This is a genomic window from Pseudoxanthomonas sp. JBR18, from assembly GCF_028198165.1.
GTDB lineage: Bacteria > Pseudomonadota > Gammaproteobacteria > Xanthomonadales > Xanthomonadaceae > Pseudoxanthomonas_A.
On sequence record NZ_CP116339.1, the window covers coordinates 1,261,766 to 1,317,977 of the forward strand.

A 56,212-nucleotide genomic window follows, 5' to 3' on the forward strand; every position below is an offset into this window, starting at 1 on the left:
GCCTGCGTTTGGGGGAACGCGACCTCCGGCGGCGCACGGCGACCGGGGATCGCGGGAAGCGTGATGCGCTTGCAGGTGGTTGCCGGATCGGCCGGCACGGGAAGAGCGGTTACTTCTTCATTCGCGAAGCCTGACCCATCCGGCACCGCATTCTGATGTGGCCGGGGCAGCACCGAGGCGCGGAGGCGCGTCGGTACGTAAGCGTGAACTTGGCCCGAGTCTTGGTAGAACGACGTGAATCGTGCGCGAAATCCCCGCTTACATTTCGCTCACGACTGCAGAACGCGCCCGACGGCATCTTCGCGTTGGATCCAGGCGCGCCCTCCATAGAACCCGCGTCCTGGTCGTTCGACCATCCGACCCAGCGCAGCGTTCCGGACCAATCCTCACCGGCGCGCTGCAGTACGCACGGACAACACCGGTTCCATGCCCGGAGATGCAACCAATGACCTGGGAAGACCTCAGCCAGCGGCTTGATGCCCTGCACGAAACGATCGCCACGCATGGGCCGGCTCCGTTGGAGCAGACGTTCTTCGATGCCTGCGCCGCCGAGGCGACCGCCATCCTCGAACAGGCGGAGGACGCCAAGCAGGCACAACAGGCGATCGAGCGGATCACCGCGATCTTCGACGAGATCGGCGTGGATGCCCAACGCCTGCTCTCGGCTGGTCAGCGGCGACCGCTGGCCGTGGATTGAAACGACCGCAGGGACTATTCGCTCTGCAGCTCCGCCACGAAATCGTAGGCATCGCCGCGATAGAACGAACGGGTGAATTCCACTACACGCCCGTCGGCGAGAAAGGCGCGGCGCTCGACCAGCAGGCCGGGGGCACCGGCGTCGAGCTGGAGCAGCTGTGCGGGCTCGGCATCCAGCGCGACGGCGCGCAGGCGCTGCAGTGCGCGGCGCGGGCGGTGGCCATAGGTATCCAGCGCCTCGTACAGCGAGGCGCCGATGCGTTGCGGATCGGGCAACAGGGCGTGCGGCACCAACGTGCGTTCGGCGGCGATGGGCGCGCCATCCACGTGCCGCAGTCGATACAGCCGCACCACGCCGCTGCCGGGCGAGAGATTCAACGCCATGGCTTCTTCGGGGGTCACCTCTCCCAGGCTGCGTTCCAGGAAGGTGACCTGGGGATTGAGCCCACGTTCGCGCAGGTCATCGGTGAAGCTGGTCAGGCGCGAGAAGCTGCGCACGATGCGTTCGGACACGAAGGTGCCTGCGCCTTGCCGCTGGCTGAGCAGTCCCTGGTCGATCAGCCCCGACAGCGCCTTGCGCACCGTCACGCGCGACAGTTGCAGGCCGGTGGCCAGGTCGCGCTCGCTGGGCAGGCCATGGCCGGGACCGAGCACCCCGGTGTCGATGAGATGCTGCAAGGCGCGGCGCAGGCGCAGGTAGGCCAGTGTGCGGCTGGTTTCGGCCGACTGCAGGCGCTCGTATTCGGTGGCAATGGCGGAAAGCATGCCTCAATAGTACCAATGCGATACCAAGGCTTCAATCCAGGACGAATCGACCAGTCCAACAGCGCCAGGACTGGGAGGCGTGGTAGCGCGGTGGTATCGTCTTGCGCGTTTTCTTCCTTCATCGACAAGGCCGTGCCGTGACCGCCAAGACCGTACCCGTGGACAGCTTTGACCTGGTGATCTTCGGAGGCACCGGCGATCTGGCGTTGCGCAAGCTGCTGCCGGGTCTGCTGCGCCGCTACGCCGATGGCCAGATCCCGCAGGACAGCCGCATCATCGGCGTGGCGCGCGATCCGCAGGATGGCAGCGAATACCGCGCCAAGGTCGGCGAGGCGCTGGAGAAAATCGCCGAGGGCGACACGCTGCTGCGCGCGCGCCTGCCGGCCTTCCTGCAGCTGCTGGACTACCGCCCCCTGGATGCGACCAAGGACGAGGGCTGGGAGGAGTTCGCGACCCTGCTCAAGCAGTCCGGCGAAGACCGCATCCGCGTGTTCTATCTGTCCACCAGTCCGAGCCTGTTCGTCGACCTGTGCTCGCGCCTGCGCGACGCCGGCCTCAACAGCGGCAATGCGCGCGTAGTCCTGGAAAAGCCCATCGGCAAGGACTCGCGCAGCGCCGCGGGCATCAACGACGCCGTTGGCGCGGTCTTCAGCGAGGCGCAGACCTTCCGCATCGACCACTACCTGGGCAAGGAGACGGTGCAGAACCTGCTGGCGCTGCGCTTTGCCAACATCCTGTTCGAACCGCTGTGGAACGCCAACCGCATCGACCACGTGCAGATCACCGTGGCCGAGACCGTTGGCCTGGAAAAGCGCGCGGGCTATTACGACACCTCAGGCGCACTGCGCGACATGGTCCAGAACCACCTGCTGCAGCTGCTGTGCATGGTCGCCATGGAGCCGCCGGCCACGCTGGAGGCCAACGCACTGCGTGATGAGAAGCTCAAGGTGCTGCGCTCGCTCAAGCCGATCACCTCCAACGAGGTCAGCCATGTCACCGTGCGCGGCCAGTACCGCGCCGGCGCCTCCGGCGGCCAGGCCGTCCCCGGCTATCTGGACGAGCTGGGACGCACCGACTCGCGCACCGAGACCTTCGTAGCGATCAAGGCCGAGGTCTCCAACTGGCGCTGGGCCGGCGTGCCGTTCTACCTGCGCACCGGCAAACGCCTGCCCGAGCGTGTCTCGGAGATCGTGGTGGCCTTCCGGCCGGTGCCGCACTCGTTGTTCGACGCCGGCGCCGGCACCGCACAGCCCAATCGCCTGGTGTTGCGCCTGCAGCCGGACGAAGGGGTCAAGCTGTGGCTGATGATCAAGGACCCCGGCCCGGGCGGCCTGCGCATGAAGTACGTCCCGCTGGACATGAGCTTTGCCGAGGCCTTCGGCGTGCGCCAGCCCGAGGCCTACGAGCGCCTGCTGATGGACGTGGTGCGCGGCAACCAGTCGCTGTTCATGCGCCGCGACGAGGTCGAGGCCGCGTGGGCCTGGATCGATCCGATCCTGGAGGCGTGGGAACAGCTGCCCGAGGCGCCCAAGTCGTACACGGCCGGCTCCTGGGGCCCCAACGCGGCGGTGGCGCTGATCGAGCGCGACGGTCGCACCTGGCATGAGGACGCCGGCACATGAGTCTGGCCCTCCCTGCCTCGCTGGCCCAGGTCCACGCCTGCGCCGACCACGAAGCCCTGGCCCAGGCACTGGCCGCCTCGGTCGCCGACCAGCTGCGCGCGGCGCTGGCCGAACGCGGCCGTGCGGTCCTGGCCCTGTCCGGCGGGACCACGCCGGTGCGCTTCTTCCAGGCCCTGGCCGAACAGCCGCTGCCGTGGAAGCAGGTCGCCATCACCCTGGTGGACGAGCGTTGGGTGGACGAGACCCAGCCCCGTTCCAATGCCGCCCTGGTCCGTGAGCACCTGATGTACGGCGCCGCCGCGGTGGCCAGCTTCCTGCCGCTGTACCGCAACTACGGCGAGGATCCGGCGCAGGCCCTGCCCGAGCTGGAAACCGAGCTGGCGCAGCTGCCGCTGCCGCTGGACGTGGCCGTGCTGGGCATGGGCACCGATGGCCACACCGCCTCGTTCTTCCCCGACGGGGACTACCTGGCCCAAGCCCTGGACCCGACCGGGATCGCCAAGGTGCTGCCGATGCACGCGCCGGGCGCGGGCGAGCCGCGCATCACCCTGACCCTGCCGGTGCTGGTGGCCGCCCGCCACCTCTACCTGCACATCGAAGGCCAGGAGAAGGCCCAGGTCATCGAAGCGGCCGTGGCCGCCGAGCCGGGTCCGCCGATCGCCGCGGTGCTGCGCGCGGCCTCCGCGCCGGTCCAGGCCTACTGGTGTCCTTGAGGGGCGGGCCACAGGCCTGCTTATAATGCGGGCCGTCGCTGCCTGACCGGTGGCGACACCCGGGCGCCCCCACGACCGGAACATTCGCTGGATGATCGAGTGTTTTCAGCCACGCCGGTGACGGCGCTGCCAAAGGTGGACTGTGCGCAACTATGACCTGGAGTTCCTCAAGCGCTTCTCGATGGTGATCGGGATCCTGGCGGTGGTGACCGTCGGATTGATCATCGGGGCGTATTTCCTGTCCAAGACCATCCCGGCGGAAGTCTCGCCGGTGGCGGCCAAGCAGACCCAGAGCCGCATCTCGCCGGTGGGCGCGGTCTATGCCGGCGCCACCGGAGCCGCGGCCCAGGCCGCCGCCGCGGCCGCCGCGACGGCCGCCGCCGCCGCACAGGGGGCCTATGGCGGCACGCTGGACGGCAAGGAAATCTTCAACCAGCTGTGCACGGCCTGCCACACCGCCGGCGTGGGCGGGGCGCCCAAACTGGATGCGGCCGGCTTCGGTGCCCGCGCCTCCAAGGGCAAGGACACCTTGTACAAGCACGCCATCGAGGGCTACACCGGTCCGGACGGCGGGGTGATGCCGCCCAAGGGCGGCAACCCGGGCCTGAGCGAGGCGCAGATCCACGCCACGGTCGACTGGATGCTGGAGCAGTCGAAGTAACGCGCGTCATCTGACGCAGGCACAATCGGGAGTTCCGACGCCGCCTTCGGGCGGCGTTCTCGTGTCTGCCTTGGCCTTGTGGAACCCGCATGTCCCCGATCCGCCCGCTGTTGCTGTCCGCCTGCCTGAGCGCGCTCTGCGCCGTCGCCGCCCCCGGCCTGGCCGACACCCCATTGAACATCGGGCAGCTGCCCACCGCGGTCGACGCCAGCGCGGTCACCGTGCGCGGCGTGCTCACCGCGGACCTGCGCACCGGACTGGGCGGCCTGTTCGTGCAGTCGCCCGGCACGGGCGACGGCGATCCACGCACGCCCGAAGGCCTGTTCGTGCAGGTCCCGGCGGACATGGCCCTGCCCGCCTTGAAGGCCGGCCAGACGCTGGAGCTGCAGGGCAGCCTGCACGCTGTCTCTGGCGCGAGGACGCTGGCACTGGCGCATCTGCGCGTTCTGCCCGGCAAGGCGACGGCACCGGCGATCACCACGCTGACCGCACCGCCGGCCGACTGGGCGGCACTGGACGGCATGCGCGTGCGCATCGACGCGCCGCTGACCCTGGACGGCACCGACACCCGGTATGGCCAGACCATCGCCAGCTTCGGCGGACGCCTGTGGACCCCCGCGGAGCAAGCGGTCGCCGGGACCCCGGCCTTCGCCGCGGTCAACGCCGACAACGCGCGGCGCCGCATCGTGCTGGACGATGCAAGCGACGCGCGCGATCCCGCCACGCTGCCCTACCTGCCAGCCGGGCCGGTGCGCACCGGATCGGTCGCCACCGGCGTGGAGGGGATCGTCGACTATCGCCACGACGCCTGGCGCCTGCAGGTCACCCAGCCGCTGCATGTGCAGGCGGCGGCGCGCCCATCGCCGCCCACGGTGCCGGGCAACCTGAGGATCGCGGTGTTCAACCTGGAGAATCTGTTCAACGGCGATGGCGCCGGCGGCGGCTTCCCAACCCTGCGCGGGGCCAAGACCGAGGCGCAGTGGCATGCGCAGGTCGCCAAGCTCATCGCCACCCTGACGCCGCTGCATGCCGACATCGCCGCACTGATGGAACTGGAGAACGACGGCTACGGACCCCGCTCGTCGCTGGCCCAGTTCGTCGATGCCCTCAATGCCGGTGGCGGCGACTGGAGGTACGTGGATGCCGGCAGCGGCCCCGGCGACAACCCGATCCGCGTGGGCCTGATCTACCGCGCCTCCAAGGTCACTCCGGTCGGCAAGCCGGTGGTGCTCGAAGGTGGCCCATTCGCCGAGCACAGCCGGGTGCCGTTGGCCCAGGCGTTCCGGCGTGGCGACGGCCCGGTGTTCGTGGTGGCCGCCAACCACTTCAAGTCCAAGGGCTGCCGCGACGCCAGCGGCGCCGATGCCGACCAGCACGACGGCGCCAGCTGCTGGAACGCCACGCGTACCGACTCGGCGCGCCGCGTCGACGCCTGGCTCAAGTCCGATCCCACCGGCCAGGGCGCCACACGCAGCCTGATCGTCGGTGACCTCAACGCCTACGCGCAGGAGACCCCGCTGCGGACCCTGCGCGCCGCTGGCTGGGCCGACGCCTTCGCCCTGGCCAAGGTCGAGGCTCCTTACAGCTACGTCTACGATGGCCAGAGCGGGCGCCTGGACCACGCATTGCTGTCCCCGGACCTGGCGGCGCACCTGAAGGGTGCGGCCGAATGGCACGTCAACGCGGACGAGCCCTTCGACGTCGGCTACGAGGGCCTGGACGCGGCCGGCCCGTGGCGCAGCTCCGACCACGACCCGATGCTGCTGGGCTTCGATCTATAGCCGACGGAGGACGAGGGCTGGACCTGACCACGCGCAGCGATGCCGAGATCCTGGCCGTCGTCGAACCGATCATGGATCGGCTGATGGCCGCGTCCACCGCCATCGACTATGCAGGCCACGTACGTGACTTCACCCCGCGCCTGCTGGCGCAGTTGCCGCCGGAGCGCTTCGAGACGCTGTGCCATGCGTACCAGGCCGAGCGCGGGACGTTCGCCGGGCGCGAAGTGGTCGCGGTGTTCCGTCGACCCGCGTCCATCGCCGTGATCTGGCGCCAGGGGTTCAACGGGGTCGCAGGCGAGTTCGTCGCCGAGCGGGGCCTGGTCGAGCAGGATGGCCGCTCTCTGGTCGATCACGTCATGGTGTTCTGACCGCGGCTGCCCTTAGCCGTTGGCGCAGGTCGCATGCGGACGGCGGCGCCAGTTCCAGACATGCGCGCTGGCCAGCAGCAGGCTGCCGGTCACGGTGAGCGGCGTCTCCAAGGCATGCAGGACGGCCCCGGCCACCAGGCCGGTCAGGCCCAGCAGCGCCAAGGCCACCAGCGCCGGCGGCAGGGGGCGGTGCCGGTGCGCGCGCCACAGGGCGGTGCCGGCCAGCGGCGCGGCGATGGCCGCGAACACCGGATGGACCCATTCGGCCTGTGCCCAGGTCCCCAGGGCCGGCAACAGCGCGGCCAGGACAGGCAAAAGCAGGCAGTGGGCCAGGCACAGCATCGACAGACCGATGGCGGAAGCGTCGCAGGCCGCATGCGCGGCCGAGGAAGTTTTCATGGGGGACGACCCTGATTTCGTTACATTGTAACGATACAGGAGGCGTCAAGCCCCCCGCCGGCGTCAGCCCATACCCCGGCTAATCAGGGCGATGGCCAGCACCGCCAGGGGAATCGCCAGTCGATTGAGCCGGCCCAGACGCTCGCCGAAGCCCGCCACGCCCACGACGGTCCCCACCAGCACCACGCCGATGTTCATCGCCGCGAACACCGTGGCCGGCGCATGCGGCAACGCGCGATGCGCGGCCAGGTAGAACCCGATGTTGGCGAAGTTGAGCGCGCCCAGTCCCAGCCCGGCCGCCAGGCTGCGCAGTCGCAACGGCGTGCCCTGTGTGTGGCGCCACAGCTGCCAAGCCAGCATCGGCACGAAGGCGATGGCGAAGGTCGCCAGCAACGAGGCCGATAGCGGTGCGCCGTCGGCGGCAATGCGCTTGAACAGCACGTCGGTCGTGGCCCAGCCCACCAGCACCACCAGCGGCAGGCCCCACGCCGGCGCTTCCAGGCTCGCGTCGCCGCGCGGCCGCGCCAGCAGGCAGGGGATCGCCACCAGGCCCAGGACCAGCCCCGCCACCTGCCAGGCACCGGCACGCTGCCCGAACAGGGTGAAGGCGGCGATCAGCGACAGCAGCAGCGACAGACGCTGGGCGATATCGGTGCGCACCACGCCGGCGCGCCGGATCGACGCGGCCAGCACCAGGAACAGGCCCGGCAGCAGCAAGCCCAGCGGCAGCCACCAGCGCCACGGCGCGCCCTCGCCACGCAAGGCCTCCAGCGGCGGGTGCAACAGAGCCAGCGCCAACACCGTGCCGGCCAGGTAGTTCCAGGTCACCGCCTGTGGCACGTCCACCTGCCAGCGTGGCGCCAGCCGGAACAACACCGACACCGCCACGCTGCACAGCACGGCCAGCAACACGAACCACATCGCCACACCACCAAGAACGCCTTGAGAAGGCGCGCATTATCGCCGCCGGCCACACAGGCCGTATGCCTGCCTATTGCGGCGGGGCGGCCAGTTCGCGGGCATCCAGGTACCCGTCGTGGTTGCGGTCCTGGCGGCCAAACCGGGTCCGCAACTGCTCGACCAGCACCGCACGCGAGACCGGCTTGCCGCGGCTGCCGGGCAACTCGGCCCCTTCCAGCACGCCATTGTGGTCGGCATCGCGCGCATCGAAGGCGTAGGTCATCCAAGCCACGTACTCGTCGACGCTGACCCGGCCGTCATGGTCGGTGTCCAGGCGCGCCAGATAGTCCGAGGTGCGATCCGGCACCTGGGCCAGGGCCGCAGGCACGCAACAGGTCAAGGCGATCAGGAGGGGCAGGCGCATGGTCGCCAGTGTCGCAGGAGCCAGAGCCGGAAACGACACGCCCCGGACAGGCCGGGGCGTGTGCAAGCCGGGCAAACCGACCGATTCAATGCGCCAGGGCGTAGCCCTTGAGCCGGCGCGAATAGGCCTGCAACGAGGCGATGCCACTTTCCTCGGCCTCCTTGCACCACTGCTGCAGCTGGCGCAGGCGCTCGGCGGCATCGTTGGAACGTGCCTCCAGGACGGCGGCCAGACGCTTGCGATGCTCCACCAGCGCCTGCATGCGCGGCCGCTGCGAGACCCAGGAATGGAGGGCATCGCGCGCATCGGGCTTGAGCCAGCGACCGTCGTCGACCAGACCGCGACGCATCCGGCTCGGCAGCAGCTGGCGCAGCTTCTGCCCGGCGTTGGCGGCTTCCTCGGCCAGCACCGGCTTGAACACATTGCGCTGGTAGTCGGTCATGGCCTGGAAACGGTGCGACAGCAGCGCCTTCAGGGTATCCGCATCCGGCACGGCGATATTGGGGCGGATGTCCAGGCGTGGGGCCACGCGCAGCACCTTGGCCAGACGCAGCGCTTCCAGGCCCTTGATCGCGGCCCAGCCGATATCGAACTCGAAGCGACGCATCGCAAAGCGCGCCGAGCTGGGGAAGGCGTGATGGTTGTTGTGCAGTTCCTCACCGCCGATCCAGAACGCCCATGGCGTCAGGTTGGTCGAGGTGTCGGCCGATTCGAAGTTGCGATAGCCCCACCAGTGTCCCAACCCGTTGACCACACCGGCGGCCCAGAACGGGATCCACGCCATCTGGATCGCCCACACCGCCACGCCCGGCAGGCCGAACAGCGTGGCCTGCACCAGCAGCAGCAGCACCGGCCCCCAGTTGGCACGCGGGGTGTAGAGGTGACGCTCGATCCAGTCTTCCGGCGCACCGCGCCCGTACTGCTCGATGTCGGCACGCTGGCCGCGCGCTTCGCGGTACAGCTCCACGCCTTCCCAGAACACCTTGCCGATGCCCTTGGCTTGCGGGCTGTGCGGATCCTCGTCGGTCTCGACCTTGGCGTGATGCTTGCGATGGATCGCCACCCACTCCTTGGTGATCATCGAGGTGGTCAGCCAAGTCCAGAAACGGAAGCCGTGGTTGAGCACGGGATGGAAATCCACGCCGCGATGGGCCTGGCTGCGATGCAGGTACAGGGTGACCGAGAAGATGGTCAGCTGGGCGCACACCAACAGCACCAGCAACAGCTCCCACCACGTGAACTGCAACAGCCCGCCGGTCAGCAGGTCGATCAGGGTTGCGTGCATGTGTTCCCCCTCCAGGGACGAAGCGCCGGCAGCACGCGCGACGCAGGCCTCCATAATGGAGCCTCCCACCGCAAACTTCACCCGTCGCGGACGTATGGCGTTCAGCCCGTGCACGGTGTCCCCAGGAAATCATGCCGTCCGTCACTGAGTCATCTTCCCCCAATGCCCTGATCGAGCTGGACAACGCCACCGTCGTGCGCGGCGAGTCGCCAGTGCTGCATGCGCTGGACCTGCGCATCGTGCTGGGCCAGCACACCGCCCTGCTGGGCCCCAACGGCTGCGGCAAATCGACCTTCATCAAGCTGATCAATCGCGAGCTCTATCCACTGGCGCGCGAGGGCCAGGCCCCGGTGCGGGTGTTCGGCCAGGACCGCTGGAACGTGACCCAGCTGCGTACGCGCCTGGGCGTGGTCACCAGCGATGCCACCCGCGACCTGCAGGAGATGTACCAGCTGCGGGTGGAGGACGCGATCGTCACCGGCTTCTTTGCCAGCTTCGTCCTGCCCATCGATCAGGAGGTCACCGCCGAGATGCGCGCGCGGGCGGCCGAAGCGCTGGCCCGGGTAGACGGACAGGCGCTGTCCGGACGCCTGGTCGCCGAGTTGTCCACCGGCCAGATGCGCCGGGTCCTGATCGCCCGCGCCCTCGTTCACCAGCCGCAGGCCCTGTTGCTGGATGAGCCCACCGCCGGGCTGGACGTGATCGCCCAGCGGCAGTTCTGCACCTTGATGGGCGAACTGGCCGCCCAGGGGATCACCCTGGTGCTGGTCACCCACCACCTGGAGGAGATCGTGCCGGCGATCGACCGCGTGGTGCTCATGCAGGACGGTCGCATCGTCGCCGATGGTTCCCGCGCCCAGACCCTGACCGCCCCCCTGCTCTCCCAGGTCTACGGGGGGCCGCTGGACGTGCGCTGCGAGCGTGGCATCTACCGCGCCTGCGCCGCCTGAGCCGCACCCTGGCCTTGGACGCCGCCCGGCACGGCCCCACCTGTGGGGATCCGGCCGGTTCCTGCGACCGCGGTGATTCCAGGACCTCTGCCCATGCCCGAACTGCCCGAAGTCGAAACCACCCGCCGCGGTCTGGCCCCGCACCTGGAAGGGGCGATCGTGCGCGCGGTCCTGCAGCGGCGCGACGACCTGCGCTGGCCGATTCCCACCGAGGTCCGCGCCCATCTGCCGGGCGCGCGCATCGACGCGGTCCGCCGCCGCGCCAAGTACCTGCTGCTGGACACCCAGGCCGGCAGCGCCCTGCTCCACCTGGGCATGAGCGGCAGCCTGCGGGTGCTGCCCGCGGCCACGCCGGTGCGCGCGCACGACCACGTCGACCTGGCGCTCGACAGCGGCCAGGTCCTGCGCTTCAACGACCCACGCCGGTTCGGCTGCCTGCTCTGGCAGGCGCCGGGCACGGTGCATCCGTTACTGCGTGACCTGGGACCCGAGCCGCTCTCGGACACCTTCGATGGGGCCTATCTGTTCGCCCGCAGTCGTGGACGCAGCGCCCCGGTGAAGACCTTCCTGATGGACCAACGCATCGTGGTCGGCGTCGGCAACATCTACGCGGCCGAAAGCCTGTTCAGCGCGGGCATCCACCCGCTGCGGCCGGCAGGCAAGGTGTCCCGGGCGCGCTACGACGCGCTGGCCGACGCGGCGCGGGCCATCCTGTCTCACGCGATCCAACGCGGCGGCACCACCTTGCGCGACTTCATCAGCCCGGACGGCGCGCCGGGCTACTTCGAGCAGGAGCTGTGGGTGTATGGCCGCGGTGGGCAGCCCTGCAAACGCTGCGGCAGCGCGCTCAAGGCCGAGCAGATCGGCCAGCGCACCAGCGTGTGGTGCCCGCGCTGCCAGCGCTGAACGAAGACGCGGTTACGGCACCGGGCCGGCGCCAGGGCGCTATGATTCACGCGGGGAACCGAGGGACGTGCAGGTATGGAACGCGGGGCCGACATCACTTCGTGGCTGGATTCTGCGCGTGCGGGCGACCGTGCGGCGCTGGATCGCGTGCTCTCCACGCTCTACCAGGAACTGCACACCATGGCACGCCGGCAACTGGCGGGTCACCAGGGCCATACCCTGGACGCGACGGCGCTGGTCCATGAGTCCTATCTCAAGCTGCTGGGCGCGCAGGGCGCGGCGCAGTTCGATGATCGGGCACATTTCTTCGCCTACGCCGCCTCCTCGATGCGTTCGGTGGTGGTCGACTACGCGCGCAGTCGTCTGGCGCGCAAGCGTGGCGGCGACCTCAAGCGCGTGGCCGAGATCCCAGAGGACGTGGAAAGCAACCTGCTTCGGCTGGACGAAACCACCCTGGCCCTCAACAGCGCGCTGGACAAGCTGTCCGATGCCGATCCGCGCCTGGCCAAGGTGGTGGAGATGCGCTATTTCGCCGGCCTGTCCGAACTGGAGATCGCCGAGCTGATGCAGCGCTCCGAGCGCAGCGTCCGCCGCGACTGGCAGAAGGCTCGCCTGTTCCTGCTGGCCGCGATGCAGGACGAGTAACCGGGCCTGGGACGCGCGATGGACCCTGCCCGCTGGAAGCGCGTCTCCCCGCTGCTGGACCTGCTGCTGGACATGAATCCAGAGCAGCGCGCGCACCAGCTGGAACGGGTGGCGCAGGAAGACCCGGACCTGGCCGAAGACGTCGCTGGCCTGCTGGCGCTGGAGGAAGACAGCGAAGAGGCCTGGCCGCCGCCCCTGCACGAGCCCCAGCCAACCCTGCGCGCCGGTGCCCGCATCGGGCCCTACCGCCTGGAATGCATGCTCGGCGAAGGCGGCATGGGCATGGTCTGGCGCGCCGCGCGTGCCGATGGCAGCTACCAACGCCGGGTCGCGCTCAAGCTGCTCCGCCCTGGGTTCGCGGACCACCGCCTGCGCCTGCGCTTCTCGCGCGAGCGCGACATCCTGGCCCGGCTGGAACATCCGCATATCGGCCGCCTGCTCGACGCCGGTGTCGGCGAGCAGGGCCAGCCCTATCTGGCGCTGGAATACGTCGAAGGCCTGCCCATCACCGAGTACTGCCAGCAGCACGCGCTGGGCCTGGAGGCGCGCCTGGCCCTGTTCCGCCAGGTCTGCCAGGCGGTCAGCCACGCGCACGCCAACCTGATCGTCCACCGCGACCTGAAGCCTTCCAACATCCTGGTCACCGCCGAAGGCGACACCCGGCTGCTGGACTTCGGCATCGCCAAGCTGCTCGACTCGCCCGAGGGTGGCGGCGCGCGCACCGAGCTGCGGGCCTTCACTCCGCACTATGCCGCGCCCGAGCAGATCCGCGGCGAGCCGGTCACCACGCGCACCGATGTGTACGCCCTGGGCGTTGTCCTCTATGAGCTGCTGGCGGGCACCAAGCCCTACCGGCTAACCGGCGAATCGTCCCTGGAATGGGAGCGGGCGATCGTCGGGACCGAGCCTCCCCGGCCATCGCAGGCCGTGCTGGGCATGGACGCACCAAAGGAAATGCGGGGCGAGCTGCACCGCCAGGCCCGCCGCCTGCGTGGTGACCTGGACCGCATCGTGCTCAAGGCGCTGCTCAAGAAGCCCGAGCACCGCTACCCCTCGGTCGAGGCGCTGTCCTCGGACCTCGGGCGTCACCTTGAAGGGCTCCCGGTACAGGCGCGCCGGCAGAGTATCGGCTACCGCCTGGGCAAGTACGTCCTGCGTCAACGCTGGTGGCTGCTGGCGGGCAGCCTGGCCTCGCTAATCCTGCTGGGCGCCGCCGCCATCAGCCTGCGCCAGGCCAGCCAGGCCGTGCGCGAAGCCCAGCGTGCCCAGGCGATGCAGGATTTCGTGATCGGGCTGTTCGACAGCGCCGGCGCCGCTCCACGCGGCGACGCCTTCGATACCCGCAAGCTGCTGGAGCTCGGGGTGGCGCGTGGCGAGCGCGAGCTGGCCCAGCAACCCCTGGCCCACGCCGAACTGCTGGCGGTGGTGGCCCGGCTGCGGATCGGCCTGGGCGACTACGAGCAGGCGCTGGCGCTGCTCGAACATGCCCAGGCGCTGCTTCCTCCCGACGGGCAGGCGCCTGCCAATCTGCAGTTGCAGATCGCCGCCCAGGAAGGCCGCGCGCTGCGACTGCTCGATCGCGGCGACGCCTGTGCGCACAAGCTCGCCCCGCTGGAGCCCTTGACCCACAAGCAGCTGACCGACGATGCGGAGGTCGCGGACTTCCTGTCCCAATACGCCCGCTGCCTGCGCCCCCGTGGCGACCTGGACCTGGCGCGCCAGCTGTTGGACCGCTCGCTGGCACGACGCCAGAATCAGGGCGACGAGGTCGGCGTGGCCGAAAACATGCTGGACCTGGCGATGCTCGATACCGACCTGGCTCGGGAACAACAGGCACTGGAGGGCTACCAGGCCGCGCTGGCGCACCTGGACCAGCATTCCGGACGCGAGCATCCGCTGGCCGTGGAAATCCTGCGGGCCTTGGGTGCGGCCTGGCGGGTCCGCGGCGAGACCGCACGCGCGCAAAGCACCTACCAACAGGCGCTGGCGCTCTCCAATCGCCTCAACGGCACCGATCACCCGGTCACCCTGAGCCTGCAGCGCCAGATCGTCGCCCTGCAGGTGGATATGGGCCAGATCCGCGCCGCGGCCGCGCGCATGCGCATTTTGTTGCCCGAGACCGAGCAGGTGCTTGGGCCGCACCACCGGGAAACCGGCCTGGCCTGGAACACGATGGGCATCATCGCCTGGGAGCAGGACGATCTGGAGGCCGCCCAGCGCGACATCGCCCACGCGGTGGAGATCTGGCGCACGCCGGAGGGCGCCGGACAGCTGGCCGGCGGACTGTTCAACTACGGACGGGTCCTGCACGCCGCCGGCCACGACGGCCAGGCCCTGGAAGCCCTGCGCGAGGCGCGCACCCTGCGCATCGAGAACTACGGCGCCAAACACCCCCTGGTCGGCGATACCGACCGCATGATCGGCCAGATCCTCGCCGACGGCGGCGCGCCGGAGAAGGCCGAATCCTGGTTCGAAAATGGGGCAACGCTGATCCGCAACGGTTACCCCGCCGACCATCCACGCCGCCTGGAGGCCGAGTTGGCCGTGGCCCGCAACCAGGCGCGCCTGGGCCAACTGGAACCAGGACTGTCCCGCATGGACGCCCTGGCCCGACGCGCCGGAACCGGCAGCGAGGCCATCCGCCTGCGCTGGAGCGCGAGCGCCTACGCGGCCGAGGCCCGCTGCAGGATCAACGCCTCTAGCGCCCCGCTCAAGCAGTTGGATGCCTTGCTGGAACAGATCGGCCAGGCGCGCCCGGATGGCGGCACCCTGACCCGTGAGATCCAACAGATCCGCGATCGCTGCGCGACCCAGCGACTGGCCCAGCGCTGAAGCGACCGCAGGCGTGCCATCGATCAGGAATTGACGATACGCCCTAGAGCGGTAACTTGGCCTGCAGCGGAGGGGCCATCGCCGACTCGCCGCGGGTGATCTTCTTGTACTCAGCGCGGCTGACCGACACGTAGGCCTCGTTGCCGCCGATTTCCACCTGCGGACCGTCCTGCACCACCCGTCCCTGACCATCGACGCGCACGGTCATGGTCGCCTTCGCGCCGGTGTGGCAGATGGTCTTGATCTCGCTGAGCTCGTCGGCCCAGGCCAACAGGTACTGGCTGCCCTCGAACAACTCGCCGCGGAAATCGGTACGCAGTCCGTAGCACAGCACCGGGATGCGCCGTTGGTCGACCACCTCGCTCAGCTGCCAGACTTGGGAGCGGGTGAGGAACTGCGACTCGTCCACCAGCACACAATGCAGCGCCCCGTGCGCGGCGATATCGGCATCAACCACGCCCAGCAGGTCATCGTCGGCACCGAAGGCGGTCCCTTCGGCACGCAGTCCGATGCGCGAGGCCACCACGCCGGAGCCGGCGCGGTGATCCAGGCGCGGGGTCAGGATCAGCACGCGCATGCCGCGCTCCTGGTAGTTATGCGCCGACTGCAGCAGGGTCGTGGTCTTGCCGGCGTTCATCGCCGAATAATAGAAATAGAGCTTGGCCATGGCCGTAATTCTAGCCGCCGGCTCCACCACGCCGCTGGCGGAAGACAAGCGCTCGGCGCACGGTCAGCGATCCGCTCAGGGCTGCGCGGACGCCTTCTCCTTCTTCTGGACTGGGCGGTGAACCATGCCGTGTCGCGGCGACTCCACTCCGGGCGCAGGCAGGCTTTTCTATAAACTGATGGCCTATCGCGAAACCTCTGGTTCATGGACTTCCTCAACCCCCCACAGCGCGCGGCGGTGCTGCACGTGCATGGTCCGCTGCTGGTGCTGGCCGGCGCCGGCAGCGGCAAGACGCGCGTGATCATCGAGAAGATCGCGCACCTGATCGCGTCCAAACGCATGCCGGCCAAGCGCATCGCGGCCATCACCTTCACCAACAAGTCGGCCAAGGAGATGCGCGAGCGCCTGGCCAAGCGCGTCAAGGGCGATGCGGCCGAAGGCCTGACCATCTGCACCTTCCACGCGCTGGGGCTGAAGTTCCTGCAGATCGAGCACGCTGCGGCAGGGTTGAAGCGCAATTTCTCCATCTTCGACGCCGACGATGCCAACGCGCAGTTCAAGGACCTGATGCCCGGCGCCAAGCCCGACGCGGTCGAGCAGATGAAATCGCTGGTCTCGCGGGCCAAGAATGCCGGGCTGTCGCCCGAGCAGACCGCCGAACTGGCCCGCAGCCCGCGCGAGGTGGAGGCCGCCGCGCTGTACGCGCGCTACCAGGCGCGGCTGGCCAGCTTCAACGCGGTGGACTTCGACGATCTGATCCGCCTGCCGGTGCAGATCCTGGAGGGCAACGCGGAGATCACCGCCGCCTGGCGCGAGCGCATCGGCTACCTGCTGGTGGACGAATCGCAGGACACCAACGACGCCCAGTACCGCCTGCTCAAGGCCCTGGCCGGCCCGCGCGGCGACTTCACCTGCGTGGGCGATGACGATCAGTCGATCTACTCCTGGCGCGGTGCCAACCCCGAGAACCTGATGCTCATGGCACGCGACTATCCGCAGCTGGAGGTCATCAAGCTCGAACAGAACTATCGCTGTTCCAACCGCGTGCTGCGCGCGGCCAACGCGCTCATCGCCAACAACCCGCACGAGCACCTCAAGCAGCTGTGGTCCGACCAGGCCGACGGCGAGCGCATCCGGGTGTGGGAATGCCGCGACAACGAGCACGAGGCCGAGAAGGTCGCCGCGGAGATCGCCTTCCTGCAGAGCGCCAAGCAGGTGCCGTGGAACGAGTTCTGCATCCTGTTCCGCGGCAACTTCCAGTCAAGGGTGATCGAAAAGGCGCTGCAGCTGCTGCGTATCCCCTACCACCTGACCGGCGGCACCGCGTTCCTGGAGCGGCAGGAGGTCAAGGACGCGCTGAGCTGGCTGCGCCTGGTGGCCAATCCGGATGACGATGCAGCCTTCCTGCGCGCGGTGCAGGCGCCCAAGCGCGAGGTCGGCGCGACCTCGCTGGCGCGCCTGGCCGAGCTGGCCCAGGCCCGGCATCTGCCGATGGCGCGCACGGCCGAGATCAGCGGCGCCCTGCAGGCCCTGCCGCCGCGCGCGGCCAATGGCCTGGCCGCGTTCAACGATGCCCTGCGCGACCTGCGCAGCCAGGCCCCCAAGCTGCCGGCGGCCGAACTGGTGCTGCTGCTGGCCGAGCGTTCTGGCCTGCTGGCCGACCTGCGCGTGCAGTCCAAGGACGAGGCCTCCTTCCAGCGCCGCAAGGCCAACCTGGAGGAACTGGCCGATTGGTTCGGTGGCGGCCCGCGCGGCGCCAGCGCGGGCGACCTGGCCGCGCAGCTGGCGCTGCTGTCGCGCAACGACAAGGACGATGGCGGCAACCAGGTGCGGATGATGACCCTGCACGCGGCCAAGGGCCTGGAATTCCGCTATGTGTTCATCGTCGGCTGCGAGGACGGCGTGCTGCCGCACGAGGCGGCGCTGGAGGAAGGCTCGCTGGAGGAAGAGCGCCGCCTGATGTACGTGGGCATTACCCGCGCCAAGCAGGGCCTGTACCTCAGCCACAGCCGCACCACGCGCAAGTTCCGCGAGCTGATGCGTCTGCAGCCCAGCCGCTTCATCGACGAGCTTCCGCAGAGCGAACTGCAGCGCGACGGCGCCGACCCGGTACTGGACGCAGCCAGCAAGCAGGAACGGGCCAAGGCCGGCCTGGCGGCGATCCAGGCACTGTTCGACGACTGAGCGGGCGGCGCTTACCGCCTACGGGGCGTCGTTGGATCCCGATGGCGGGGTCGAGATATCGGAAGCAGGCGCGGCGCTCTGCTGGGCCTTCGCCTGCGCGGCGGCGGCTTCGGCCGCGGCGACCTGGGCCAGCACCTGGCGGACCAGGGCATCGGTGGCCTCGGCGGCGGTCATCCGCGACCGCGCGCGCGTGGTGGCACGTGCAGGCGTGGCCGGGGTCGAGCGCGAGGCGCCCGGCGCGGTCTCCCGGACCAAGGCGTCGGTGGCCTGCGCGGCCGTCCGCGGCGCTGGCGTGCGCGCAACGGACGCTGCCGGTGGCGGCACCGGGGTCCCGGATGCTTGGGACGCGGCCTGTGCCACCAGCGTCCCGGTCGCCCGCGCCGCCAGCGTGGAGGACCGGGGCGGGGCCGGCGCCGGCTCGGCCGTGCGTCCCGCGGCGCGTGCGGCGGCCTGCGCTGCCAGCGTCTCGGTGGCCGTCGTGGCGGCGCGCGGTGCCTGCGCCCGCGGCGGGGTGGAGACCGGAGGCGGGAGGTTGTCGGGCCGCGCGGAGACACGCGCCGACGCCTGGCTCGCCAATGCGTCGTTGGCACGCGGGGCCTTGCTGGGACTGCCGCTAGGCGCAAGCGCCCGCGGGGCGGGCGTTTCGACGGGGGCACGGGCGGTAGCGGCCCTGACGTTTGCCGTCGACGTGGCCTTGGCCGGCGCCGGGGCTCGTGCGGATGCGGCCTGCGGCGCGGGCCTGGCTGCGGGGGTGACCGCCATAGCCGGGGGCACAGGCGAACGCGTCGGGCGCGCCACCGGCTGGGCCGGGGCGGGCGTCGCCTCCGCGACCACGGGGCGCCTGGGCGTGACGACGGCGGGCACCTCGGCGGCGGGGGTTGCCGCAGCGGCAAGGTCCGTCTTCTTCGCCACCACCGGGGGCGCGGCGGCGACCGCGCGGTCCACCGTGGGCGCCGGCGCAGGCTGCCGCTCCGGGGGCGTTGCCGGGACGGGCGCGGGTACCTGGGCGATAGAAGCCGGTGCCGGTGCCGGTGGCGTTGCCGGCGACGAGGCCTCGACCGGCGCCGACGCTTGCTCCGAGGCCGGCTCAGGCACGGTGGTCGTTGCCGTTGTCGTGGCGGGCTCGGTCGCCGCCGGATCGGCATCGGGCAATGCAGCGGGAGGCGGCGCGAGGGCCTTGACCAGCAGATCGGAGGTCGCCGACGCCGAGGGCAAAGCACAGGCCAGGTTGCGGCCATACAGGTCGGCGGCGACCTGCCCATGCAGCAGGATGAAATCCACCCCGGTGCGCTTGTAGCGCAGGCCGACCGGCGAGGGTTGCACGAACACCACCGCGTGCTGGCTTCCGTAGTCCAGCACCGCAAAGGACGGCTTGATGGTGTCGTAGAACTGCGCCTGCAGCGCCGTGCCGGTCCCGCGACAGCCAAAGGACAGGGTGAAGCGCGGCTGGGTGGCCGGGTCCTGCAGGACCAGTTCGGCCAGGCGCGTGCGGCTGGACTCGGCCACGCAGTCGCGTGGATCAGCCGCCTTCAGGCAGGTCTCACGGTCGGTCTCCCACTGCTGCTGGGCATGCGACATGGCCGCGCGGTTCACGCCGCCGCGCAGGCGCGCGGCGACATACGCGTCGTGCACCTGGTGGTCGAGCATGGCCAGCTCGACCTCGTCGCAGATCAGCTTTTGCAGATCGGTCAGCGGCTCGGCCAACGGCAGCATCGGCTCGCCCTCGACCGGGCGCGAGGGGCATTGGAAGGAGGCCTTGATGGTGCGCGGCGGCGCCGGCGGCAGCGTCTCGGGGATGGCGTTGAGCGCAGGCTCAGGCGCGCTCGACACTCCCTGCCGGGGCGGTGCGGGCGGCTGCGGTTTGCAGGCTGCCAGCAGCAGCGCCAGCGACAGCAGCGCTGCGGCAGTCAGGGTCAAGCGCATGGAGCACCGGTCATGAGGGGGAGGTTCTTGCGGTTTCACGGGCGCAGCGGGTCATTCAGGACAGCTGGGCACCCGAGCCCGGCGCGGGATCGCCGCCTCCCTGATCCCCCAGCCGCGCCTCCAGTTCGGCGACGCGGGCCTCCAGCGCGGCCAGGCGGTGTTCCAGCTCGCCGGCAGCCGCGGGGACCGCCCCTGTGGTGCGAGCCTGCACCGCCTCCACGTCCACCGGGCCAGCCAACAGGTGCATCCAGCGGTCCTCACGCTGGCCGGGCCCGCGTGGAATCTGCACCACCAGCGCGGAACTGCGATGGGCCAGCCGGTCGAGGTGATGGCGCGCATCCTCGGCGTCGGCCAGGGTGGTGAGTCGCTCGGCGCGGGCCAACAGTTCGTTGACCGTCTGCGGCCCACGCAGCAGCAGCAGGCCCAGCAGCGCGACCTGCTGATTGGGTAGGCCGAAGACCTTGCCGGTCAGGTGCTCGTAGCGCTCGGCGCGGGAGGAGAACTGCTGGCGGGCCAAACCCAGCGACTCCAGGGCGCGCAGCGCGTGCTGCACGGCGCCGGCCTGCAGGCTCATCAGCGGATCGCGCGCGGTCTTCTGGTTGGCGGCCGAGACCGCGGCGTTGACGGTCAGGGGGTAGACGTCCGGCGTGGTGGCCTCCTTCTCGATCAGACAGCCGAGCAGGCGCGCCTGGGCGGCGTCGAGCACGGGCAGTTCGGTGGCATCGGTCATGGGGCACCTGTTGAAGCGGAAGCGGGGCGCAAGGATAGCTGCCGCGTGCAGATGGCTGGGTGCAGGGCAGAACGGCGGCCATGCGCCGCGCCTCCCGCCTCGGACGTCTTCGATTCCCGCAGCCTGCGCCGGGAGCCGGGCTACAGCGGGAATTCCCCGGTCCTCTCGGCGCTAGGCGAACGCGTGGCATCGCACGTTCTGGACCAGCCGTTGGCGCGCGTGGTCCTCCCGAATTGGGCTGCCCGCACCGCGGGTGGCCAGGCGCACACCTGCGCGCTGACTGGTGCGCCGAGCCACCCTGCTGACTTACTGGAGTCGAGGCCATCGGGCCGCCCGGACAGGGGGCGCAGCACGGTGGTCATGGTCAGCCGTTAAACTCGCGCATCCTTCAAGCCTCGCCCTTCGTCTCGTGACCCGACTCCGCACCCTGCTCCTGAGCGCCGGCACTGTGCTGGCGCTGGCCGCCTGCAAGCCGGCCCCCGCCCCGGACACCACGGCGACGACGCCCCAGTCCTCCGCCCAGGCCAGCGCCGATCCGGCCCCGGCCACCACCGAGGTGCTGGCCGACGACAACCTCAACGCCGTGCTCTGGGTGCAGCGCTCGGCCGAATACAAGGCCATCGCCGAGCAGACCTATCGCGCCGCCGCCGACCACCTCGATGCCGCGCTCAAAGACAAGACCTGGGACGCCCTGCCCGAGGATGAACGCGGCGGCGCGGTCGGCGATCTCAAACCGGCGGTGATCCTGGATGTGGACGAGACGGTGCTGGACAACTCGCCCTACCAGGCCCGCCTGATCCGCGACAACGCCGGGTACGACGAGGTCAGCTGGGACCAGTGGGTCGCCGAGAAGAAGGCCAAGCCGGTCCCGGGCGTGGTCGAATTCGCCAAGGCGGCCAAGGCCCGCGGCATCACCCTGCTGTACATCTCCAACCGCGCCGTGCATCTGAAGGACGCCACCCTGGCCAACCTGCGCAGCGCCGGGCTGCCGGTGGCCGATGACAGCGTGTTCCTGGGGCTGGGCACCGTGCTCAAGGGCTGCGAGCAGAACGGCACCGAGAAGACCTGCCGACGCAAGCTGGCCGGGCAGCAGTACCGGGTGCTGATGCAGTTCGGCGACCAGCTCGGCGATTTCGCCCAGGTCATCGCCAATACCGCGGAAGGCCGCGCCGGGCTGCTGGACAAGTACGACGCCTGGTTCGGCCAGCGCTGGTGGATGCTGCCCGGTCCGACCTACGGGTCGTGGGAACCGGCGCTATTCAACAACGACTGGCAGCAGCCGCGCGGGGTCCGCCGGGCCGCCAAGCGCGCGCAGCTGGATTTCGCCCAGTGAGCGCGCTGACCCTGGGCCCGCGCGAACGCCTGATCGTCGCCCTGGACGAACCGACCGGCGCGCAGGCGCTGGAATGGGTCGACCGCCTGGGCGATGCGGTGCAGTTCTACAAGATCGGCATGGAGCTGCTGGCCTCTGGCGACTACTTCACCGTGCTCGACGCGCTGGCCAAGCGCGACAAGAAGATCTTCGTGGACCTGAAGTTCTTCGACATCCCCGCCACCATCGCCGGCGTCATCGGCGGACTCTCGCGCTGGCCGGTGACCTTCGCCACGCTGCACGGCTGGCACGCACCGATGATGGAGGCCGCCGCCGACGCGCGCAGCGGCCAGCTGCGCCTGCTGGCGGTGACGGTCCTGACCTCCATGGACCGCACGGACCTGGACGCGATGGGGATCCAGGCCGATCCACAGGCGGTGGTGGTCCAGCGCGCACTGGCTGCCCAGGCCGCCGGCCTGGACGGGGTGATCTGCTCCGGGCAGGAGGCCGGCCCCGTGCGCGCGGCGACCGGCGCCGGCTTCGACATCGTCTGCCCCGGCATCCGTCCGGCCGGCAGCGCGGTGGGCGACCAGAAGCGGGTCATGGGCGTGGCCGAGGCGTTCGCCGCCGGCGCCAGCGCCATCGTGGTCGGCCGGCCGATCCGTCAGGCGCCCGATCCACGCGCCGCCGCGGAAGCGATGCAGGCGGAGATCGCCAAATCACTCATTTGAAATCAATCACTTGCATCAATTAACTTAAAGTATTGCCTTGGATTCATTCAGGCGCTAGGCTGTGCGCCGTCCGGTTTCGACCGGGTCGTTGCCACAACCAAGTCCGCCGGGATGTTTCCCGGATTTACCAGGCCCGCGCGTCGTGATCGACCGGGCCTGTTTTTTTGCCCCGTGACGGGGTTTCTTGCCCACGCCACGGCGCTGCGGCCAAGATGAGGCTCCACAGGGGGTTACGCATGCGACTGGCCAAGCGCTCCATTGCTGTCCTTGCCTGTGCGCTGCTCGCGCTGGGCGCCTGCAAACCGGACACCGCGCCGCAGGCGCAGGTGCCCGGCCCGCCCGACGGCCCGGCCGCCACCGTGATCCATCTGGCCCAGCGACTGGGCCAGGACGATCTGGCCGGATTCGCCCGCGACGCGGTGCCGGCGGCGGACTACGCCACCTTCGCCCGCGCCTGGTCGCAGGACCTGAGCCGCTGGCCCCTGAGCGAACTCCCCCTGCCCGAACGCATCGTGCCGATGCTGGCCACGTTGTCGGCCAACGATGCCGAGCGCCAGCTGGGCATGGACTACGACCGCCAGCTGGCGGGTCAGACCCAGGACCTGCGCAACGCCGCCCAGACGCTGGGTCTGTTCGCCACCCAGTACGTGCGCAACCAGGGTGATTTCACTCCGGCCCAGCGCAAGCATCTGGCCCAGGTCATCCCCGCGCTGTCGTCCTGGGCCCAGGACGCCCCGCTGGCCGACGCGCCGCGCGCCCACACCGCCCTGCGCGAGCTGGTGGCGGCTGCCCGGGCTACCGGAATCGACAGCGACCTGGACCTGCGCGAGGCGGGGATGGAAGCCTCGCTGCGCAGACTCGATCCCTTCCTGGCCACGTTCGTCAAGGTCCTGGACGACTACGGCCTGTCCCTGCACGAGAGCCTGGCCCAGCTGGTGACCGGGGCGGTCACCATCGAAGGCGATGTGGCCACCGTCCAGGTCCGATACCCGCTGGCCGGCAAGCCGATCACCCTCACAGTCACCCTGCGGCGCCAAGCCGGACACTGGTATGTGGCCGACTACATGGACCGCGCCGAGGCCCTGCGCAAGCGGATGGAACAGACGCCATCGGCGCCGGACCCGGACCAGGCACCCGCCGAACCGGCCCCGGCCGAAGACAAGGTCGCCCTGCTCCTGCGGGCGGTCGCGCGCGGGCATTGGGCATAATGCCGCCAATGCCCGAACAGACTCCCCTCCCCCTCCCGGACGACAACGGTCCGCAGCCGCCGCGCGCGGGCCAGCCCGAGACCGCCGAGCACGCCGCCGCGGCCAGCGCACCGGTGGACGGCGAACACGCGCACCTGCCGGTGCCGGTGTCCGCGCCGATCGGCCGCAGCGGCAAGGCGCCCCTGTGGGCGCGCCTGATGCACCGCCTGGTCGACCCGTGGGTGAACCTGGACATCGAACCGGAAGCCCCCGGGGCGATGATCGACAACCGGCCGGTCTGCTATGTGCTGGAAGACTATGGGCTGTCCAACGCCCTGATCCTGGACCGCGCCTGTCACGCCGCCGGCCTGCCCTCGCCGCTGCAGCCGATCCCGGGCGACCCGATCCGGCGCAAGCGCGCGTACCTGGCGCTGTCGCGGCGCAGTTCGCCCACGCTGATCCCCGAAGCCGGCAGCGCCAAGACCCATTCGGACTCGCTGGCCCGGCTGCTGCAGGCACACCGCAACAACCTGGCCCTGGACGTGCAGCTGGTCCCGGTGTCGATCTTCGTGGGGCGCGCGCCGGACAAGCAGAGCGGCTGGTTCGCGGTGCTGTTCTCGGAGAACTGGGCCCTGGTGGGCCGCTTCCGCCGGCTGCTGGCCATCCTGCTCAACGGACGCAACACCATCGTGCGGTTTTCGCCGCCGGTGTCGGTCCGCGATACCGTCGCCGAACAGCTCCCCCCCGAGCGCACGGTGCGCAAGCTCTCGCGCGTGCTGCGCACGCACTTCCACCGCATCCGCGAATCGGTGATCGGCCCGGACCTGTCGACCCGGCGTCTGCTGGTGGACCAGGTGCTGGCGGCCGAGTCGGTCAAGCAGGCCATCGCCGACCAGGCCCGCCGCGACAACACCAAGCCGGAGGACGCCTGGAAGAAGGCCCACGCCATGGCCTGGGAGATCGCCGCGGACTATTCCAACCCGGTGGTGCGCTCGGCCAGCTTCCTGCTGTCGCACGTGTGGAACCGCATCTACGCCGGCGTGCTGGTGCACCACCTGGACAAGTTCAAGGACGCCGCGCCCGGGCACGAGATCGTCTACGTGCCCAGCCACCGCAGCCACATGGACTACCTGCTGCTGAGCTACCTGCTGTACGAACGCGGCATCGTGCCGCCGCACATCTTTGCCGGCATCAACCTCAACCTGCCGGTGGTCGGCACCCTGCTGCGCAAGGGCGGCGCGTTCTTCGCCCGGCGCTCGTTCCGCGGCAATCCGCTGTATTCGGCGGTGTTCTCCGAATACATGGCGCAGCTGGTCGCCGGCGGCTATTCCATCGAGTACTTCGTGGAAGGCGGACGTTCGCGTACCGGCCGGCTGCTGCCGCCCAAGGGCGGGGTGATCTCGATGACCGTGCGCGCCTACCTGCGCCAGCCGCGCAAGCCGGTGCTTTTCCAGCCGGTCTACATCGGCTACGAGAAGCTGATGGAGGGCAAGAGCTACCTGGACGAACTCTCCGGCCGGCCCAAGCAGAAGGAATCGATCTGGGGCCTGCTGTGGAACATCCCCAAGGTGCTGCGCTCCAACTTCGGCCAGGTGGTGGTGAACTTCGGCGAGCCGATCGAACTGAACGCGGTGCTGGCCGAGCACGCGCCGGAATGGGACGGCACGCCCCTGCCCGACGAGGAAAAGCCGCGCTGGCTGTCCGATACGGTCGATGCGCTGGCCCAGACCATCAACGTGCGGGTCAACGCGGCCGCCGACGTCAACCCGATCAACCTGCTGGCGCTGGCCCTGCTGTCCACGCCCAAGCACGCCATGGCCGAGGGCGACCTGATCGCCCAGATCGAGCTGTCCAAGGCCCTGCTCAAGGAGTTGCCGTATTCGGACCGGGTGACCGTCTCCCCGCACAGCCCCGAGCGCATCATCGCCCACGGCCTGGACATCAACGTCCTGCGCCGCATCTCCCACCCGCTGGGCGATGTGCTGGACGTGGTCGACGAAGACACCGCGGTGCTGCTGAGCTATTACCGCAACAACGTCCTGCACCTGTTCACCGCGGCCTCGTGGATCGCCTGCTGCTTCCAGAACAACCGGCGCATGTCGCGCCAGCGCCTGGTCGGGCTGGGCGTGCAGCTGTATCCGTTTCTGCAGGCCGAGCTGTTCCTGCCGTGGACGCCGGAGCAGTTCAGCGCGCGCATCGAGCGCACCATCGACGTGTTCATCCAGGCGCGCCTGCTCGAGCAGGTCGGCGATGACGACGGCGGCATCCTGGCCCGCAACGCCGGCCAGACCGACGAGGTGTTCCGCCTGCGGGCGATCGGCCACTCGCTGCAGCAGGCCTTCGAGCGCTATTACATCGCCATCTCGGTGCTGGTGAAGAACGGCCCTGGCACCCTGGGCTCGGCCGAGCTGGAGAGCCTGTGCCAGCAGGCCGCCCAGCGCCTGAGCCTGCTCTATGCGCCGGCCGCCCCGGAATTCTTCGACCGCACCCTGTTCCGCGGCTTCATCCAGAAACTGCGCGAACTCAAGCTGGTCTGGCCCGACGAAAACAGCAAGCTGCTGTTCGACGAGCGCCTGGACGCCTGGGCGCGCGATGCCAAGATCATCCTCGGCCGCGAGCTGCGCCACACCATCGAACGGGTCAGCCCCGAAGCGGCGCGCCCGCAGGACACCGCTCCGGAACCGTCCGAATAAGCCAAACCGGGCCCGCCCGGCTCAGCCCAGCATCGGAAAGGCCTGCGCCAGCCAGGCGTGGGCCGAAGCCCCGATCTCCGGCTGCTGCACCAGCTCCAGCAGGGGTGAGCCGGTGGCGCGGAAGTCGGCGGCGTGCTCGCAGACCATCACCATGCGCAGCACCGCGCTGCCGCCGGGCAGGATCGCCGGCGGCAGGTATTCCTGGAAGCCGTAGAAAGCGAACAGCGCATGCAGCTCCGGCGGGCACATGATCAGGCCGAAGCGCACCCCGGAATCGCGCGACAGCTGGTAGGCCTCACGGACCAGCGCATCGATCACCGGCCGCACGCGATGCTCGGCCAGGACCGCCAGGCGCGAGCCGACCACCAGGCTGGCGGCTGGCCAGGTCCCGGCAAAGCGCTCCAGACGCAGCAGACCGGCCATCTCCTGGCGCAACTGCGGGGTGTCGGCCGCATGCAGACGCAGCGCGGCCACCGGCTCCTGCCCCTGCAGGACGACCACCTGGGTGGCGCTCATTTCCAGGGCATCATCCTCCAGCCAGGGGTCCTGGCCCTGCTCGTCGAGCAGCCGCGTGCGCAGACGGCGCAGCATGGCGCCCCCCTGGCCGGGCCCCAGGCGCACGGCGTGCAGACGCCCCTGCCCCGACGACGGGCCATGGCTGGAACTGGCGGAGGAAGCAGCGGCTTGCATGGAGCGGGTACCGGCTGGCCCGAAGACGCGGGTCGATAGGAGTGCCCAAGCAAACATCGCGCCAACGGCCGGATCCCGCCATCGCCTTGCCGTGCAGGGTCTCGCGCCGGGTGCGCAGGGTCCGGGGTGACGTGACGGGTCACAAGCGGCCCGATCCGGCTAGCGCAAGGTCAGGCCGGCTCGTCGGGGATCAGGGCGCTCTCCAGCCGGGCGATGCAGTCCTTCAGCCACAGCTTGCGCTTCTTCAGACGCTTGACGGACAGTTCGTCGGCCTGGATGCCCGCGAGCAGGCGCAGGATCTCTTCGTCCAGATCGCGGTGTTCCCGCCGCAGGCGGGTCAGCCGGGAGACCACCTCTTCGGTCGCGCCGTTGTCCATGGGCGCAGCATACCCCGCGCACGTGTCGGCGGTGAGACCCGCGCCACGGGCCGGTAAAATGCCCGGCATGAGCACGCCTTTGCCCCTGCAGCTGCTGGACGATCCAGCCCCCCGCCCGGCCGACCGGCACGGCCGCGCCTATCGCGAGCAGACCAAGCTGGCCAAGCGCTTGCGTCGCCAGGTCGGCCAGGCCATTGCCGACTACGGGATGATCGAGGCCGGCGACAAGGTGATGGTCTGCCTGTCCGGCGGCAAGGACAGCTACACGATGCTCGACGTGCTGCTGCAGCTGCAGAAGAAGGCCCCGGTGGACTTCGAACTGGTGGCGGTCAACCTGGACCAGAAGCAGCCCGGCTTCCCCGAGCACGTGCTGCCGGCCTATCTGGAATCCTTGGGCGTGCCGTACCACATCATCGAGCAGGACACCTACTCGGTGGTCAGCCGGGTGATCCCCGAAGGCAAGACGATGTGCTCGCTGTGCTCGCGTATGCGCCGCGGCGCGCTGTACAGCTACGCCGCCGAGCACGGCTTCACCAAGATCGCCCTGGGTCACCACCGCGACGACATGGTGGCCACCTTCTTCATGAACCTGTTCCACCACGCCAAGCTATCGGGCATGCCGCCCAAGCTGCTGTCCGACGATGGCCGCCACGTGGTGATCCGGCCGCTGGCCTACGTGCGCGAGGCCGACATCGTCGACTATGCCGAGGCAAAGGCCTTCCCGATCATTCCCTGCAACCTGTGCGGCAGCCAGGAAAACCTGCAGCGGCGCCAGGTCGGCCACATGCTCAAGGCCTGGGAGAAGGAATCGCCGGGGCGGATCGAGCAGATCGCCCGGGCGCTGGGCGACATCCGGCCCTCGCAGCTGGCCGATCCGAAGCTGTTCGATTTCCTCGCCCTGGGCGCGCGCGGGGCCGGCGCGCCGCCCGATGCCCGCGCCTGGCTGGGCGGTGGCCAGGACGAGCACCAGGACTGAGGCCGCCCCGGCCCGATTCCGGGCTCCCTGCGGCGACCGCCTGTCAAGGGTGTCGGCCGCGGCGCCAGCGGCGATAATCGTCGGTCCATTCTTTCGCGCCGGACGCTTTGCCAGCGCCGCGCCCCCATCTGGTCCCTCGCATGTTCTTTCGCAACCTGACCCTGTTCCGCTTCCCCACCTCGCTGGATTTCTCCGAACTGGACAGCCAACTGCAGCAGGCCCCGCTCAAGCCGGTCGGCCCGCTGGAGATGAGCTCGCGCGGCTTCATCTCCCCGTTCGGCCGCAACGAGGAAGTCGCCAGCCACCGCGCCGACGAGGCCATCTGGGTCAGCGTTGGCGGCGAGGACAAGATCCTGCCCGGCGCGGTGGTCAACGACCTGCTGGCGCGCAAACTCGACGAGATCGAGGAAAAGGAAGGCCGCCGCCCCGGTGGCAAGACCCGCAAGCGCCTCAAGGACGACCTGCTCCACGAGCTGCTGCCGCGCGCCTTCGTCAAGCCCTCGCGCATCGATGCCATGCTGGACCTGAAGTCCGGTTTCATCGCTGTGGACGCCTCCTCGCGCAAGAGCGCCGAGAACGTGGTCTCCGAACTGCGCGGCGCCATGGGCAGCTTCCCGGCCGTGCCGGTCAACGCCGAGGTCGCCCCGCAGTCCATCCTCACCGCCTGGATCGCTGGCGAGCCTTTGCCCGAGGGGCTGAGCCTGGGTGAGGAATGCGAGATGAAGGACCCCATCGACGGCGGGGCCGTGGTCAAGTGCCAGCACCAGGAATTGCGCTGCGAGGAGATCGACAAGCACCTGGAAGCCGGCAAGCAGGTCACCAAGCTGGCCCTGGTGTTGGACGACCACGTGTCCTTCGTCCTGGGCGATGACCTGATCATCCGCAAGCTCAAGTTCCTCGATGGCGTGGTCGACCAGCTCGAATCGACCGGCAGCGACGACCTGCGCGCCGAGTTGGACACGCGCTTCGCGCTGATGAGCGCCGAGGTGCGGCGCCTGTTCACCATCCTGGAAGGCGCGCTCAAGTTCAGCCGCATGGAATGAGGCCGCGCGGCCCTGACCTGATTATTCGCGTTCATCTTCGGTAGGTTGCGACGGTTCGCCCCGGTGAACCGTACTGTCTTGTGAGGAGCGCGAACCAGATGGTGCTTCGCTGCCATCCGCCGGTGCGACCTCACTGCAGCTCATGCAACGTCAGATTCAGCCCATGCCAAGGAGGCAACCGATGCGCAGCTTGATCCCGGCTTTCCTGTTCGTTCTCTGCACGACCGCTCTGGCGCAACCGCCGGAGCAGAAGGACACCACGCTCCATGTCCCGGGGGTCGTGACATCATCGGGCAAGGCCTTCGTTGCCCAATGTGATGACAACGCCTTTTCAGCCTCGGAGGCACCCGAGGCTCTGGCCACTCGGTGCGCACGACTGCTTGGCAAATGGAGAGCAGAGGCCCGGCTCACGGGTGTCCGTCGCCACAATCCGCTGGCACAGGGCGCCTATCCTGTCGCGGATCACCGGGGTGCGGAGCTGCCTTTCGACACGGTCGCGACGTTGCGTGAAGCACCACTCACTGCGAGCTACGGAGTGGGTTCGCGCTGAAGGGCCGGCCTGACCGTATCGTTTCCGTATTGTTTCCGTGTCGTTCCGGCGTCGCATGGGTCCGCCTAGAATGGCCCCATGCTGCTGCGCCGGCTCACCGCCAAACCACCCCGCAGCGTCGAGCGCGACACCATCGTCGTGCCGGCGCGTGCCGGCGCGCCCCCCATCGAGGTTCAGCGTGTGCGCGACCCGCGTGCGCGCCGCATCCGCCTGAGCGTGGATGAGCGCGGCGCGCGCCTGACCCTGCCCTCGCGGGCCAGCCTGCTGGCCGGCGAGCGCTTCCTGGAAGAGCACCACCAGTGGCTGTGCGAGCAGCTGGCCCGCAGCGCCGTGCCCGAGACGGTGCAGCCGCTGCGCCCGCACGTGACCCCCAGCCTGCCGCTCCGGGGACAGGACATCGCCCTGCACTGGCGCAGCGGCCGCTATACGCGGCTGGACCTGCACGAGGATGGTCTGCACCTGCAATGGCCCGAGCGCGCCAGCCAGGCGACCCTGGTCCGTACCCTGCGCAGCTTCTACGAAACCCAGGCCATGGCCGATGTGCAGGCCTGGACTCCGCGCCATCTGCCCGGCCTGCCGCGCGCGCCGGGCCGGGTGCGCTTCAAGATCATGTCCTCGCAATGGGGCTCGCTCAGTCCGGACGGGTCGATGGCACTGGACCTGTCCCTGGTCCTGGCCCGGCCGTCGGCCTTCGAGTACGTGCTGGTCCACGAGCTGTGCCACCTGGCCCAGGCCAACCACTCGCCGGCGTTCTGGGCCGAGGTGCAGGCGCGCTTTCCCGACTGGCGCGCCGAACGCGCCTACTTCCACGAACACGGCCGCATCCTCAAGGCGCAGCTGCGCACCCTGCTGCAGAGCTGACCACCTCGATTGGTGGGAGACGCCATTGTGGGAGCCGCCATGGCGGCGATGAGGCGTTACCGTTCAAGCCCCTCGCCGCCATGGCGGCTCCCACGGCGGTCGATCCGTGCAGCGGTCGGCTCCCTCAGCGTTAGATCGGTGCGGCGGTCGGCTCAGGCCTCGCCGAGGAAGCCGCCAATGACCCCGGCCACGGCCGGCGCGTCATCCATGTGTAGATGGTGATGGCCGGGCAGGACCGTGACCTGGCCATGGCGCAGGCGTGCGGCGCGCTGGCTGCGCAGGGGTTCAGGGAAATAGTGCTGCGCCGGGGTCGCCAGGATCACCTGGGCCGGGCAGTCGATGGATGCCACCAGCGCATCGACCTGGTCGTGGGTGGCGCGGTACAGCGAGGGCAGCATCAGGCGCGGGTCGCTGCTCCAGACCCAGCCATCGTCGACCCCGCGCACGCCGCGTTCGACCAGCAGCCGTGCACTGGCCTCACTCAGGCCGTTGGCCTGCATGCGCGCGCGGATCGGGGCCGCGAGCGCGTTGAAGACCCGCAGCGGGCGGCGCGAAGGCAGACGCGCCTGCGCAATGGCATCGCGCATCCGCGCCGGGGCCTGGTCCGCCGCCTCGCCCAGGCCACCCAGGGCCTCGATGCACACCAGCCGCCGCACGCGCTGCGGACAGGCCGCCGCGAGCAGGCTGGAGATGCCCGCGCCCATCGAATGGCCCAGCAGGGCGAAGCGCTCCCAGCCCAGGGCATCGGCCGCATCGAGCACCGCGTTGATCGCCACGAACGGCGAATACTCCGTGCCCGGCGGCAGATGCACGCTGCGCCCATGCCCGGGCAGGTCCAGCGCCAGCACGTCCAGCGGCTGCGGCAACAGGTCCAGCAGCGGAATCCAGCTGGCCGCGTTGTCCAGCCACCCGTGCAGGGCGATGACCTTGGGCCCTTCCGGATCACCGCCACGCAGGGCGTGCAGCGCGCCGACGCTGGCCGGCAGCACGCATTCGACCAGGTTCATGCGCGCATCGGCCCCAGCTGGCGCTCCAGCATGGCCAGCAGGGCCTGGGCGTGTTCGGGCGAATCGTTGAGGCAGGGGATGTAGCGCAGAGTGCCACCGGCCTCGGCGAACCCCTCGGCAAACTGCATGCCGACCTCCTCCAGCGTTTCCAGGCAGTCCACCGCGAAGCCGGGACAGACCACGTCCACCTGGCGCACGCCGCGCGCGGCCAGCGCGGCCAGCTCGGTATCGGTGGCCGGCTCAAGCCAGCGCTCCTTGCCGAAGCGCGACTGGTAGGTCAGCGTCCAGTCGCCTTCGGCCAGGCCCAGCGCCTGGGCGATCAGCGCGGCGCTGCGCTCGCACCGCTGCGGGTAAGGGTCGCCGTTGTTGGCCACGCGCTGGGGCAGGCCATGGAAGGAGAACAGCAGATGCTCTCCGGTGCCGTTGGCCTGGCGCCAGCGCGCGATGGAGGCCACCACCGCCGCGATCCAGTCCGGATCGTCCGAGTAGTCGTCCACCCAGCCCAGCTGTCCCGCGCCCGGGCTGGGCAGCACCGCATCGACCACGTCGCGCACCGAGGCGGTGGTGGTGGTCGAGTACTGCGGATACAGCGGCAGCACCCGCAGTGGCGTGTCCTCGCCCTTGAGCCGTTCCAGCAGCGCGCGCAGCGCCGGCTGGCCGTAGCGCATCGCCGGCACGACCCGCCAGCCCGGCAGCAGCGCCTGCATCCGCGCGGCCAGGCCGGTGGTGTACACGGCCAGCGGGGAACCGCCGTCCAGCCACACCTTGGCGTACTTCTCCGCGGACTTGGGACCACGCAACGGCAGGATCAGGCCGCGCAGCAGCGGCTGCCACAGCAGCGGCGGGATGGCGACCACGCGCCGGTCACTGAGGAATTCGGCCAGGTAGCGGCGCACCGCCGGCGCGGTCGGCGCCTCGGGAGTGCCCAGGTTGACCAGCACCAGGGTGCCGGTGGCCGGCAGTGGCACGGGGCCGGCGGCATCAGGGGAGGTCGTTTGCATGGGCACATGATGACAGACCGGCGGTGTGGACCTGGCTCAACTCATGGCCGATTCACCCGCCCGTGACTAGGCTCGCGCCGGTGCATGGCGGGTCATGTCACCCGCACACAGATCGGTTACAACGCTATTTCCTCGCTCGGAGTCGCCCCGCATGTTCCTGTCCCGTCTTTCTCCGCGCCCTCTGGCCCGATTCGGCGTGCTGATGCTGGCCGCACTGGTCAGTACCCAGGCCATGGCCGGGACCGAGCAGGACGAGCGCGCAATCAATGCCACCCGCGTGCTGACCGACATCCAGCGCATCCCGGAGGAGTCCATCCCCGACAAGCTGCTCGACGAGGGCAAGGCGATCATCGTCATCCCCGATTCGCTCAAGGTCGGGCTGGTGTTCGGCGGGCGCAGTGGCCACGGCCTGATGTCGGTGAAGAACCCCGACGGCACCTGGTCCCAGCCGGTGTTCGTCAAGCTCACCGGCGGCAGCATCGGCTTCCAGGCCGGCGTGCAGTCGTCTGACATCATCCTGGTGTTCCGCAACGAGCGCTCGCTCAACAACATCGTCAACGGCAAATTCACCCTGGGCGCCGACGCCTCGGTCGCTGCCGGCCCGGTCGGGCGCAATGCCTCGGCCGCCACCGACGGCCAGCTCAAGGCCGAGATCTGGTCCTGGTCGCGCGCGCGCGGATTGTTCGTCGGCGTGGCACTTGATGGTGCGGTGCTGTCCATCGACAACGACGACAACGTCGCCGCCTACGGCCCCACCGCCACGCCGCGCGCGATCTTCGAGAACCGCGCAGGCCACCCTTCCTCGCAGATCGTCAGTTTCCGCGACGAACTGGAGGAAGCCACCGCCGCGGCACGTGCCAACCGCGGCACCGATGCCCGCCCGGTGGTGACCACGGGCACGCCCTACGCACCGCCCGCCCCCGCCCAGCCGGCCCAGGCCGCCCCGCAGGTGCAGACCGCCCCGGTCGGCACCCAGCCGGCCACGACCGAGCCGGCGCCCCAGCAGGGCTTCCAGCCGGTGGAAGAAGGCGAAATCCGGACCGAACAGCTGAACTGATCGGTCAAAAACAGCGCGATCCCGCGGTCCGCAGCCACACCGGCGGACACTTTGCCGATGCGGCTGCGGTATCCTGATCGTCCACTTTCCCCAGCGAGTCGGTCATGGGCAGTCTCAGCATCTGGCATTGGTTGGTCGTGTTGGCCATCGTCCTGTTGGTCTTCGGCACCAAGCGACTGACCAGCGGCGCCAAGGACCTCGGCAGCGCGGTGAAGGAATTCAAGAAGGGCATGCGCGACGAGGACAAGCCGGCTGCACGCCTGTCCGACGAAGCGCGCGGCGCCGACGAGGCCGCCGCCAAGGAGCGCGAGCGCGAACGCAGCGGCGAGGACCGCTGATCGCCACCGCTGACGTGCCAACCCTCCGAACGCCCGCCTGACGGGCGTCAGTCGCCATGTTCGACATCGGCTTTCCCGAACTCATCGTCATCGCCATCGTGGCCCTGGTGGTGCTTGGTCCCGAGCGCCTGCCAAAGGCAGCGCGCTTCGCCGGACTGTGGGTGCGCCGGGCGCGCAACCAGTGGGACTCGGTGAAGAGCGAACTGGAACGCGAACTGGCCGCCGACGAACTCAAGCGCAACCTGCACGAAGCCCAGGAAGCCCTGCGCCGCACCGATCAGTCCATGCGCCGTGGCCAGGACGACCTGCAGCGCGAGTTCGACAGCGTGGGCGAGGAAGTCCGCTCGACCGGCGCGGAGACCGAGACCGCACGCGATGTCGCGGCGGCGTCCGCACCGGAGGCCGCCGCGCCTGCGACACCCGCGCAGGGTCACAAGGAGGGCGGCGATGAACGCCCCAACCCCTGACCACGAGGCCGAAAGCAGCCTGATGGAGCACCTGATCGAGCTGCGCACGCGGCTGATCCGGGGGATGGCGGGGGTGGCGGTCGCGCTGGCGGTCGCGCTGCCCTTCGCCAAGCGCATCTTCGAGCACCTGGCCATGCCGCTGCTCTCGCAGCTGCCGGTGGAGCAGGCCTCCAAAATGATCGCGGCCGACCCGACCTCAGGATTCTTCGCGCCGATCAAGCTGGCCCTGTATCTGGCGATCTTCGTTTCCTCGCCGTGGCTGATCTACCAGGCTTGGTGCTTCGTCGCGCCCGGCCTGTACAAGCACGAGAAGCGCCTGGCCGTGCCGCTGCTGGTGTCCTCCATCGCGCTGTTCTTCGCCGGCTGCGCGTTCGCCTATTTCGTGGTGCTGCCGGCGGTGTTCCACGCGCTGACCCTGTTCACCCCGGACGTGGTGACCCTGGCGCCGGATCCGGGCAAGTACCTGGATTTCGTCGTGGTGATCTTCCTGGCCTTCGGTGTCAGCTTCGAGCTGCCCGTGGCGATGGTCATCCTGGTCGCCCTGGGTCTGGTGACCCCGGACCAGCTCAAGCATTCGCGCGGCTACGCGGTGGTCGGCGTGTTCGTGGTGGCCGCAGTGATCACCCCGCCGGACGTGGTGTCCCAGCTGCTTCTGGCCCTGCCGATGTGCCTGCTCTACGAACTGGGCATCCTGGCCTGTCGCTGGGTGGTGCCGCGGAGCCTGGCGCGCGGCTAGTTGGACAGGCGCCACGCTTCATAAAAAAGCCCGCCATTCGGCGGGCTTTTGCATTCCAGTGCAGCGCGCGTGCGGCTCAGGCCTCGAACGTGGAGCTGGGCAGCGGCGCCGCAGGCGGCATCGCCGAGGCGCCCGCCGCCCCACCCAGGAGCTGACGCCAGGCGCTGGCCACGCAGCCGGCGATCAGGGGCAGCATCACGCCCATCAGCAGCACGTTGGTGACCAGCACACCCAGCAGCTGGCCACCGACCATCGTCATCGCCAGACCCAGCAACTGGACCATGATCATCAGCGGCACCAGGACGATGAACAGCAGCACGTAGAACAGGATCACCGCCGGCAGGTTGTGCAGGCAGGCGCGCAGGCTGTTGAACATGGCCTCGCCCCCGCGTCGATCGCCGAACACCACGTCCGGCACCGCGACGAACACCAGCAGGCTGGCCACCAGCGCACCGGCGACCAGCAGCGCCAGCCACAGCAGCAGGCGACCGGCCGGCAGCTGGGACACCAGCGCCGGGTCGGGCTGACCGCCCGTGGCGGCCTGCTCCTCCAGGTGGGCGATCACCTCCTGCAGCTGCTGCACGCCCTGGCTGCCCAGCAGCGCCATCAGCAGCAGCCCGGCCGCCAGGGCCAGCAGCACCTGCGGCAGCAGCGTGGCCACCAGGCTGGGCACATGCCCGGTGCGGAAGCCTCTGAACAGGTCGCCCGGCACCACCGCCTGTCCGGTCTGCGCCTTGCGCACCGCGCCCAGCACCCCGGCGAACAGCACCGGCGAGGCCAGCCCCAGCAGCAGCTGCAGGAACAGCCCGGGGACCGTGGCCAGCGCCATCACCTGGGCGGCCAGCAGCGACAGCAGCGCCCACAGCGCGCCCAGCAGGCCCAACTGCAGGGGCGCCCGACGCAGGGTGGCCAAGCCGTCCAGCAGCCATTGCGCACCGGCGCTGGCCGGCACCTTGTTGATCATCGACATCGGGACTTCCGAGAAAACGGGATTGTGCAGGGCGACAGTCTACGCAAGCCGCACGCCGCCGGCTCAGCGCCCGCGGACCTGCCGGGCGTGGCGCACGAACCGCCGCAGCAGCGCGCGCGCCTGCGGCGCGGCGCTGACCTCGCGGCTGATCCGCAGCGGGCATTGCCCGCTGCTGCGCAGGTGCTCGGCGCGCGCGGCCACGTAGCCGCGCATGTGGTGGGTGGCGAACTCCGGGTGGAACTGCACGCCCCAGGCGCGCTCGCCCCAGCGGAAGGCCTGGCAGCCGTCGCGCTGCGAGCGGGCCAGCACCGTGGCCCCGTCCGGCGCGCGCAGCACGGTCTGCACGTGGCTGGTATGGGCCATGAAGCCGGTCGGCGCATGGGCGAAGAGCGGATCGTCGGCCGCCGGCGGATGCAGGTCGATGCGCACCGTGCCCGATTCGCGCCCGGCCGGGTTGTCGGCCACCTCGCCGCCCAGCGCATGGGCCAGCAGCTGGTGGCCATAGCAGATACCCAGCAGCGATTGCCCGTCGTGGGCCGCCTCGCGCAGCCACGCGGCGGCGCGTTCGCTCCAGTCGGCGCGATCGGTGACCATGGCCGAGGACCCGGACACGATGATCCCGGCGAAATCGCGACGGTCCGGGAGCGCATCGCCGCGTTCGACATTGGCCACGACCGACGCGCCGGCTTCCAGCCCGGCGGCGACACGGATCCAGTGGGCGAAGCCGCCGTGGCGCTTGAGCGTGCGCAGCGGCTGGCCGGTTTCGACGATCAGGAAAGGCGCGTTCATTCCCGTGGGGGCAGGACCGAGACAACTTCCTCGATTGTCGTCAGACCACGCGCCACCATGTCAAGGCCGGCGTCGCGCAGGGTGCGCATGCCCTGCAGGCGCGCGGCGCGGGTGAACGCGGCCAGGTCCATGTCGGCGCGAATCATGTTGCGCAGCTGCGGGGTCAGCGGCATCAGCTCGTACAGGCCGACGCGGCCCATGTAGCCGGTGCGGCGGCATTCCAGGCAGCCCACCGGCGCGTTGGGCGCGGCGTCGTCCGGCACCTGGCGCCCGGTTTCCAGCAGCGCGTCCCAGGCATGGGCCGGCAGCGTGGTGGGCTGGCGGCAGTGCGGGCACAACGTGCGCACCAGGCGCTGGGCCAGCACGCCGGTCAGGGTCGAGGCGACCAGGTAATGGGCCACGCCCAGGTCCAGCAGGCGGGTGATGGCCGAGGGCGCGTCGTTGGTGTGCAGCGTGCTCAGCACAAGGTGGCCGGTGAGCGAGGCCTGGACCGCCATCTGCGCGGTTTCCAGGTCGCGGATCTCGCCGATCATGATGATGTCCGGGTCCTGGCGCAGCAGGGTGCGCACGCCGGCGGCGAAGTCCAGGTCGATGTTGTGCTGGACCTGCATCTGGTTGAACTCGGTCGAGATCATCTCGATCGGGTCTTCCACGGTGCACACGTTCACATCGCTGGTGGCCAGCTTGCGCAGGGTCGAATACAGCGTGGTGGTCTTGCCCGAGCCGGTCGGCCCGGTGACCAGCACGATGCCGTGCGGCTGCTCGACCAGCCCGTTCCAGCCGGCGGCCTCGGTCGGGCTGAAGCCCAGCTCGGCGATCGGCTTGAACGCGGTGTCCGGGTCGAAGATGCGCATCACGCACTTCTCGCCGAAGGCGGTGGGCATGGTCGACAGGCGCATCTCCACCTCGCGCCCGCCGGGCGAGCGGGTCTTGATGCGGCCATCCTGCGGGCGGCGCCGTTCGGCCAGGTCCATGCGGCCGAGCACCTTGATGCGGGAGATGACCGCGGTCATCACCGGCGGCGGCAGGTCGAAGACCTTGTGCAGCACCCCGTCGATGCGGAAGCGGATGCGGCCCATCTCGCGGCGCGGCTCCAGATGGATGTCCGAGGCGCGCTGCTCGTAGGCGTACTGCAGCATCCAGTCCACGATCTGCACCACGTGGTGGTCGTCGGCACCGACCTCCCCGCTCTGGCCCAGGTCCACCAGCTGCTCGAAGCTGGGCATGGCGATGTTCTGCTCGCGATCGCGCAGGTCCTTGGCGCCGCGCACCGAGCGGGTCACGCCGAAGAACTCCATCGTGTAGCGGTGCAGGTCCAGCGGATTGACCAGCGCGATCTCGATGCTGCGCCGGGTCAGGTGCGACAGGTCGCCCTTCCAGGCGATGTCCAGCGGCTCGCTGGTGGCGATCAACACCCGGTCCGGACGCACCGCCAGGGGCAGGATGCGGTGCCGGCGCGCGTAGGCCTGGCTGACCACGGCGGTGACCTCGGCCACGTCCACCCGGGTCGGGTCCACCCGCAGATAGCGCACGTCCACGCGCTTGGCCAGCCATTCGGTCAGGCGCTCCAGGCTCAGCTCGCCGCCGGCGGCGGCGGCCAGCTTGAGGTTGGCCAGCAGCACCAGCGGGTGCACCTCGCTGGCGCTGCGCGCGCCGGCGGCGGACATCTGGATGCGGCCGGTGTCGGCCTCGGCCACCAGGCCATCGGCCAGCAGCGCGCGGGTGACCTGGGCGAAGTCCAGCCGGCCGGATCCCAGCACGGTGGATTCGGGCGAAAAATCGGCCCTGCGCTGCTGCTCCATCGACACGTCCGGCTCCCGGCACATCGCGTGCGGCCAGGGCGGCCACACCACGCTGCGTATACTAGCCCACCCCTTTTTCCAGCCCTTTGCCGCATGACTGTCCAGACGGCCACCCCCATCACCTTCCAGGGCCTGATCCAGACCCTCAACCAGTACTGGGCGAGCCAAGGCTGCGTGCTGATCCAGCCGCTGGACCTGGAAGTCGGCGCCGGCACCTTCCACCCGGCCACCTTCCTGCGCGCGCTGGGCCCGGAGCCGTGGAACGCGGCCTACGTGCAGCCCTCGCGCCGTCCCACCGACGGCCGCTACGGCGAGAATCCCAACCGCCTGCAGCGCTACTACCAGTACCAGGTGGCGATGAAGCCCAACCCGGACAACATCCAGCAGCTGTACCTGGATTCGCTCAAGGCGCTGGGGATCGATCCGCGCGTGCACGACCTGCGCTTTGTCGAGGACAACTGGGAATCGCCCACGCTTGGTGCCTGGGGCCTGGGCTGGGAAGTCTGGCTCAACGGCATGGAAGTCACCCAGTTCACCTACTTCCAGCAGGCCGGCGGCCTGGAGTGCAGGCCGGTGCTGGGCGAGATCACCTACGGACTGGAGCGCCTGTGCATGTACCTGCAGGACTGCGACAACGTCTACGACCTGATCTGGACCTACGGGCCGGACGGCACGCCGGTGACCTACGGCGATGTCTACCACCAGAACGAAGTCGAGCAGAGCACCTACAACTTCGAATACGCCGACGTGGACGAGCTGTTCCACCGCTTCGACGCCTGCGAGCGCGAGGCGGTCAAGCTGGTCGAGGCCGGCCTGCCGCTGCCGGCCTATGAGCAGGTGATGAAGGCCAGCCACACCTTCAACCTGCTCGACGCACGCCGCGCGATCAGCGTCACCGAACGCCAGCGCTACATCCTGCGCGTGCGCACGCTGTCCCAGGCCGTGGCCAAGGCCTACTACGCCCAGCGCGAAAAGCTTGGTTTTCCGGGCATCAAGCGCGCGGCGAGCGAGGCCGCGGCGTGATCCTGATCGGCATGTTCGATTCGCCGTTCGTGCGCCGCGTGGCGGTGAGCATGACGGTGCTCGGCGTGCCGTTCGAGCACCGCAACTGGTCGACCGGGCGCGATGCGGCGCTGATCCGCGCCTACAACCCGCTGGGCCGCGTGCCCACCCTGGTGCGCGACGATCAGGAGGTGCTGTTCGAATCGACCGCCGTGCTCGACGCGCTGGACCAGGACGCCGGTCCGGAGCGCGCCCTGCTGCCGGCCGGCGGCCCCGAGCGTCGCCAGGCCCTGCAGCTGATCGCCCTGGCCACCGGCGCGGCCGACAAGGCCGTGGCCATGGTCTACGAGCGCGTGTACCGCCCCGAAGACAAGCGCCACGGCCCCTGGCTGGAGCGCTGCGCGGCCCAGGTCCACGGCGCGCTGGCCGCGCTGGAGGCGCACTGCGTGGACCGCGCAGGCCAGGAATGGCTCATCGGCGCGCGCATGACCCAGGCCGACATCACCCTGGCCTGCTGCTGCACCTTCACCGCCGAGGCGGTGCCGTTCGATCTGGCGCCCTACCCGGCCCTGGCCGCGCGCGTGGCGCGCTACGAGGCCCTGCCGGTGTTCCAGCAATTCCACGTGGCCTTCGACGCCCCTGCGCCGGCGGCAGCGACCTCCAACTGAGCGCGTAAGGACACGCCCATGAACGCCCAGATAGTGCACGCCTTTGCAAGCGGTCTGATGCTGTTCTACAGCGCACCGATGGCGTTTGGCCTGTTCTGCGCGTGGTGGGCACAGCAGCATGGGCGCAACGCCTGGGCTTGGTTCTTTTTCGGCCTGCTGCTGATGCCGGTGGCGGGCATCTGGCTGCTGGCCATCAACGGCGACCTCCGAGACGCCGCCCGCACAACACGCAGCTCCGCGGCCGTACCCCGGCACGATCTGCTCTCCACCCGTAAGGACGTTCCATGAGCAACACGCTTCCCCTCCTGATCGAACTGGGCACCGAGGAGCTGCCGGTCAAGGCCCTGCCCGGCCTGGCCGATGCGCTGTTCGACGGCATCAAGGCCGGCCTGGAAAAGCGCGGCGTGGCCGTGGACGCCACCGATGCGCGGCCGCTGTTCACCCCGCGCCGGCTGGCGGTGCTGCTGCCTGGCGTGTCGGCCGAGCAGCCCGAGCAGGCCAGTGAAGTGTTCGGCCCGTACGTGAACATCGCCCTGGATGCGGACGGCCAGCCGACCAAGGCCTTGAGCGGATTCGCGGCCAAGGCCGACGTGGAATGGACCGCACTGGCGCGCACCACCGATGCCAAGGGCGAGCGTTTCGTGCATCGCGCGGTCAAGCCGGGCGCGCGGACCGCCGCGCTGCTGCCGGAGGTGATCGCCGAGGCCATCGCCGCCATGCCCATCCCCAAGCCGATGCGCTGGGGCGACCACGACTACGCCTTCGCCCGCCCGGTGCAGTGGCTGGTGGTGCTGCTGGGCAGCGAGGTGGTGGAGATGCCGCTGATGGGCATCAAGTCCGACCGCATGAGCCGCGGCCACCGCTTCGAGCACGACAAGCCGGTGTGGATCGGCGCGCCGGGCGACTACGTCGAGGCGCTGGCCGCCGCGCGCGTGCTGGTCGACCCGCAGCAGCGCCGCGCACGCATCATCGAGCAGGTCCAGGCCGCCGCGCGCGGCGTGGGCGGCGATGCGCGCATCACCGACGACAACCTGGAGCAGGTGGTGTGCCTGACCGAATGGCCTGGCGCGGTGGCCTGCAGCTTCGAGCCGGCATTCCTGGCGGTACCGCAGGAAGCGCTGATCGAGACGATGGAGATCAACCAGAAGTTCTTCCCGGTGCTGCGCGATGGCACGCTGACCGAGCACTTCATCGGCATCGCCAATATCGAATCGCGCGACCCGGCCCAGGTACGCGCCGGCTATGAGCGGGTGATCCGCCCGCGCTTTGCCGATGCCAAGTTCTTCTTCGACGAGGACCTCAAGCAGGGCCTGGTGTCCATGGGCGAGGGCCTTGCGACCGTCACCTACCAGGCCAAGCTGGGCACGGTGGCCGACAAGGTCGCGCGCGTGGCCGCGCTGGCCGAAACGATCGCGCCGATGGTGGGCGTGGAGGCCGCGCAGGCGCGCCGCGCTGCGCTACTGGCCAAGAACGATCTGCAGTCGCGCATGGTCGGCGAGTTCCCCGAGCTGCAGGGCATCGCCGGGCGCCACTACGCGCTGGCCGCCGGTGAGCCGGCCGAGATCGCCCTGGCCATCGACGAAAGCTACCAGCCGCGCTTTGCCGGTGACGACATCGCCCTGTCGCCGCTGGGCAAGGTGTTGGCGATCGCCGAGCGCCTGGACACGCTGGCCGGTGGCTTTGCGGCGGGCTTGAAGCCGACCGGCAACAAGGATCCGTTCGCGCTGCGACGTAATGCACTGGGGCTGGCACGGACGATCATCGAGAGTGGGTTTGATCTGGACTTGAAGTCACTTCTGCACAGCGCCAATGGGTTGGTGGGCGAGCCCGGTCCTGCAAAGAAGGACAAGAGGGATCTGTTCGATGCGATGGATATGCGCCTGCCAGAAATCTACGACTTCATCCTCGACCGCCTGCGCGGCTACTACGCCGACAAGGGCGTGAGCACCACCCAGTTCAACGCCGTGGCCGAACTCAAGCCGGCCTCGCTCTACGACTTCGACCGCCGCATCGACGCGATCGGCACCTTCGCCGCGCTGCCCCAGGCCGCGACCCTGGCCGCGGCCAACAAGCGCATCGCCAACATCCTCAGGAAGGCCCAGGCCGAGGACTTCCACATCCCCGACCACATCAACAGGGGCCTGATCGAACACCCGGCCGAGGCCGCGCTGGCCGAGGCGGTGGAAGCGGCTATCGGCGACACCGATGCGGCCCTGCACCAGCACGACTACGTGCAGGTGCTCTCGCGCCTAGCCCTGCTGCGCGAGCACGTCGATGCGTTCTTCGACGGGGTGATGGTCAACGCCGAAGACCAGGCCGTGCGTGCCAACCGCCTGGCCCTGCTGCAGCGCCTGTCCCAGCGGTTCGGCGCCGTGGCCGACATCGCCCAGTTGTCTGCGTGATCGATCCGGTGGGGCGCGCCGGGGCGCGCCCTCATGACGCCTTAACCCGGCCGATGCGAGGCGCCGGGTATGCTCCGCCCATGCGCTTTTTCCCCCCGTTTGCCATTGCCGCCGTGTTGTTGCTGCTGCCCACGGCCTCACTGGCGGCGGTCATCGTCGACAAGGTCCAGATCAAGGGCCTGAACGAGGACAACGACACCGAGCGCGCGATGGCCGAGAACATCCGCGTCTCGCTGACCTTCAACGATGCCCTGGGCAAGCGCCTGGGCGAGGCGCGCCTGGAATACCTGATGGACCAGACCAAGGCCGAGGCGGCCAAGGCGCTGGAGCCGTTTGGGTATTACACGCCCACCATCGAGGTCAGCTCGCAGCGCCAGGAGGCCGCGGACGCCGACACGCCACAGCCGGAGCCCGGCGCCGCCAGCCCGCAACGCGAGACGGTGCAGGCAGCCGAGGACAACGACAAGGACGATGGGGATCCCGACGACGCCACGTCCAGCGAGCCGGAAGGCCGGGTCGAGCGCGACAGCCGCGATGCCGACGGCCAGGTGACCACCTCCACCGCCCCGGCCGACGCCCAGGACGACCGCGCCGCGACCGCCGCCTCCGCGCAGGCGGGGCAAGCCCAGGACCAGCCGCGCCGCCCACGCCGGCCGGCCGACCACATGACCATCACCGTGACCGTGACCCCGGGCGAGCCGGTGCGCGTGCGCGACGCGGATATCCGCATCGAGGGCCAGGGCGGCAACGACCGCTACCTGGCCGAGGACCTGGCCGCCTTCACCCCGCGCGTGGGCGACATCTTCGACCACCAGACCTACGAGGCGAGCAAGCTCAAGATCGTGCGGCGCCTGGCCGAGCGCGGCTACCTGGATGCGGACTTCATGGACCGCAAGGTGGAGGTCACCCGCGCCGAGCACGCCGCCGACATCGACCTGTCCTGGATCAGCGGCATCCGCTACGACATGGGACCCACGCGTTTCCATCAGGACTACTTCCGCCCCGGCCTGCTGGACAAGCTGGTGTACTGGAAGGAAGGCAGCTATTACCACCAGGGCAAGCTGGACCGCCTGCGCCAGTCGCTGGTGCAGCTGGACTACTTCAGCGGCATCGACATCCAGGCCAATCCGGAAGAGGCGGTCGACGGCCGCGTGCCGATCGACGTCAACCTCAAGCTGGCCCCGCGCAACATCTATACCGCCGGCGTGAGCTACGGCACCGAGTACGGCGCGGGTTTCCTGGCTGGCGTCGAGCGGCGCTACGTCAATTCGCGCGGACACAAGCTCAAGACGCTGCTGGACTACACCCAGAACCGCAAGTCGCTGACCACCACCTACCGCATCCCCGCGTTCAAGTGGCTCGACGGCTGGTACGCGGCCACCGCGCAGGTCTACGACGAACAGACCGACTACATCGACACGCGCCGGGTCGAGCTGATCGGCAGCCGCAGCGGCGAGCTCAACGATCAGTGGACGCTGACCGCCTCGGTGCATGCGCTGCGCGAGCGCTGGCTGTTCCAGATCGCCGACGATGGCGACGGCGCCCTGGCCAGCCGCCCGTACCGCTATGCCACCTACGTCTACCCACAGGTGGAGGCGCAGTACGTCAACGTCGATGACCGCCTGTTCCCGCGCAGCGGCTACGTGGGCAGGGCCACCCTGCGCGGCGGGCTGGAGGGCGCCGGCTCAGATACCAATTTCGCCCAGATCCAGCTCGGCGCCACGTGGTATCGGGGCCTGGGCGACAACGACCGCCTGATCGTGCGCGGCGAACTGAGCCAGACCACGTCGGGCTCCCAGGACGCGCTGCCGCCCAGCCTGCGCTTCTACGCCGGCGGCGACCACAGCATCCGCGGCTACCAGTACCGCGAGGTGGGCCCGCGGGTGGAGACCGACGGCGGCGAGTATTCGGTGGGCGGCAGCAAGCTGGTCACCGGCAGCGTCGAATACGAGCACTATTACAAGGGCGGTCCGTTCGGCGGGGCGATCTTCGTCGACAGCGGCAGCGCCTACGACGACTCGCCTGACTTCAAGACAGGTGTCGGTATCGGGGTGCGCTACAAGTCGCCGATCGGCCCGATCCGGGTGGACATCGCCCACGGCCTGGACGACCCCGACTCGGTGGTGCAGCTGTACCTGAGCATCGGGGCGACGCTGTGAAGCGGCGCATCGATCCCAACCTGAGCCCGGAAGAGCGCGAGGCGCGCATCGCCGAGTTGCGCGCGCGGCGGCGGCGCCGCATGCGCACGCTGGCCATCCGCAGCGCCATCGGCACCGGCGTGCTGGTGGTCGTGTTGGCCGTGGCCCTGTACTGGCTGTTGCAGACCGTCGCCGGGCGCGACGTGCTGTTGGCCCAGGTCAAGGCACGCCTGCCCGCCGGGGCCACGCTGAGTTACGACAGCGCGGAAGGACCCTTGGCCGGCCCGCTGACGCTGACCAATGTGCACTTCGTCTACGACACGATCGACTTCACCGCCAAACGGATCACCCTGGACCCGGACCTGCGCCCCTTGCTGGGCCGGCGCCTGCGCCTGGACAGCCTGCAGATCACCGATGCGCACCTGGAGATGGCGCCCAGCCCGGATGAGCCCTTCGAGCTGCCGCGCTGGCCGGAGGTGATGCCGCAGATCGAACTCCCCCTGGACCTGCAGGCCGACCAGCTGGTGGTGGATCGCTTTGTCTACACCTCCGGCGGCGAACAGGTGATGGACATCAGCAGCCTGCGCGGCGGCATCGACATGGGCGATGGCTACGTCGAGGCGACCGCAATCAAGGCCCGCACCAACCTGGGCAATTTCAGTGTGGACGGCTACTACCGGCCCGGCGACCGTTACGACACCGATCTGACGGTGTCGGCCGGCTTCCCCGCGCAGCGTGGCAAGGCCCCGGCGCGCCTGGGCCTGGTGGCGCGCGGCGATGTCCGGCACATGGAGGTCGCCATTGGCGGCAACGCGCCGGCGCCGGTGCGCGTGCACCTGGACGTGCGTGGCGCCAGCAAGCCGGACTGGGCGCTGCGCGCGCGCAGCAAGCAGCTGGACCTGGCGCTGTTCGGCGTGGGTGCCGCCGATGCACCGCCATTGGCCTTCGACCTGCGCGCCAGCGGGACCGACGGCGGCGCGGCGGTCAGCGGCACGGCGACCCAGGGCGAGAACACCGTGGTGATCGAGCCCTCGCACGTGCGCATCGCCGATACCACCCTGACCGTCGAACCGCTGGCGGTGCAGCTGCTCGGTGGCCGGGTGACGCTGCGCGGCCATGCCGATTTCGCCGACACCGCCGATCCGACCTTCAAGTTCGCGGTCAACGCGCGCGACCTGCAATGGGGCGCGGGCGAGCAGCACATCAGCGCCGACGCCGACCTGGGCGTGGCCGGGCGCAAGGCGCGCTGGGTGGCAATCGGCAAGGCCGACCTGGCCCGCGGGCAGGACACGGCCAAGGTCGACTTCGACGGGCGTGGCGACCTGGAGAAGGTCCTGCTCAAGACGCTCAAGGCGACCACGCCGGCCGGCGCGCTGGACGTCACCGGCCAGGTCGGCTGGGCACCGCAGCTGTCCTGGGACGTCAAGGCGACCCTGGACGGCTTCGACCCGGGTTACTTCGCCGCCGGCTGGGATGGTGCGGTCACCGGCACCCTGGCCAGCCAGGGCGCCCAGCGCGATCCGGCGGCCGGCAAGGGCAGCGGCTTCGATGCCAGCCTGGACATCCCCAGGCTTGGCGGCCGGCTGCGCGACCGCAAGCTGTCCGGCAGCGGCAATTTCACCGTGCAGGGCGCCAATGGCGACGGCAAGCTGGACCTGACCCTGGGCAGCAGCCACCTGCGCGCGCAGGGCTCGGTCGCCGACACGCTGGACATCGATGCCGATCTCTCGCCGCTACAGCTGGCCGACCTGCTGCCGGGCGCCACCGGCCGTCTGTCCGGCACGCTCAAGCTGAGCGGCGCACGCACTGCACCGACGCTGGACGCCGACCTGTCCGGCAACGCCCTCAAACTCGACAGCTACGCGGCGGACACCTTCAGCCTGCGCGGCCGCCTGCCGTGGAAGGGCAGCGGTGGCGATCTGGCCTTGCGCGGCACCGGCGTGCAGGCCGGTCTACTGCTGGACACCCTGGCCGTGGACGCGCGCGGCGCCGTGCAGGATCTGGAACTGGCCGTGCGGGCCGACAACCCCACCGTCTCGCTGACCCTCGGCGGCCAGGCGCGGCAGGCCCAGGACGGCAGCTGGTCCGGCGCACTGGACACCCTGCGCCTCGTGCCGTCCAAGGGCGATGCCTGGGCGCTGACCGACCCGGCGCGCTTCACCCAGTCCGGCACTGCCTTCACCCTGTCCGACAGCTGCCTGTCCGGTGCCGACGATGGCAGCCTGTGCCTGTCGGCGGACTGGCCGCGCAACGGGGTGAGCGTGCACTCGGACAAGCTGCCGCTGACCCTCATCCAGCCGTGGCTCGCGCCCAGCGACGGACGCCCGCTCACCCTGCGCGGCGAGATGACGCTGGACGCCAACCTCAAGCCGCAGGGCAACGCCTGGCAGGGCCAGATCCACCTGGCCTCGATGGACGGCGGGTTGAAGATGGGCCGCAATACGCGCGGCGAGATCGTGCACTACGACCACTTCAGCATCGACGTGGACATGACCCCGCAGCACATCCACGGCCGCCTGGGCACCGGCTTTGCCGGCAACGGCTACGTGGACGCCACCTTTGACACCGGCTGGGACGACTTCGCCCCCCTCAGCGGCGATATCTACCTCTACAACGACCGCCTGTTCTGGCTGGAGCTGTTTTCGCCGGACTTGGTCCGGCCCAGGGGTAAGCTCAAGGGCCACGTCGGCCTGGCCGGCACCCGCGGCACACCGCTGCTCAGCGGCGAGGCGGACCTGAGCGAGTTCACCGGCGACCTGCCGGCGCTGGGCATCACCCTGGTCGATGGCGCCGCGCAGCTGACCGCCCTGTCCGACGGCTCGGCCAAGATCACCGGCAGCATGAAATCGCAGTCGGCCACCGGCGGCGGCGATACCGGCGGCACCCTGTCCATCGACGGCTCACTCGGCTGGCAGGGCGGCGACGAACCCCTGCTGTTCAAGGTGCGCGGCGAGAACTTCCTGGCCTCGGACACCACCGAGTTGCGTGCGGTGGTCGCCCCGGACATGACCATCGCCCTGCAGGACAACGTGCTGGGCGTGGGCGGCAAGGTCACCGTGCCCTCGGCCACCATCAACCTGGAAAAACTTAGCGAGGGCGTGTCCACCTCCGAGGACGTGGTGGTGCTGGACCCGGCCGATCCGGAAGCAGGCGGCAGCTCGCTGCTCAAGCTGGACCTGGCCATCAGCCTGGGCAATGCGGTCAAGCTCAATGGCTTCGGCCTGGACGGCACGCTGCAGGGCGACATGAGCGTGCACTCGCGCGCCGGACGCGCGATGTCGGCCACCGGCCAGCTCAACGTGGACGGGCGCTACACCGCCTACGGGCAGAAGCTCTCCATCACCCGTGGCGAGCTGAGCTGGAGCAACGACGACGTCTCCGACCCCAACATCAACATCCGCGCCGAGCGCGAGGTGGTCAGCGCCGGGGTGACGGCCGGCATCGACGTCACCGGCCGCGCCAGTGCGCCGCATGCCAGCGTGTGGTCCAACCCGGAAACCTCCGAGTCCGACGCACTGGCCTACCTAGTGCTGGGCCGCCCGCTGAGCAACGCCAACAGCCAGGAAAGCGCGCAAGTCAGCGCCGCCTCCTCGGCCCTGTCCGCTGGCGCCGGCCTGGTCGCCTCGCAGCTGGGCGCCAAGATCGGCCTGGACGATGCCGGCGTGCTGGAGTCGCGCACGATGGGCGCCTCGGTGTTCGGCGTGGGCAAGTACCTCTCGCCCAAGCTCTACGTCAGCTATGGCGTGTCGATGGTCGGCTCCGGCTCGGTGGTCACGTTGAAATACCTCCTGCGCAAGGGCTTCAACGCCGAGATCGAATCCTCCACCGTGGAGACGCGCGGCTCGCTCAACTGGCGCAAGGAAAAGTAGCCGGCGCTCGCCTGATCCACCGCGCCGTGTCGATCAGGCCGCTTCAGAATCCCCGCCGGCCGCCGCTATCAGTGCCTCAAAATCACGATGAGGCCAGAATGGAACTCCTGCCCAAGCTTTTTCTGCTGACCGCGCTCTTCGCTGCCGCTTCTTCGGCAGCCGCCCTCCCCCTCGGCGACGATGACGAAGACGAGGATCAGCGCCAAGTCAATCCCGACAACCAGGCCCGCATCCGCTTTTTCGGACAAGCCGTGATCGGCCTGGAGTTCTACCGCAACACCATGTGCTACGGCGGCGATGCGGAAAGCGAAACGCCCTCCAGTCGCGGGTTCGGCGGCGCCTTCGGCAGCAAGAAGAGCATCTCGCTGGGCATGCCGGTCACCCCCAACGTCATCAATCTCAAGCAGCGCAACGGCATCCTGGCCAAGGCGTTCTATCGCGAGTACGCCATCACCGCCGGCGAACCCATCGCCATCCATGGGTCGTACTACGAAGCCACCAGCCACATGTCCCGTGGCTGCGAGGACTTCGGCGTGTCCTTCGTCCCCGAGAAGGATCAGGACTACGAAGTGGCCCTGGACCTCACGGACAAGTTCTGCCGTCTGGTTGTCTCCAAAATCAGCCAGACCAGCGAAGGCGTGGCGCTGGCCCCGGTCGAACTCAAAGACGCGCAGGAATGTGGTGACGAATAACGCCGGTTCGCACGCAAGCCTGGCTCCGTCGAGGGCGAGATGCCTGGACCGGCTCTGGCTTGCACAGCCGATCGGAAAGATCGCGCCCACCACACAGTTGCCGCCCATGAAATCGAGCCACGAGACGCGGCCCGTTACACCCACGCTTCCGACGCGTATCTCATACACCCTCGATGTCGATGCCCCAACGGAAGTGGGGTGGGCGAGCAAACACCGCCAAGCCCCTGATTCCGCTAACCGAGGTGTGATTGACACCGGCGGGGCTGTGCTGAATATTCTCGGGGAACGCCCCGCTTATGGGGCCTAATAGTTGTTAGGCGTGTGCCTTCTTCTCTGGCTTGGCGCTCCCGGTTGCGCCAGCCACCGCGCCAGCGGATAGTTGGCAGGTCACCTCATCGGACGGCCAACGTGGCAAGCCCTGCATCGGACGCAGTACAAGACGGCCACTCTGTCGGCGCGCACGCCTCGCCGGCCACCTGCGTTGGGCCGTCCTGGCCTAACAAGTCAATCAAGCCGAAGCCGCTCCGCGGCTCGGCTTATTTCCAGCGTTAGAGTTGATGAGAACGTTTGTAGCAGTTGTAACGGCCATTCTGGCAGCAGCACTTGCGCCAGCCCTGGCTTTTGTTTCTGCTGCGATGGCTTTGAACGGAAAAGGACTAGGCAGCAGCGAAGACATCATTTCTTTCCTGGCCCTAGTCGGATTCTGCATGCTTTTCGCCATTGCTCATGCAGTTATTCTTGGTTTGCCGGTGTCACTCTGGCTGCTACGTACTAACAAATTCGTGCTTCGCTCAATGCTTTTGGCGGGATCCCTCATCGGATCCGTGCCCATTGCATTGTTAGCTAATAGCCTATTGAGATCCGACTGGATTGACTATCTTCAGCTTGTTTTCAATGCCGGCGCCCTCGGCATAATCGGCAGCACGGCCTTCTATTTCACCTTTCAGGGCATCAACTCTAACAATTCATTCAAGCCGAAACCGCTTCGCGGTTCGGCTTAATTCAGGCGTTAGGCCGCAATGGACAAAATTCTGAGAAAATGCGATGAATGCGAGAGCCAATATGCCGCCACCGCTTCAAACATGTCGTCGCTTTGTCCAGAGTGCTCTCATATTCTGTATGCCACACCCGAATGCCCACATGAGTTCGTTTCAGGGCAATGTGTCATCTGCGGCTGGGATGGCTCCAGCTCGCCATACATTCAATCGCTACTGCGGCCGCCTCAGTCGTCAGCCTAACAGTTCAATCAAGCCGACGCGCCTACGGCACGCGGCTTATTTCCAGCGTTAGCCCGCTATGACAGATCGTCTCGCCCAATTACTCAAGATCGCTGACGCGATATCGCGGGGTGAGGTGCCTCCGTACCAGCACAATGAGTGTTTCACGGCTGGAGCCTACGACCAGCTCCTCATCAAGGCGCGTGGCGCTGAGGCATTCGATCTACTTCAGGCCTTGCGCGATAGGTATGACTCTGTGCGTGCGTCTGGGGGACTCCCCGGCTACTTTTACCTGGCTGCCAAACTGGCGCAGCAAAGTGACACTACAGAAATGCCACGCGGCCTAGAGGCCATCATGGCTGCACATCCAGATCTCGCTCGTCAGCTTAGTGCCTGGTATCGGCGCGCGGGCTAACAATTCATTCAAGCCGAAGCCGCTTCGCGGCTCGGCTTAACTCAGGTGTTAGAGCCCTTTGGAAACTTGGCAGCCCATTACAGTCGTTGAGCTTGAGGTGCTGGTTGCCGATCAGTTTTCCAACTGCTCGCCTGCTCAACAGATTGTATTTGCCTCGTATCGCGTTCCTTTTTACTTGGTACCTTTTCAGCGTAGCCGCTTGTTGGAGCATGTTCTTGTCGTTGCGGAGTTGCCATCTGGCCTACTTTACTACGAGGATGTTGAGGGGGGATTTGAGGTTGGAGTGCTAGATGCCGACGGCATCCTGCAGGACCATGGCTGCAACCAGTTGGAGTTGACTCATGTGCTATCGCGAGCAGGGCTCTAACAAATCATTCAAGCCGAACCCGCTTCGCGGGTCGGCTTAATTCTGGTGTTAGAGCGCAATGGCAACCAACAAGGTAATCGTGCAGTTCAGAGCGGACACGCCTGGCAACCTAGACCACCTCTACCAAGTAGAGGAAACGTTGTTTCAGGCGTTCTCACAAAGCAATGATGGCGTCGTGGATGGCCACGATATTGGGCAGGGCAAGTTCAACATCTTCATCAACGTCCGCAGCTCTTGGTCTCCAGTCCTTGAGCGCGTGCACGCGTTCCTGAAGTTGCGAGGCGTGCTCGAAGAAGCATTTGTGGTCAAGTTTCACGGCAAGAGCGAGCGCTATCAGGTTGTTCATCCGTCGAGCCACTCCGGCGGGTTTGCGCTCTAACCAGTCGTCCAAGCGGACGCCGTACCGGCGCCGCTTAACTCCCGCGTTAGAACTCATGGCCAGCATCGGAATAATCGTTCGCACCACTCAAGAGCTTGCAGAACTGTCGCACGATTGGGTGCCGCAGCCGCTCGGCTCAAGAGCCGACGTCCTCGCGGCAATCCAGCGCTGCATTCCTGAGCACGACAATTCTTTGTCTCTCGCCCTCAAGGTGGAGGAGCCCGACGAGAATGAGGACCCAAGAGCAATTTCCGTATCAGGGGTTTGGGGGCCGCGCGAGTCCGCTGTGCTTCGGGAGCTATGCAGCGCACTCGATGCTCGCTTTTACGACGCCGAAGCGGCGGAGTTCATCGAGCTATGAGTTCTAACAATTCGTTCGAGGCGGACGGCTCCGCCGCCACTCAACTCAAGCATTAGGCGTGTGGCTTCTTCCTTGGCATGGCGCTCCCGCTTGCACCAGTCATCGGGCCGCCTGACACTTGGCAGGTCACCTCAACGGATGGTCAACGTGGCAAGCCCTGCATCGGACGCAGTACAAGACAATCGGCATGTCGGCTTGCAAGATCAGCCGGCCACCTGCGTTGGGCCATCCTGGCCTAACAAGTCAATCAAGCCGAAGCCGCTCCGCGGCTCGGCTTATTTCCAGCGTTAGACATCATGGAATACATCGACGTCATGTGGCACCACGAGGGGAGTCAAGACCCTATTCGTCTCGTCTCCGAGTTGGATGCGCAACGCTATGAAGTACGCAAGCTTGAGTTTTTCCGTAGTGGTGCGGTCGGCTTCGCGCGCCCCGGTCGGCACTCCGAAGGTACCGAGCTTGGTGAGTTGCCAGTTCCGCCCTTGGCAGAGATCAAAGCATCATCTGAGTTCACCGGCACTCTCATCGCCGGCACAGCATTCGAGCAACTGTGGCACGAGCATGTATCGCGGCGTGTCTAACTACTCGTTCAAGGCGGACGGCTTCGCCGCCGCTTAACTCCAGCGTTAGGCATGCAGGAGCGTCTTCTGTACGTTGTTAGATATGAGGTTCAGCCTTTACCGGGCACAGACAACTTCACCCACAGCTCGGGTGCCTTCGTCAACGTCTGGACTGAGGCAAAATCGGAACAGCAGGCTCTTGCAGTCGCGGCTCAGGAAGTACAAGACGCTGGGTGGCGCATCGAATCCCTAGAGGCAGTTCACCCGACTATCCGGGAGGATTACGCAGACGACGACTCTGGATTGGAGTACTTTGAGCAAGCCTTGATAGACGGCATTGTCCTAGTGTTTCACACTTGGCAAGAGGGCATTCAGCATTAATTAGCTGCATGCCTAACAATTCATTCAAGCCGATGCCGCTTCGCGGCGCGGCTTAATTCAGGTGTTAGGCCTGCTTTGACAGACCCATGACGATCTCACAGACTTGCTCCAGCTGCGGGCAGATCCATGCTCTCGACGACATGGAGCTGACCTTTGCTCGTCCGGAACCCATCGACCAAATACCAGAAGCTGAGCGAGCCGGTCGGGTCAAACAAAACAAGGATTTGGCGTCCATTGGAGATGACAGATTCTTTGTCAGAGCGGTTCTTCCCTTACCGGTTCAAGACCGCAACGTCACGTACAGCCTTGGCGTATGGGCGGAGGTCACAGAGGAGGCGTTCTTTCGTATCTTGGATCTGTGGGACGATCCTCAGCAGGACAAAGAGCCCGCATTCCCTGCGACCTTACAGAACCGGTTGCCTCACCTGCCAGAGACCTGCGATTTGCCGGTGACGCTGCATTTGACTGGTCCTAAAACACGGCCACGACTTGTCGTGCCGCCGTCAGGCCACCCGCTGCATAAGCAGCAATGGCAAGGTGTGACAGCGCACGTCGCAAACCAGTACACGCTAGGCTATGGCGCGCAGGTCTAACAAACCCTTCAAGCCGACGCCGCTTCGCGGCGCGGCTTAAGTCAGGCGTTAGGGCGCACATGGCAAGATCATCGCAACCGCTCAAGTTCTGGAAGATCGCGCTTGCCCAGCTAGTTTTCGCAGTTACTTGCTCGGCAACTTGGTTCTACTTCAGGACGGCGGCATTTCTTGCTGGCCCACCCAGTGGCGATCTTTACGCTAACAACTGGGGATTCCAATTTGTTGTATTTGCAATCGTCTGGCTTCCAGCTACGCTCTTGTTCGTGGGTATCGCTTTGGCAATTCAGCGTGCTTGGCTTTTTCGCAATCGCGGCTAAAAAGTGGGCGGCAGTTCGCCCTAACAATTCATTCAAGCCGACGCCGCTTCGCGGCGCGGCTTAATTCAGGCGTTAGGCGCACTCGTGAACATTCTGGTCAGACGTAGAAAAATTACTGCCCCTCCCGGTTACGCGGAGCGAGAGTGTTTCCTCGTCTCCTACGAGCTGCCTTTCTGCAAATCCTGCTTTGTGCTCTGCCACGAGCCCAGTGATCCAGAGCATCCCAGCATTGATCCATCGGTTATGAGCTTCTTTATGGCCGAGGCGCATGAACTATCCGTTCGCGTCACTGGCAACGCTCACTCATTCGTTATAATTCACAGCGGCGGTTTCGTTCGCAAACGTCATAACCTGCACATGCACGTGTTTGTGATCCGCCGTCGTTGGCAAAAGGCCTGGCTGTACACGCTTCTTGCAACAATCCACACTACATCGGCAATTCCGCGCGCAGTTCTCAGGCTTCTCGGTCGTGCGCCTAACAATTCATTCAAGCCGAAGCCGCTTCGCGGCTCGGCTTATTTCCAGCGTTAGGCGGCTCTGATGTTTGACTTTGTCCTTTCCACAGCGCCGACGGCACTCGTTGTTTACTGGCCCATTAGCGTTGCAATCATTGTCGTAGCTGTTGCGGTAGCCCATCGCGCTCGCCATCCTGCTCAGCCCTTCGTCATCTGGGGCGTTATAGGTGCATCCTGCGTAGGCACACTTATTGTTGCCCTCTCGCAACCTGGGGCGCTTCTCGTCCGCGACGCTCTTGCAGCACTTGCCTTCGCGTTCCTCGCGCCTGGAGCATCTGCAGTCCTTGGCATGTCACTTAGCTCATTTTCCGCGCCCGTCAAATTTTTCGGCGCAATGGTGGCAGGCTTGCTTCTGGTATGTGTCAGTCCGCTATTCTTATTGCTTGTCCATTGCACAAGCGGCGACTGCCTTTAGTGGGGCCGCCGCCTAACAATTCATTCAAGCCGAAGCCGCTTCGCGGCTCGGCTTAACTCAGGTGTTAGGCATCACATAAGGAGTACCCAGTGACTGAAAATAAACCTTGGCTAAGCACGCTTGCCTTTGTCGGATTTCAAATAAATTCCGCCGTTGAGGAAGGTCATGGGGACGCTCTTTTGTTCACTGATGTCTATCAAGGATTAGAAAGGGGTACGCTGCTCGAAGACATAAATAACAAGCTACCTGGGGTCTGCGACTTCAGTCTGTATCCTACTGGCAGCGAACAGTCAGTTGCTCTCCATGAAGCGCTCAAACTAGTAGCCGGCTGGCTGCGGGGGCGAGAGCGCAGGAAAGTGGGCATAGAGAGGTCGGGGCTTCACCTGCTACTAGCCTATATTCTTGAGGCTATGCAGCAACAGTATTGGGTAAAGCCAAGGTGATGCCTAACAATTCATTCAAGCCGAACTGGCTTCGCCAGTCGGCTTAATTCAGGCGTTAGCTGCCATGGGAACAGTCCGTCACAAGCTGATGCACCGAGAAAGCGAGATACGTCTCGCCTCAGCACAATTGCTTCATACAACCTCGGATGGCTCTGACTCTGCCTATCTTCTAAAGTTGCTCGCCTTTGAACTGCTACTCAAGCTCGTGATGGAGAGGGTCACTCAATCCACCGCCCCAAACCATCACCACTACAACACAATCTTCAGCAACCTCCCGCAAGACACCCAATCCGAAATACTGAGACTCGCCGGAGAGCGCATCGGTCCGTCCGCTCTTGCTAATGACCATTTGCGGGTGCTCAAGGATCTGAGTAGCAATTTTGTGCAGCTACGCTATCCCTACGAGAAATACAGCAGCATGAGCGAGTCGCAGTATGCCG

General features: G+C 68.1%; 53 protein-coding genes (1 of these 53 only partly in view). 38 read left to right on the forward strand and 15 right to left on the reverse strand.

Features of this window, described 5'->3' with window-relative positions:
• Positions 1 to 445: 445 nt before the first annotated feature.
• Positions 446 to 697 carry a hypothetical protein gene (locus PJ250_RS05835; protein WP_271647620.1) on the forward strand — a complete coding sequence of 84 codons (252 nt, stop codon included), beginning with the start codon at positions 446 to 448 and terminating at the stop codon, positions 695 to 697.
• Positions 698 to 711: 14 nt separating this feature from the next.
• Here the strand turns inward: PJ250_RS05835 and PJ250_RS05840 are convergent, their stop codons facing one another.
• Positions 712 to 1,461, reverse strand: coding sequence for a GntR family transcriptional regulator (locus tag PJ250_RS05840; protein WP_271647621.1), 750 nt, complete (start codon positions 1,459 to 1,461; stop codon positions 712 to 714).
• Positions 1,462 to 1,598: 137 nt separating this feature from the next.
• On the opposite strand from PJ250_RS05840, the gene zwf reads away from it, so the two are divergent.
• The 5 genes from zwf to PJ250_RS05865 all read left to right on the forward strand — a co-directional run bounded on the left by zwf (position 1,599) and on the right by PJ250_RS05865 (position 6,606).
• A complete protein-coding gene (gene zwf, locus PJ250_RS05845; RefSeq protein ID WP_271647622.1) occupies positions 1,599 to 3,083 on the forward strand; it encodes a glucose-6-phosphate dehydrogenase in 1,485 nt (494 codons plus the stop codon).
• Complete coding sequence (gene pgl / locus PJ250_RS05850) at positions 3,080 to 3,796, forward strand: 6-phosphogluconolactonase (RefSeq protein WP_271647623.1); 717 nt, start codon at positions 3,080 to 3,082, stop codon at positions 3,794 to 3,796. The genes zwf and pgl overlap by 4 nt, the downstream gene beginning before the upstream one ends.
• Before the next feature lie 142 nt (positions 3,797 to 3,938).
• Positions 3,939 to 4,457, forward strand: a complete 519-nt coding sequence (locus PJ250_RS05855) for a c-type cytochrome (protein WP_271647624.1) — start codon at positions 3,939 to 3,941, stop codon at positions 4,455 to 4,457.
• Between the two features lie 89 nt (positions 4,458 to 4,546).
• The gene (locus PJ250_RS05860) at positions 4,547 to 6,238 is read left to right on the forward strand and encodes an ExeM/NucH family extracellular endonuclease (protein ID WP_271647625.1); all 1,692 of its coding nucleotides are present in this window, start codon (positions 4,547 to 4,549) and stop codon (positions 6,236 to 6,238) included.
• A gap of 83 nt (positions 6,239 to 6,321) precedes the next feature.
• Positions 6,322 to 6,606, forward strand: coding sequence for a hypothetical protein (locus tag PJ250_RS05865; protein ID WP_271647626.1), 285 nt, complete (start codon positions 6,322 to 6,324; stop codon positions 6,604 to 6,606).
• 12 nt (positions 6,607 to 6,618) lie between these two features.
• Here PJ250_RS05865 and PJ250_RS05870 read toward each other — a convergent pair whose 3' ends face one another.
• From PJ250_RS05870 to PJ250_RS05885, 4 genes are all read right to left on the reverse strand, one after another.
• On the reverse strand, positions 6,619 to 7,005 hold the full coding sequence (locus PJ250_RS05870) for a MerC domain-containing protein (protein WP_271647627.1): 387 nt from the start codon (positions 7,003 to 7,005) through the stop codon (positions 6,619 to 6,621).
• Positions 7,006 to 7,068: 63 nt separating this feature from the next.
• A complete protein-coding gene (locus PJ250_RS05875) occupies positions 7,069 to 7,926 on the reverse strand; it encodes an EamA family transporter (RefSeq protein ID WP_271647628.1) in 858 nt (285 codons plus the stop codon).
• Between the two features lie 70 nt (positions 7,927 to 7,996).
• Positions 7,997 to 8,329 carry an EF-hand domain-containing protein gene (locus PJ250_RS05880; protein ID WP_271647629.1) on the reverse strand — a complete coding sequence of 111 codons (333 nt, stop codon included), beginning with the start codon at positions 8,327 to 8,329 and terminating at the stop codon, positions 7,997 to 7,999.
• A gap of 85 nt (positions 8,330 to 8,414) precedes the next feature.
• Positions 8,415 to 9,614, reverse strand: coding sequence for a DesA family fatty acid desaturase (locus tag PJ250_RS05885; protein WP_271647631.1), 1,200 nt, complete (start codon positions 9,612 to 9,614; stop codon positions 8,415 to 8,417).
• Positions 9,615 to 9,745: 131 nt separating this feature from the next.
• On the opposite strand from PJ250_RS05885, the gene PJ250_RS05890 reads away from it, so the two are divergent.
• The 4 genes from PJ250_RS05890 (at position 9,746) to PJ250_RS05905 (ending at position 14,947) form a co-directional block, all read left to right on the forward strand.
• On the forward strand, positions 9,746 to 10,564 hold the full coding sequence (locus PJ250_RS05890) for an ABC transporter ATP-binding protein (protein ID WP_271647632.1): 819 nt from the start codon (positions 9,746 to 9,748) through the stop codon (positions 10,562 to 10,564).
• A 93-nt stretch (positions 10,565 to 10,657) separates the two neighbouring features.
• Positions 10,658 to 11,470: a bifunctional DNA-formamidopyrimidine glycosylase/DNA-(apurinic or apyrimidinic site) lyase gene (gene mutM, locus PJ250_RS05895; RefSeq protein ID WP_271647633.1), complete on the forward strand. Its 813-nt coding sequence runs from the start codon at positions 10,658 to 10,660 to the stop codon at positions 11,468 to 11,470.
• Between the two features lie 75 nt (positions 11,471 to 11,545).
• Complete coding sequence (locus PJ250_RS05900; RefSeq protein ID WP_271647634.1) at positions 11,546 to 12,115, forward strand: ECF-type sigma factor; 570 nt, start codon at positions 11,546 to 11,548, stop codon at positions 12,113 to 12,115.
• A gap of 18 nt (positions 12,116 to 12,133) precedes the next feature.
• Positions 12,134 to 14,947, forward strand: coding sequence for a serine/threonine-protein kinase (locus PJ250_RS05905; protein ID WP_271647635.1), 2,814 nt, complete (start codon positions 12,134 to 12,136; stop codon positions 14,945 to 14,947).
• A 43-nt stretch (positions 14,948 to 14,990) separates the two neighbouring features.
• On the opposite strand, the gene PJ250_RS05910 is transcribed toward PJ250_RS05905, so the two are convergent.
• Positions 14,991 to 15,614, reverse strand: a complete 624-nt coding sequence (locus PJ250_RS05910) for a thymidine kinase (protein WP_271647636.1) — start codon at positions 15,612 to 15,614, stop codon at positions 14,991 to 14,993.
• A 204-nt stretch (positions 15,615 to 15,818) separates the two neighbouring features.
• Here PJ250_RS05910 and PJ250_RS05915 point away from each other — a divergent pair, with 204 nt between their 5' ends.
• Positions 15,819 to 17,798, forward strand: coding sequence for a UvrD-helicase domain-containing protein (locus tag PJ250_RS05915; RefSeq protein ID WP_271647637.1), 1,980 nt, complete (start codon positions 15,819 to 15,821; stop codon positions 17,796 to 17,798).
• Between the two features lie 18 nt (positions 17,799 to 17,816).
• Here the strand turns inward: PJ250_RS05915 and PJ250_RS05920 are convergent, their stop codons facing one another.
• On the reverse strand, positions 17,817 to 19,721 hold the full coding sequence (locus PJ250_RS05920; protein WP_271647638.1) for a lysozyme inhibitor LprI family protein: 1,905 nt from the start codon (positions 19,719 to 19,721) through the stop codon (positions 17,817 to 17,819).
• 55 nt (positions 19,722 to 19,776) lie between these two features.
• Positions 19,777 to 20,451, reverse strand: coding sequence for a YceH family protein (locus PJ250_RS05925; RefSeq protein WP_271647639.1), 675 nt, complete (start codon positions 20,449 to 20,451; stop codon positions 19,777 to 19,779).
• Positions 20,452 to 20,860: 409 nt separating this feature from the next.
• Between PJ250_RS05925 and PJ250_RS05930 the strand changes: the two genes are divergently transcribed.
• From PJ250_RS05930 to plsB, 4 genes are all read left to right on the forward strand, one after another.
• A complete protein-coding gene (locus PJ250_RS05930; protein WP_271647640.1) occupies positions 20,861 to 21,784 on the forward strand; it encodes an HAD family acid phosphatase in 924 nt (307 codons plus the stop codon).
• Positions 21,781 to 22,494, forward strand: a complete 714-nt coding sequence (pyrF, locus tag PJ250_RS05935; protein WP_271647641.1) for an orotidine-5'-phosphate decarboxylase — start codon at positions 21,781 to 21,783, stop codon at positions 22,492 to 22,494. Before PJ250_RS05930 ends, pyrF begins: the two co-directional genes overlap by 4 nt.
• A gap of 236 nt (positions 22,495 to 22,730) precedes the next feature.
• Entirely contained in the window at positions 22,731 to 23,702 is a 972-nt protein-coding gene (locus tag PJ250_RS05940; RefSeq protein ID WP_271647642.1) for a hypothetical protein, read from the forward strand.
• Positions 23,702 to 26,374, forward strand: a complete 2,673-nt coding sequence (plsB, locus tag PJ250_RS05945; protein ID WP_271647643.1) for a glycerol-3-phosphate 1-O-acyltransferase PlsB — start codon at positions 23,702 to 23,704, stop codon at positions 26,372 to 26,374. Before PJ250_RS05940 ends, plsB begins: the two co-directional genes overlap by 1 nt.
• Positions 26,375 to 26,395: 21 nt before the next feature.
• Here plsB and PJ250_RS05950 read toward each other — a convergent pair whose 3' ends face one another.
• Positions 26,396 to 27,064 carry a GNAT family N-acetyltransferase gene (locus tag PJ250_RS05950; RefSeq protein WP_271647644.1) on the reverse strand — a complete coding sequence of 223 codons (669 nt, stop codon included), beginning with the start codon at positions 27,062 to 27,064 and terminating at the stop codon, positions 26,396 to 26,398.
• A gap of 170 nt (positions 27,065 to 27,234) precedes the next feature.
• Positions 27,235 to 27,441: a YdcH family protein gene (locus tag PJ250_RS05955; RefSeq protein ID WP_271647645.1), complete on the reverse strand. Its 207-nt coding sequence runs from the start codon at positions 27,439 to 27,441 to the stop codon at positions 27,235 to 27,237.
• A gap of 67 nt (positions 27,442 to 27,508) precedes the next feature.
• Here PJ250_RS05955 and ttcA point away from each other — a divergent pair, with 67 nt between their 5' ends.
• The 4 genes from ttcA (at position 27,509) to PJ250_RS05975 (ending at position 30,871) form a co-directional block, all read left to right on the forward strand.
• Positions 27,509 to 28,417 (forward strand): tRNA 2-thiocytidine(32) synthetase TtcA, encoded by a 909-nt coding sequence (gene ttcA, locus PJ250_RS05960; RefSeq protein WP_271647646.1) that lies wholly within the window; start codon positions 27,509 to 27,511, stop codon positions 28,415 to 28,417.
• A 140-nt stretch (positions 28,418 to 28,557) separates the two neighbouring features.
• Entirely contained in the window at positions 28,558 to 29,460 is a 903-nt protein-coding gene (locus PJ250_RS05965) for a recombination-associated protein RdgC (protein WP_271647647.1), read from the forward strand.
• Between the two features lie 181 nt (positions 29,461 to 29,641).
• The gene (locus PJ250_RS05970; protein WP_271647648.1) at positions 29,642 to 30,010 is read left to right on the forward strand and encodes a hypothetical protein; all 369 of its coding nucleotides are present in this window, start codon (positions 29,642 to 29,644) and stop codon (positions 30,008 to 30,010) included.
• A gap of 78 nt (positions 30,011 to 30,088) precedes the next feature.
• The gene (locus PJ250_RS05975) at positions 30,089 to 30,871 is read left to right on the forward strand and encodes a M48 family metallopeptidase (protein ID WP_271647649.1); all 783 of its coding nucleotides are present in this window, start codon (positions 30,089 to 30,091) and stop codon (positions 30,869 to 30,871) included.
• Between the two features lie 152 nt (positions 30,872 to 31,023).
• On the opposite strand, the gene PJ250_RS05980 is transcribed toward PJ250_RS05975, so the two are convergent.
• Positions 31,024 to 31,878, reverse strand: a complete 855-nt coding sequence (locus tag PJ250_RS05980; RefSeq protein WP_271647650.1) for an alpha/beta fold hydrolase — start codon at positions 31,876 to 31,878, stop codon at positions 31,024 to 31,026.
• Entirely contained in the window at positions 31,875 to 32,879 is a 1,005-nt protein-coding gene (hemH, locus tag PJ250_RS05985; RefSeq protein WP_271647651.1) for a ferrochelatase, read from the reverse strand. Before hemH ends, PJ250_RS05980 begins: the two co-directional genes overlap by 4 nt.
• 151 nt (positions 32,880 to 33,030) lie before the next feature.
• Between hemH and PJ250_RS05990 the strand changes: the two genes are divergently transcribed.
• From PJ250_RS05990 to tatC, 4 genes are all read left to right on the forward strand, one after another.
• Positions 33,031 to 33,936 (forward strand): lipid-binding SYLF domain-containing protein, encoded by a 906-nt coding sequence (locus tag PJ250_RS05990; RefSeq protein ID WP_271647652.1) that lies wholly within the window; start codon positions 33,031 to 33,033, stop codon positions 33,934 to 33,936.
• A gap of 104 nt (positions 33,937 to 34,040) precedes the next feature.
• Positions 34,041 to 34,274, forward strand: coding sequence for a Sec-independent protein translocase subunit TatA (tatA, locus tag PJ250_RS05995; protein WP_271647653.1), 234 nt, complete (start codon positions 34,041 to 34,043; stop codon positions 34,272 to 34,274).
• Positions 34,275 to 34,330: 56 nt separating this feature from the next.
• On the forward strand, positions 34,331 to 34,741 hold the full coding sequence (tatB, locus tag PJ250_RS06000) for a Sec-independent protein translocase protein TatB (RefSeq protein ID WP_271647654.1): 411 nt from the start codon (positions 34,331 to 34,333) through the stop codon (positions 34,739 to 34,741).
• The gene (gene tatC / locus PJ250_RS06005; RefSeq protein WP_271647655.1) at positions 34,722 to 35,477 is read left to right on the forward strand and encodes a twin-arginine translocase subunit TatC; all 756 of its coding nucleotides are present in this window, start codon (positions 34,722 to 34,724) and stop codon (positions 35,475 to 35,477) included. The genes tatB and tatC overlap by 20 nt, the downstream gene beginning before the upstream one ends.
• A 76-nt stretch (positions 35,478 to 35,553) precedes the next feature.
• On the opposite strand, the gene PJ250_RS06010 is transcribed toward tatC, so the two are convergent.
• The 3 genes from PJ250_RS06010 to PJ250_RS06020 form a co-directional block, all read right to left on the reverse strand.
• On the reverse strand, positions 35,554 to 36,447 hold the full coding sequence (locus PJ250_RS06010; RefSeq protein WP_271647656.1) for a BPSS1780 family membrane protein: 894 nt from the start codon (positions 36,445 to 36,447) through the stop codon (positions 35,554 to 35,556).
• Between the two features lie 63 nt (positions 36,448 to 36,510).
• Positions 36,511 to 37,236 (reverse strand): glutamine amidotransferase, encoded by a 726-nt coding sequence (locus PJ250_RS06015; RefSeq protein WP_271647657.1) that lies wholly within the window; start codon positions 37,234 to 37,236, stop codon positions 36,511 to 36,513.
• Positions 37,233 to 39,038, reverse strand: coding sequence for a GspE/PulE family protein (locus tag PJ250_RS06020; RefSeq protein WP_271648550.1), 1,806 nt, complete (start codon positions 39,036 to 39,038; stop codon positions 37,233 to 37,235). Before PJ250_RS06020 ends, PJ250_RS06015 begins: the two co-directional genes overlap by 4 nt.
• 93 nt (positions 39,039 to 39,131) lie before the next feature.
• On the opposite strand from PJ250_RS06020, the gene glyQ reads away from it, so the two are divergent.
• The 15 genes from glyQ to PJ250_RS06095 form a co-directional block, all read left to right on the forward strand.
• A complete protein-coding gene (gene glyQ, locus PJ250_RS06025) occupies positions 39,132 to 40,061 on the forward strand; it encodes a glycine--tRNA ligase subunit alpha (RefSeq protein ID WP_271647659.1) in 930 nt (309 codons plus the stop codon).
• Positions 40,058 to 40,708 (forward strand): glutathione S-transferase family protein, encoded by a 651-nt coding sequence (locus PJ250_RS06030; RefSeq protein ID WP_271647662.1) that lies wholly within the window; start codon positions 40,058 to 40,060, stop codon positions 40,706 to 40,708. Before glyQ ends, PJ250_RS06030 begins: the two co-directional genes overlap by 4 nt.
• Before the next feature lie 18 nt (positions 40,709 to 40,726).
• Positions 40,727 to 40,996 (forward strand): hypothetical protein, encoded by a 270-nt coding sequence (locus PJ250_RS06035; RefSeq protein ID WP_271647663.1) that lies wholly within the window; start codon positions 40,727 to 40,729, stop codon positions 40,994 to 40,996.
• The gene (gene glyS / locus PJ250_RS06040; protein ID WP_271647664.1) at positions 40,993 to 43,110 is read left to right on the forward strand and encodes a glycine--tRNA ligase subunit beta; all 2,118 of its coding nucleotides are present in this window, start codon (positions 40,993 to 40,995) and stop codon (positions 43,108 to 43,110) included. Before PJ250_RS06035 ends, glyS begins: the two co-directional genes overlap by 4 nt.
• A gap of 80 nt (positions 43,111 to 43,190) precedes the next feature.
• Positions 43,191 to 45,269 (forward strand): autotransporter assembly complex protein TamA, encoded by a 2,079-nt coding sequence (locus PJ250_RS06045; protein ID WP_271647666.1) that lies wholly within the window; start codon positions 43,191 to 43,193, stop codon positions 45,267 to 45,269.
• A complete protein-coding gene (locus tag PJ250_RS06050; protein ID WP_271647667.1) occupies positions 45,266 to 49,117 on the forward strand; it encodes a translocation/assembly module TamB domain-containing protein in 3,852 nt (1,283 codons plus the stop codon). The genes PJ250_RS06045 and PJ250_RS06050 overlap by 4 nt, the downstream gene beginning before the upstream one ends.
• 98 nt (positions 49,118 to 49,215) lie before the next feature.
• Positions 49,216 to 49,809: a hypothetical protein gene (locus PJ250_RS06055; RefSeq protein WP_271647669.1), complete on the forward strand. Its 594-nt coding sequence runs from the start codon at positions 49,216 to 49,218 to the stop codon at positions 49,807 to 49,809.
• 557 nt (positions 49,810 to 50,366) lie between these two features.
• Positions 50,367 to 50,810 (forward strand): hypothetical protein, encoded by a 444-nt coding sequence (locus PJ250_RS06060; protein ID WP_271647670.1) that lies wholly within the window; start codon positions 50,367 to 50,369, stop codon positions 50,808 to 50,810.
• A gap of 1,056 nt (positions 50,811 to 51,866) precedes the next feature.
• A complete protein-coding gene (locus tag PJ250_RS06065; RefSeq protein WP_271647671.1) occupies positions 51,867 to 52,187 on the forward strand; it encodes a hypothetical protein in 321 nt (106 codons plus the stop codon).
• A 55-nt stretch (positions 52,188 to 52,242) separates the two neighbouring features.
• Positions 52,243 to 52,548: a hypothetical protein gene (locus PJ250_RS06070; protein ID WP_063670503.1), complete on the forward strand. Its 306-nt coding sequence runs from the start codon at positions 52,243 to 52,245 to the stop codon at positions 52,546 to 52,548.
• Between the two features lie 296 nt (positions 52,549 to 52,844).
• Complete coding sequence (locus PJ250_RS06075) at positions 52,845 to 53,129, forward strand: DUF6881 domain-containing protein (protein WP_271647672.1); 285 nt, start codon at positions 52,845 to 52,847, stop codon at positions 53,127 to 53,129.
• 446 nt (positions 53,130 to 53,575) lie between these two features.
• The gene (locus PJ250_RS06080; protein WP_271647673.1) at positions 53,576 to 54,082 is read left to right on the forward strand and encodes a DUF2199 domain-containing protein; all 507 of its coding nucleotides are present in this window, start codon (positions 53,576 to 53,578) and stop codon (positions 54,080 to 54,082) included.
• A gap of 401 nt (positions 54,083 to 54,483) precedes the next feature.
• Positions 54,484 to 54,930 (forward strand): hypothetical protein, encoded by a 447-nt coding sequence (locus PJ250_RS06085; RefSeq protein ID WP_271647674.1) that lies wholly within the window; start codon positions 54,484 to 54,486, stop codon positions 54,928 to 54,930.
• 488 nt (positions 54,931 to 55,418) lie between these two features.
• On the forward strand, positions 55,419 to 55,772 hold the full coding sequence (locus PJ250_RS06090; protein WP_271647675.1) for a hypothetical protein: 354 nt from the start codon (positions 55,419 to 55,421) through the stop codon (positions 55,770 to 55,772).
• A 64-nt stretch (positions 55,773 to 55,836) separates the two neighbouring features.
• Positions 55,837 to 56,212, forward strand: partial view of a hypothetical protein gene (locus PJ250_RS06095; RefSeq protein ID WP_271647676.1) — the 5' portion only. It continues 119 nt past the right edge of the window; only the first 376 of its 495 coding nucleotides appear in the window; it begins with the start codon at positions 55,837 to 55,839; its stop codon lies beyond the right edge, outside the window.

Bases quoted from the DNA above. Each gene is read 5' to 3' on its own strand.
- PJ250_RS05835 (WP_271647620.1), top strand. From the start codon at position 446: ATGACCTGGGAAGACCTCAGCCAGCGGCTTGATGCCCTGCACGAAACG.
- PJ250_RS05840 (WP_271647621.1), bottom strand. From the start codon at position 1,461: ATGCTTTCCGCCATTGCCACCGAATACGAGCGCCTGCAGTCGGCCGAA.
- pgl (WP_271647623.1), top strand. From the start codon at position 3,080: ATGAGTCTGGCCCTCCCTGCCTCGCTGGCCCAGGTCCACGCCTGCGCC.
- PJ250_RS05860 (WP_271647625.1), top strand. From the start codon at position 4,547: ATGTCCCCGATCCGCCCGCTGTTGCTGTCCGCCTGCCTGAGCGCGCTC.
- PJ250_RS05865 (WP_271647626.1), top strand. From the start codon at position 6,322: ATGGCCGCGTCCACCGCCATCGACTATGCAGGCCACGTACGTGACTTC.
- PJ250_RS05870 (WP_271647627.1), bottom strand. From the start codon at position 7,005: ATGAAAACTTCCTCGGCCGCGCATGCGGCCTGCGACGCTTCCGCCATC.
- PJ250_RS05875 (WP_271647628.1), bottom strand. From the start codon at position 7,926: ATGTGGTTCGTGTTGCTGGCCGTGCTGTGCAGCGTGGCGGTGTCGGTG.
- PJ250_RS05880 (WP_271647629.1), bottom strand. From the start codon at position 8,329: ATGCGCCTGCCCCTCCTGATCGCCTTGACCTGTTGCGTGCCTGCGGCC.
- PJ250_RS05885 (WP_271647631.1), bottom strand. From the start codon at position 9,614: ATGCACGCAACCCTGATCGACCTGCTGACCGGCGGGCTGTTGCAGTTC.
- PJ250_RS05890 (WP_271647632.1), top strand. From the start codon at position 9,746: ATGCCGTCCGTCACTGAGTCATCTTCCCCCAATGCCCTGATCGAGCTG.
- mutM (WP_271647633.1), top strand. From the start codon at position 10,658: ATGCCCGAACTGCCCGAAGTCGAAACCACCCGCCGCGGTCTGGCCCCG.
- PJ250_RS05900 (WP_271647634.1), top strand. From the start codon at position 11,546: ATGGAACGCGGGGCCGACATCACTTCGTGGCTGGATTCTGCGCGTGCG.
- PJ250_RS05905 (WP_271647635.1), top strand. From the start codon at position 12,134: ATGGACCCTGCCCGCTGGAAGCGCGTCTCCCCGCTGCTGGACCTGCTG.
- PJ250_RS05910 (WP_271647636.1), bottom strand. From the start codon at position 15,614: ATGGCCAAGCTCTATTTCTATTATTCGGCGATGAACGCCGGCAAGACC.
- PJ250_RS05915 (WP_271647637.1), top strand. From the start codon at position 15,819: ATGGACTTCCTCAACCCCCCACAGCGCGCGGCGGTGCTGCACGTGCAT.
- PJ250_RS05920 (WP_271647638.1), bottom strand. From the start codon at position 19,721: ATGCGCTTGACCCTGACTGCCGCAGCGCTGCTGTCGCTGGCGCTGCTG.
- PJ250_RS05925 (WP_271647639.1), bottom strand. From the start codon at position 20,451: ATGACCGATGCCACCGAACTGCCCGTGCTCGACGCCGCCCAGGCGCGC.
- PJ250_RS05940 (WP_271647642.1), top strand. From the start codon at position 22,731: ATGCGACTGGCCAAGCGCTCCATTGCTGTCCTTGCCTGTGCGCTGCTC.
- plsB (WP_271647643.1), top strand. From the start codon at position 23,702: ATGCCGCCAATGCCCGAACAGACTCCCCTCCCCCTCCCGGACGACAAC.
- PJ250_RS05950 (WP_271647644.1), bottom strand. From the start codon at position 27,064: ATGCAAGCCGCTGCTTCCTCCGCCAGTTCCAGCCATGGCCCGTCGTCG.
- PJ250_RS05955 (WP_271647645.1), bottom strand. From the start codon at position 27,441: ATGGACAACGGCGCGACCGAAGAGGTGGTCTCCCGGCTGACCCGCCTG.
- ttcA (WP_271647646.1), top strand. From the start codon at position 27,509: ATGAGCACGCCTTTGCCCCTGCAGCTGCTGGACGATCCAGCCCCCCGC.
- PJ250_RS05965 (WP_271647647.1), top strand. From the start codon at position 28,558: ATGTTCTTTCGCAACCTGACCCTGTTCCGCTTCCCCACCTCGCTGGAT.
- PJ250_RS05970 (WP_271647648.1), top strand. From the start codon at position 29,642: ATGCGCAGCTTGATCCCGGCTTTCCTGTTCGTTCTCTGCACGACCGCT.
- PJ250_RS05975 (WP_271647649.1), top strand. From the start codon at position 30,089: ATGCTGCTGCGCCGGCTCACCGCCAAACCACCCCGCAGCGTCGAGCGC.
- PJ250_RS05980 (WP_271647650.1), bottom strand. From the start codon at position 31,878: ATGAACCTGGTCGAATGCGTGCTGCCGGCCAGCGTCGGCGCGCTGCAC.
- hemH (WP_271647651.1), bottom strand. From the start codon at position 32,879: ATGCAAACGACCTCCCCTGATGCCGCCGGCCCCGTGCCACTGCCGGCC.
- PJ250_RS05990 (WP_271647652.1), top strand. From the start codon at position 33,031: ATGTTCCTGTCCCGTCTTTCTCCGCGCCCTCTGGCCCGATTCGGCGTG.
- tatA (WP_271647653.1), top strand. From the start codon at position 34,041: ATGGGCAGTCTCAGCATCTGGCATTGGTTGGTCGTGTTGGCCATCGTC.
- tatB (WP_271647654.1), top strand. From the start codon at position 34,331: ATGTTCGACATCGGCTTTCCCGAACTCATCGTCATCGCCATCGTGGCC.
- tatC (WP_271647655.1), top strand. From the start codon at position 34,722: ATGAACGCCCCAACCCCTGACCACGAGGCCGAAAGCAGCCTGATGGAG.
- PJ250_RS06010 (WP_271647656.1), bottom strand. From the start codon at position 36,447: ATGTCGATGATCAACAAGGTGCCGGCCAGCGCCGGTGCGCAATGGCTG.
- PJ250_RS06015 (WP_271647657.1), bottom strand. From the start codon at position 37,236: ATGAACGCGCCTTTCCTGATCGTCGAAACCGGCCAGCCGCTGCGCACG.
- PJ250_RS06020 (WP_271648550.1), bottom strand. From the start codon at position 39,038: ATGGAGCAGCAGCGCAGGGCCGATTTTTCGCCCGAATCCACCGTGCTG.
- glyQ (WP_271647659.1), top strand. From the start codon at position 39,132: ATGACTGTCCAGACGGCCACCCCCATCACCTTCCAGGGCCTGATCCAG.
- PJ250_RS06035 (WP_271647663.1), top strand. From the start codon at position 40,727: ATGAACGCCCAGATAGTGCACGCCTTTGCAAGCGGTCTGATGCTGTTC.
- glyS (WP_271647664.1), top strand. From the start codon at position 40,993: ATGAGCAACACGCTTCCCCTCCTGATCGAACTGGGCACCGAGGAGCTG.
- PJ250_RS06045 (WP_271647666.1), top strand. From the start codon at position 43,191: ATGCGCTTTTTCCCCCCGTTTGCCATTGCCGCCGTGTTGTTGCTGCTG.
- PJ250_RS06055 (WP_271647669.1), top strand. From the start codon at position 49,216: ATGGAACTCCTGCCCAAGCTTTTTCTGCTGACCGCGCTCTTCGCTGCC.
- PJ250_RS06060 (WP_271647670.1), top strand. From the start codon at position 50,367: ATGAGAACGTTTGTAGCAGTTGTAACGGCCATTCTGGCAGCAGCACTT.
- PJ250_RS06065 (WP_271647671.1), top strand. From the start codon at position 51,867: ATGGCAACCAACAAGGTAATCGTGCAGTTCAGAGCGGACACGCCTGGC.
- PJ250_RS06070 (WP_063670503.1), top strand. From the start codon at position 52,243: ATGGCCAGCATCGGAATAATCGTTCGCACCACTCAAGAGCTTGCAGAA.
- PJ250_RS06075 (WP_271647672.1), top strand. From the start codon at position 52,845: ATGGAATACATCGACGTCATGTGGCACCACGAGGGGAGTCAAGACCCT.
- PJ250_RS06080 (WP_271647673.1), top strand. From the start codon at position 53,576: ATGACGATCTCACAGACTTGCTCCAGCTGCGGGCAGATCCATGCTCTC.